At 64.1% G+C, this 57,369-nt stretch carries 48 protein-coding genes (2 of these 48 running past the window's edge); 30 read left to right on the top strand and 18 right to left on the bottom strand.

Annotation, left to right across the window (positions count from 1 at the left end):
- From ACNJYD_RS27370 to ACNJYD_RS27345, 6 genes are all read left to right on the top strand, one after another.
- A protein-coding gene (locus ACNJYD_RS27370) for an NAD(P)/FAD-dependent oxidoreductase (protein ID WP_439363862.1) crosses the window boundary here: on the top strand, positions 1–863 show its 3' portion. Its footprint begins 355 nt before the window's first position; 863 of the gene's 1,218 nt are visible here — the last part of the coding sequence; the start codon falls outside the window, past its left edge; its stop codon occupies positions 861–863.
- A gap of 1 nt (position 864) precedes the next feature.
- Complete coding sequence (locus ACNJYD_RS27365) at positions 865–3,567, top strand: molybdopterin-dependent oxidoreductase (protein ID WP_439363861.1); 2,703 nt, start codon at positions 865–867, stop codon at positions 3,565–3,567.
- 391 nt (positions 3,568–3,958) lie between these two features.
- Entirely contained in the window at positions 3,959–4,855 is an 897-nt protein-coding gene (locus ACNJYD_RS27360) for an SMP-30/gluconolactonase/LRE family protein (protein WP_212254917.1), read from the top strand.
- A 19-nt stretch (positions 4,856–4,874) separates the two neighbouring features.
- On the top strand, positions 4,875–5,714 hold the full coding sequence (locus tag ACNJYD_RS27355; RefSeq protein ID WP_212254791.1) for an aldo/keto reductase: 840 nt from the start codon (positions 4,875–4,877) through the stop codon (positions 5,712–5,714).
- A 187-nt stretch (positions 5,715–5,901) separates the two neighbouring features.
- Positions 5,902–6,843 (top strand): DMT family transporter, encoded by a 942-nt coding sequence (locus ACNJYD_RS27350; protein WP_212254918.1) that lies wholly within the window; start codon positions 5,902–5,904, stop codon positions 6,841–6,843.
- A 60-nt stretch (positions 6,844–6,903) separates the two neighbouring features.
- Entirely contained in the window at positions 6,904–7,983 is a 1,080-nt protein-coding gene (locus ACNJYD_RS27345; RefSeq protein WP_212254792.1) for a zinc-binding dehydrogenase, read from the top strand.
- A 100-nt stretch (positions 7,984–8,083) separates the two neighbouring features.
- On the opposite strand, the gene ACNJYD_RS27340 is transcribed toward ACNJYD_RS27345, so the two are convergent.
- Positions 8,084–8,545 carry an Lrp/AsnC family transcriptional regulator gene (locus ACNJYD_RS27340; RefSeq protein ID WP_027571162.1) on the bottom strand — a complete coding sequence of 154 codons (462 nt, stop codon included), beginning with the start codon at positions 8,543–8,545 and terminating at the stop codon, positions 8,084–8,086.
- Positions 8,546–8,676: 131 nt separating this feature from the next.
- Between ACNJYD_RS27340 and ACNJYD_RS27335 the strand changes: the two genes are divergently transcribed.
- Positions 8,677–11,040, top strand: a complete 2,364-nt coding sequence (locus tag ACNJYD_RS27335; RefSeq protein WP_212254793.1) for a transketolase — start codon at positions 8,677–8,679, stop codon at positions 11,038–11,040.
- Between the two features lie 289 nt (positions 11,041–11,329).
- Positions 11,330–12,760: an aldehyde dehydrogenase family protein gene (locus ACNJYD_RS27330; protein WP_439363860.1), complete on the top strand. Its 1,431-nt coding sequence runs from the start codon at positions 11,330–11,332 to the stop codon at positions 12,758–12,760.
- A gap of 262 nt (positions 12,761–13,022) precedes the next feature.
- Here the strand turns inward: ACNJYD_RS27330 and ACNJYD_RS27325 are convergent, their stop codons facing one another.
- A complete protein-coding gene (locus ACNJYD_RS27325; protein WP_439363859.1) occupies positions 13,023–14,000 on the bottom strand; it encodes an SMP-30/gluconolactonase/LRE family protein in 978 nt (325 codons plus the stop codon).
- Positions 14,001–14,090: 90 nt separating this feature from the next.
- Here ACNJYD_RS27325 and ACNJYD_RS27320 point away from each other — a divergent pair, with 90 nt between their 5' ends.
- Complete coding sequence (locus tag ACNJYD_RS27320) at positions 14,091–14,915, top strand: NAD-dependent epimerase/dehydratase family protein (protein WP_439363858.1); 825 nt, start codon at positions 14,091–14,093, stop codon at positions 14,913–14,915.
- Positions 14,916–14,983: 68 nt separating this feature from the next.
- On the opposite strand, the gene mddA is transcribed toward ACNJYD_RS27320, so the two are convergent.
- From mddA to ACNJYD_RS27300, 4 genes are all read right to left on the bottom strand, one after another.
- On the bottom strand, positions 14,984–15,745 hold the full coding sequence (gene mddA, locus ACNJYD_RS27315; protein WP_439367518.1) for a methanethiol S-methyltransferase: 762 nt from the start codon (positions 15,743–15,745) through the stop codon (positions 14,984–14,986).
- 84 nt (positions 15,746–15,829) lie between these two features.
- On the bottom strand, positions 15,830–16,087 hold the full coding sequence (locus tag ACNJYD_RS27310; RefSeq protein WP_439363857.1) for a hypothetical protein: 258 nt from the start codon (positions 16,085–16,087) through the stop codon (positions 15,830–15,832).
- A 75-nt stretch (positions 16,088–16,162) separates the two neighbouring features.
- Positions 16,163–16,336 carry a hypothetical protein gene (locus ACNJYD_RS27305; RefSeq protein ID WP_439363856.1) on the bottom strand — a complete coding sequence of 58 codons (174 nt, stop codon included), beginning with the start codon at positions 16,334–16,336 and terminating at the stop codon, positions 16,163–16,165.
- 52 nt (positions 16,337–16,388) lie between these two features.
- Positions 16,389–16,694, bottom strand: coding sequence for a nickel-binding protein (locus ACNJYD_RS27300; protein WP_172783975.1), 306 nt, complete (start codon positions 16,692–16,694; stop codon positions 16,389–16,391).
- Positions 16,695–16,851: 157 nt separating this feature from the next.
- Between ACNJYD_RS27300 and ACNJYD_RS27295 the strand changes: the two genes are divergently transcribed.
- Entirely contained in the window at positions 16,852–18,645 is a 1,794-nt protein-coding gene (locus tag ACNJYD_RS27295; RefSeq protein ID WP_439363855.1) for a winged helix-turn-helix domain-containing protein, read from the top strand.
- 49 nt (positions 18,646–18,694) lie between these two features.
- On the opposite strand, the gene ACNJYD_RS27290 is transcribed toward ACNJYD_RS27295, so the two are convergent.
- Positions 18,695–19,258, bottom strand: coding sequence for a hypothetical protein (locus ACNJYD_RS27290; RefSeq protein WP_439363854.1), 564 nt, complete (start codon positions 19,256–19,258; stop codon positions 18,695–18,697).
- Between the two features lie 34 nt (positions 19,259–19,292).
- Positions 19,293–20,468 carry a TAXI family TRAP transporter solute-binding subunit gene (locus tag ACNJYD_RS27285; RefSeq protein ID WP_172783978.1) on the bottom strand — a complete coding sequence of 392 codons (1,176 nt, stop codon included), beginning with the start codon at positions 20,466–20,468 and terminating at the stop codon, positions 19,293–19,295.
- A gap of 301 nt (positions 20,469–20,769) precedes the next feature.
- On the opposite strand from ACNJYD_RS27285, the gene ACNJYD_RS27280 reads away from it, so the two are divergent.
- A complete protein-coding gene (locus ACNJYD_RS27280) occupies positions 20,770–22,482 on the top strand; it encodes an IlvD/Edd family dehydratase (protein WP_439363853.1) in 1,713 nt (570 codons plus the stop codon).
- A 12-nt stretch (positions 22,483–22,494) separates the two neighbouring features.
- Here the strand turns inward: ACNJYD_RS27280 and ACNJYD_RS27275 are convergent, their stop codons facing one another.
- A complete protein-coding gene (locus ACNJYD_RS27275; protein ID WP_172783980.1) occupies positions 22,495–23,289 on the bottom strand; it encodes an enoyl-CoA hydratase/isomerase family protein in 795 nt (264 codons plus the stop codon).
- Positions 23,290–23,514: 225 nt separating this feature from the next.
- On the opposite strand from ACNJYD_RS27275, the gene ACNJYD_RS27270 reads away from it, so the two are divergent.
- Positions 23,515–24,732, top strand: coding sequence for an NAD(P)/FAD-dependent oxidoreductase (locus ACNJYD_RS27270; protein WP_172783981.1), 1,218 nt, complete (start codon positions 23,515–23,517; stop codon positions 24,730–24,732).
- Positions 24,733–24,894: 162 nt separating this feature from the next.
- Here the strand turns inward: ACNJYD_RS27270 and ACNJYD_RS27265 are convergent, their stop codons facing one another.
- Both ACNJYD_RS27265 and ACNJYD_RS27260 read right to left on the bottom strand, forming a co-directional pair.
- On the bottom strand, positions 24,895–25,803 hold the full coding sequence (locus ACNJYD_RS27265) for a ribokinase (RefSeq protein ID WP_439363852.1): 909 nt from the start codon (positions 25,801–25,803) through the stop codon (positions 24,895–24,897).
- A gap of 6 nt (positions 25,804–25,809) precedes the next feature.
- Positions 25,810–26,703: a sugar kinase gene (locus ACNJYD_RS27260; protein ID WP_157281072.1), complete on the bottom strand. Its 894-nt coding sequence runs from the start codon at positions 26,701–26,703 to the stop codon at positions 25,810–25,812.
- Between the two features lie 212 nt (positions 26,704–26,915).
- Here ACNJYD_RS27260 and ACNJYD_RS27255 point away from each other — a divergent pair, with 212 nt between their 5' ends.
- From ACNJYD_RS27255 to ACNJYD_RS27215, 9 genes are all read left to right on the top strand, one after another.
- Positions 26,916–27,764 (top strand): VOC family protein, encoded by an 849-nt coding sequence (locus tag ACNJYD_RS27255; protein ID WP_439363851.1) that lies wholly within the window; start codon positions 26,916–26,918, stop codon positions 27,762–27,764.
- Positions 27,765–27,974: 210 nt separating this feature from the next.
- Positions 27,975–28,682 carry a TetR family transcriptional regulator gene (locus ACNJYD_RS27250; protein ID WP_439363850.1) on the top strand — a complete coding sequence of 236 codons (708 nt, stop codon included), beginning with the start codon at positions 27,975–27,977 and terminating at the stop codon, positions 28,680–28,682.
- Positions 28,683–29,016: 334 nt separating this feature from the next.
- Positions 29,017–29,826 carry an ABC transporter permease gene (locus tag ACNJYD_RS27245; RefSeq protein WP_124160619.1) on the top strand — a complete coding sequence of 270 codons (810 nt, stop codon included), beginning with the start codon at positions 29,017–29,019 and terminating at the stop codon, positions 29,824–29,826.
- Between the two features lie 57 nt (positions 29,827–29,883).
- Positions 29,884–30,876 (top strand): ABC transporter substrate-binding protein, encoded by a 993-nt coding sequence (locus ACNJYD_RS27240; RefSeq protein ID WP_439363849.1) that lies wholly within the window; start codon positions 29,884–29,886, stop codon positions 30,874–30,876.
- A 128-nt stretch (positions 30,877–31,004) separates the two neighbouring features.
- Positions 31,005–31,847, top strand: coding sequence for an ABC transporter ATP-binding protein (locus tag ACNJYD_RS27235; RefSeq protein ID WP_439363848.1), 843 nt, complete (start codon positions 31,005–31,007; stop codon positions 31,845–31,847).
- A gap of 212 nt (positions 31,848–32,059) precedes the next feature.
- Positions 32,060–33,457: a hypothetical protein gene (locus ACNJYD_RS27230; RefSeq protein ID WP_439363847.1), complete on the top strand. Its 1,398-nt coding sequence runs from the start codon at positions 32,060–32,062 to the stop codon at positions 33,455–33,457.
- Positions 33,454–34,605 (top strand): Gfo/Idh/MocA family protein, encoded by a 1,152-nt coding sequence (locus ACNJYD_RS27225; protein WP_439363846.1) that lies wholly within the window; start codon positions 33,454–33,456, stop codon positions 34,603–34,605. Before ACNJYD_RS27230 ends, ACNJYD_RS27225 begins: the two co-directional genes overlap by 4 nt.
- A gap of 136 nt (positions 34,606–34,741) precedes the next feature.
- Positions 34,742–35,932, top strand: a complete 1,191-nt coding sequence (locus ACNJYD_RS27220) for a dihydrodipicolinate synthase family protein (protein ID WP_439363845.1) — start codon at positions 34,742–34,744, stop codon at positions 35,930–35,932.
- A complete protein-coding gene (locus ACNJYD_RS27215) occupies positions 35,932–36,795 on the top strand; it encodes a sugar phosphate isomerase/epimerase family protein (RefSeq protein ID WP_439363844.1) in 864 nt (287 codons plus the stop codon). The genes ACNJYD_RS27220 and ACNJYD_RS27215 overlap by 1 nt, the downstream gene beginning before the upstream one ends.
- Before the next feature lie 98 nt (positions 36,796–36,893).
- Here ACNJYD_RS27215 and ACNJYD_RS27210 read toward each other — a convergent pair whose 3' ends face one another.
- The gene (locus ACNJYD_RS27210) at positions 36,894–38,279 is read right to left on the bottom strand and encodes an FAD-binding oxidoreductase (protein WP_439363843.1); all 1,386 of its coding nucleotides are present in this window, start codon (positions 38,277–38,279) and stop codon (positions 36,894–36,896) included.
- Positions 38,280–39,020: 741 nt separating this feature from the next.
- On the opposite strand from ACNJYD_RS27210, the gene ACNJYD_RS27205 reads away from it, so the two are divergent.
- On the top strand, positions 39,021–39,257 hold the full coding sequence (locus ACNJYD_RS27205) for a hypothetical protein (protein WP_172783993.1): 237 nt from the start codon (positions 39,021–39,023) through the stop codon (positions 39,255–39,257).
- 181 nt (positions 39,258–39,438) lie between these two features.
- Here the strand turns inward: ACNJYD_RS27205 and ACNJYD_RS27200 are convergent, their stop codons facing one another.
- The 3 genes from ACNJYD_RS27200 to ACNJYD_RS27190 all read right to left on the bottom strand — a co-directional run bounded on the left by ACNJYD_RS27200 (position 39,439) and on the right by ACNJYD_RS27190 (position 44,256).
- Positions 39,439–42,810: an AAA family ATPase gene (locus tag ACNJYD_RS27200; RefSeq protein WP_439363842.1), complete on the bottom strand. Its 3,372-nt coding sequence runs from the start codon at positions 42,808–42,810 to the stop codon at positions 39,439–39,441.
- Between the two features lie 37 nt (positions 42,811–42,847).
- Positions 42,848–43,234, bottom strand: coding sequence for a YybH family protein (locus ACNJYD_RS27195; RefSeq protein WP_439363841.1), 387 nt, complete (start codon positions 43,232–43,234; stop codon positions 42,848–42,850).
- 101 nt (positions 43,235–43,335) lie between these two features.
- The gene (locus tag ACNJYD_RS27190; protein WP_257187586.1) at positions 43,336–44,256 is read right to left on the bottom strand and encodes a Spy/CpxP family protein refolding chaperone; all 921 of its coding nucleotides are present in this window, start codon (positions 44,254–44,256) and stop codon (positions 43,336–43,338) included.
- A 12-nt stretch (positions 44,257–44,268) separates the two neighbouring features.
- On the opposite strand from ACNJYD_RS27190, the gene ACNJYD_RS27185 reads away from it, so the two are divergent.
- Positions 44,269–45,033, top strand: coding sequence for a hypothetical protein (locus ACNJYD_RS27185; protein ID WP_439363840.1), 765 nt, complete (start codon positions 44,269–44,271; stop codon positions 45,031–45,033).
- On the top strand, positions 45,033–45,203 hold the full coding sequence (locus tag ACNJYD_RS27180; protein ID WP_439363839.1) for a hypothetical protein: 171 nt from the start codon (positions 45,033–45,035) through the stop codon (positions 45,201–45,203). The genes ACNJYD_RS27185 and ACNJYD_RS27180 overlap by 1 nt, the downstream gene beginning before the upstream one ends.
- 495 nt (positions 45,204–45,698) lie before the next feature.
- On the opposite strand, the gene ACNJYD_RS27175 is transcribed toward ACNJYD_RS27180, so the two are convergent.
- Entirely contained in the window at positions 45,699–45,917 is a 219-nt protein-coding gene (locus ACNJYD_RS27175) for a hypothetical protein (protein WP_172783998.1), read from the bottom strand.
- A gap of 414 nt (positions 45,918–46,331) precedes the next feature.
- On the opposite strand from ACNJYD_RS27175, the gene ACNJYD_RS27170 reads away from it, so the two are divergent.
- On the top strand, positions 46,332–48,581 hold the full coding sequence (locus ACNJYD_RS27170; RefSeq protein ID WP_260382776.1) for an ABC transporter substrate-binding protein: 2,250 nt from the start codon (positions 46,332–46,334) through the stop codon (positions 48,579–48,581).
- Positions 48,582–48,625: 44 nt separating this feature from the next.
- Here ACNJYD_RS27170 and rocD read toward each other — a convergent pair whose 3' ends face one another.
- Positions 48,626–49,840, bottom strand: coding sequence for an ornithine--oxo-acid transaminase (gene rocD / locus ACNJYD_RS27165; RefSeq protein WP_439363838.1), 1,215 nt, complete (start codon positions 49,838–49,840; stop codon positions 48,626–48,628).
- 227 nt (positions 49,841–50,067) lie between these two features.
- Positions 50,068–51,288: a cytochrome P450 gene (locus ACNJYD_RS27160; RefSeq protein ID WP_212254824.1), complete on the bottom strand. Its 1,221-nt coding sequence runs from the start codon at positions 51,286–51,288 to the stop codon at positions 50,068–50,070.
- A gap of 105 nt (positions 51,289–51,393) precedes the next feature.
- Here ACNJYD_RS27160 and ACNJYD_RS27155 point away from each other — a divergent pair, with 105 nt between their 5' ends.
- The 5 genes from ACNJYD_RS27155 to ACNJYD_RS27135 form a co-directional block, all read left to right on the top strand.
- Complete coding sequence (locus ACNJYD_RS27155; protein WP_212254825.1) at positions 51,394–51,936, top strand: phosphonopyruvate decarboxylase; 543 nt, start codon at positions 51,394–51,396, stop codon at positions 51,934–51,936.
- Positions 51,933–52,523 (top strand): thiamine pyrophosphate-dependent enzyme, encoded by a 591-nt coding sequence (locus ACNJYD_RS27150; RefSeq protein WP_172784003.1) that lies wholly within the window; start codon positions 51,933–51,935, stop codon positions 52,521–52,523. The genes ACNJYD_RS27155 and ACNJYD_RS27150 overlap by 4 nt, the downstream gene beginning before the upstream one ends.
- A 139-nt stretch (positions 52,524–52,662) precedes the next feature.
- Positions 52,663–53,364 carry a TetR/AcrR family transcriptional regulator gene (locus ACNJYD_RS27145; protein ID WP_172784004.1) on the top strand — a complete coding sequence of 234 codons (702 nt, stop codon included), beginning with the start codon at positions 52,663–52,665 and terminating at the stop codon, positions 53,362–53,364.
- A gap of 1 nt (position 53,365) precedes the next feature.
- Entirely contained in the window at positions 53,366–54,559 is a 1,194-nt protein-coding gene (locus tag ACNJYD_RS27140) for an efflux RND transporter periplasmic adaptor subunit (RefSeq protein WP_212254826.1), read from the top strand.
- A 68-nt stretch (positions 54,560–54,627) separates the two neighbouring features.
- Positions 54,628–57,369, top strand: the 5' portion of a protein-coding gene (locus ACNJYD_RS27135; RefSeq protein WP_172784006.1) for a MexW/MexI family multidrug efflux RND transporter permease subunit. The gene runs 354 nt beyond the window's last position; the window shows 2,742 of its 3,096 coding nt (coding positions 1–2,742); its start codon is at positions 54,628–54,630; its stop codon lies off the right edge, out of view.

Raw genomic sequence — 57,369 nt, 5'->3', positions numbered from 1 at the left:
GCGCCGATCTTGCCGGCGTGCACACGTTTCGCGACACCCGCGACGTCGACCTGCTGCTGACGCTGGCCGCGGCGAAGAAGCGCGTCGTCGTTGTCGGCGGCGGCTTGCTCGGGCTCGAAGCGGCGTACGGTCTTGCCAAGGCCGGCGCGCCCGTGACGCTGCTGCACCTGATGGACCGGCTGATGGAGCGTCAGCTCGACGGGCCCGCGGCCGACCTGCTCAAGACGCTGGTCGAGCGCAAGGGCATCCGCGTCATGCTCAATGCCGCGACGACCTGCATCCACGGCGACGGTCATGTCGAGGCCGTCGAGCTCGCCGACGGCAGCCGCATCGAGGCCGATGCGGTGATCTTCGCCGCCGGCATCAAGCCGAACGTCTCGCTGGCGAAAGAGGCGGGGATTGCGGTCAACCGCGGCGTGGCCGTCAACGACGTGATGCAGACCTCCTCGTCCGACATCTTTGCGCTCGGCGAATGCGCCGAGCATCGCGGCATCTGCTATGGCCTGGTCGAGCCGGCCTATGAGCAGGCGCGCGTGCTGGCGCGCCACCTGGCCGGCCGGCCCGCCGCCTATCAGGGCAGCGTGGTCTCGACCAATCTGAAGGTCTCCGGCGTCAGCGTGTTCTCCGCCGGCGACTTCATGGGCGGGGAGGGCAGCGAGAGCCTCGTTCTGTCGGACCGCAGGCGCGGCACCTACAAGAAGCTCGTGATCGCCGACGGCCGGCTGACCGGGGCGGTGCTGATCGGCGATACAATTGATGCGCTGTGGTACCTCGAGCTGATCCGCAACCGCGACAAGGTCGCGGCGATCCGCACCGACATGATGTTCGGCCGCGCACTGGCGCAGCCTTCGAAAGCGGCGTGATATGACGGCGATCGATCCGAACCTCCGCACCACCAAGACGACCTGTCCTTATTGCGGCGTCGGTTGCGGCGTGCTGGCAACGCCCGACGGGAGGGGTGGCGCGGCGATCGCGGGCGATCCTGATCATCCCGCCAATTTCGGCCGGCTGTGCTCGAAGGGCTCCGCGCTCGGCGAGACCGTCGGGCTGGAAGGGCGGCTGCTCTATCCCATGATCCGCTGCAAGGGCGTGCTGGAGCGCGTTGCCTGGAGCGATGCGCTCGATCATGTCGCCCATCGCATGCAGCATATCGTGGCGCGCGACGGCGCGGACGCGGTCGCGTTCTATCTCTCCGGCCAGCTGCTGACCGAAGACTATTACGTCGCCAACAAGCTGATGAAGGGGTTTGTCGGCACCGCCAACGTCGACACCAATTCGCGGCTCTGCATGTCGTCCTCGGTCGCAGGCCATCGCCGTGCCTTCGGCGCCGACACCGTGCCCGGCTGCTACGAGGATCTCGACCAGGCCGATCTGCTCGTCTTCGTCGGCTCGAACGCAGCCTGGTGCCACCCGGTGCTGTTCCAGCGCATGCTGAAGAACAGGCAGGAGCGCGGCGCCCGCATGATCGTGATCGATCCGCGCCGCACCGACACCGCCAGTGACGTCGATCTGTTCCTCGGCCTCAGGCCCGGCACCGACACCGCGCTGTTCTCCGGCCTGTTCGTGCATCTCGCCGACAATGGCGTGCTGGACCAGGATTATATCGCGCAGAACACGTCTGGCTTCGACGATGCGCTGTCGCGCGCGCGCAACATCGCCGGCAGCGTCACCGCGACCGCGCTCGCCACGGGGCTTTCAGAGCCGGACGTCGCCGCCTTCTTCAAGATGTTCCGCGACACCGAGAAGGTCGTCACGCTCTATTCGCAAGGCGTCAACCAGTCGGCGCAGGGCACCGACAAGGTCAACGCCATCCTGAACTGCCATCTTGCCACGGGCCGCATCGGCAAGCCGGGCGCCTCGCCGTTCTCGCTGACCGGCCAGCCCAACGCGATGGGCGGCCGCGAGGTCGGCGGCCTCGCCAACATGCTCGCCGCCCATATGGGCTTCACGCCGCCCGACATCGACCGCGTCAGGCGGTTCTGGAAGGCGCCGCGCATCGCGACCCATGAAGGCCTGAAGGCGGTGCAGCTGTTCGAGGCCATCAACCGCGGCGAGGTCAAGGCGCTCTGGGTGATGGGCACCAACCCCGCGGTATCGTTGCCCGATGCCGACATGGTGCGCGATGCCCTGAAGAAGCTCGAGCTGTTCGTCGTCTCCGAGAACGTGCTCTCCAACGACACGGTCGAGGCCGGCCCGCACGTGCTGCTGCCGGCGCTGGCCTGGGGCGAGAAGTCGGGCACGGTGACCAATTCCGAGCGGCGCATCTCGCGCCAGCGCGCGTTCCTGCCGGCGCCGGGCGAAGCGCGTCCCGATTGGTGGATCCTGAGCGAGACCGCAAAGCGCCTCGGCTTCGGCGACAGCTTCAATTACAAATCGGCCGCCGACATCTTCCGCGAGCACGCCGCGCTCTCGGCCTTCGAGAACAATGGCAGCCGCGATTTCGACATCGGCGCGCTGACCACGCTGTCGGACGAAGCCTTCGATGGTTTGAAGCCGGTGCAATGGCCGGTGCGCGAAGGCGGGATGCCCGGCGAGCGCTTCTTCGCGCAAGGCGGCTTCTTCACCAATGACGGCAAGGGCCGCTTCATTGCGCCGGAGGTGCCGGTGCTGCGCGGCGAGACCGGCCCGTCGCGTCCCTTAAGGCTCAACACCGGGCGCATCCGCGACCAGTGGCACACCATGACGCGCACCGGCCTGAGCCAGCGGCTGGGCGCGCATCTGCCCGAGCCGTTCGTCGAGATCCATCCCGACGACGCCGGCAAATATGGCATCGCCCATGACGGCTATGCCCGCATCACCACCGATTACGGCCAGTGCATCCTGAAGGTCGTCGTCAGTGAGCGGCAGCAGCGCGGCACCCTGTTCGTGCCGATCCACTGGAGCGCGATGAACGCCTCGCACGGCCGCGTCGGGGCGATGGTAGCACCGTTCACCGATCCGTTCTCGGGACAGCCGGAAGCCAAGGCGACGCCGGCCGCGATCGCGCCTTACGAATTCGTCTTCCGCGGTTTCGCATTGTCGCGCAAGCCGCTCGATCTGCCGCAAAACCTGTTGTGGACGCGCGTCACCGTCAGCGGCGGCTTCGGCTATCTTTTCGCCGACAATGCGGATCTTGCTCGCTGGCCGGCCTGGCTCGAGAGCGTCGCCGGCGAGGACGTTGCCGAATATCGCGATTTCGGCGGCGGGGTTTTTCGCGCGGCTTCGTTCGCTGGCGATCGCATCGAGACCTGCCTGTTCGTCGGCCCGGCGCACGATGCCGGCGACTGGGAGGTGGTGAAGAGCCTGTTCGTGGCCGATCAGGTCACTGACGAGCAGCGCCGCATGCTGCTGTCGGGCAAGTCCGGCGAAGGCGCGGCCTCGACCGGTCCCATCGTCTGCGCCTGCTTCGGCGTCGGCCGCGGCACCATCTGCGACAGCATCGCGAGCGGCGCGCGCACCGCCGCCGAAATCGGTGCCAAGCTCAAGGCCGGCACCAATTGCGGCTCCTGCATCCCCGAGCTGAAACGATTGATCGCGACGACGGAGGTGCCTGCACAGCAGGCGAAGGTCGCAAGCGCGGCGGGATAGGCTGGCTCTCTCCGTCGTCATTGCGAGCGCAGCGAAGCAATCCAGAGTCTTTCCGCGAAGATAGTCTGGATTGCTTCGCTGCGCTCGCAATGACGGCTTGGACACAGGTGTGTGCTAACGCTGCGATCTCGTGCCCCGGACGCAGCGCAGCGTCTCCCCGGCGATGCGAAGCATCGTCCGGTGCGACGGTGCGCTGCAGAGCCGGGGTCCATCCAACAGCGGAGTGTTTGGCTTTTCTGGGTCCCGGCTCTGCGCAGCAGCGTTTCACGCTGCAGCTCGTCCGGGACACGAGAGCGACGTGGACGCAGCCATGCCGCCCGCGCCAATCGACGCGCCCTCGATTGTGCCCTATGCTGCCGCGGCTTCTTCCCCAGCACCCATAACAACAATGATGTACCTGGAAACGCCGCCGCGCCTGATCGAGACCAGGCTGTTCTCGGCAATGCCCGACAAATTTCGCCGCAAGGGCGTGCGAACCGATTGGGCCGATGCCAACCGGCCGAATATCCCGACCGACAGTTTCATCGAGGGGCCATCCTTCGACAGGGACGGCCATCTCTACATCGTCGACATTCCGTTCGGCCGCATCTTCCGGATTGCGCCCGACGGTGACTGGTCGCTCGTGATCGAATATGAGGGATGGCCGAACGGGCTGAAGATCGCATCCGACGGACGCATCCTGGTCGCCGACTATAAGCATGGCATCATGGAGCTCGATGTCGAAGCCGGCCGCGTCAAGCCGGTGCTGACCGGGCGCAATTCGGAATCGTTTCGCGGCTGCAACGACCTGCATCTCGCCTCCAACGGCGATATCTATTTCACCGACCAGGGCCAGACCGGCCTGCACGATCCGAGTGGCCGGGTTTATCGGCTGGCATCGAACGGCCGCCTCGATTGCCTGCTCGACACCGGCATCAGTCCGAACGGCCTCGTGCTCGACCCAACCGAAACCGTGCTGTTCGTCGCAATGACGCGCGACAACGCGGTGTGGCGGCTGCCGTTCATGAGGGACGGTAGCGTGTCCAAGGTCGGCCGCTTCTGCTCGCTGTTCGGCACCAGCGGCCCTGACGGTTTGACCATGGATGCGAAGGGCCGCCTGTTCGTGGGCCACGCCTCGCTCGGCCACGTCTTCGTGTTCGCGCCGAACGGCGAATTGATCGCGCGGATCAAGTCCTGCGCGGGACCAAACTGCACCAATGTCGCGATCGGTGGCGAAAACAAAGATCGGCTCTATATCACGGAGTCCGCGACCGCCAGTGTGCTGGTGGCCGATACCGGCGGGCTCTAGAGCATCTGAAGGAACAAACATGAAATCAAAGCCCTTCGGCAGGACAGGCGCCAACGTTTCCGTCATCGGGCAGGGCACCTGGTATCTCGACCACGGCGACCGCAAGCGCGCGATCGCGGCGCTGCAGCGCGGGCTCGATCTCGGCATGACCCACATCGACACCGCCGAGATGTACGGCGATGCCGAGCTCGTCATTGCGGATGCGATCGCAGGCCGGCGCGATGAGGTGTTCCTCGTCTCGAAAGTGCTGCCGAGCAATGCCTCGCGCCGCGGCACCATCACCGCCTGCGAGCGCTCGCTGAAGCGGCTGAAGACCGATCGGCTCGACTGTTATCTCTTGCACTGGCGCGGCTCCTATCCTTTGGAGGACACCGTCGCTGCGTTCGAAGAGCTGGTGCAATCAGGCAAGATCAAATCCTGGGGCGTCTCCAATTTCGATGCCGACGATCTCGACGAGATTCTCGACGTCTCCGGCGAGGGCCGGATCGCCTGTAACCAGGTGCTCTATCATCTGAAAGAACGTGCGATCGAGCATGCGGTGATCCCGTGGTGCGAACGGCACAATGTCGCCGTCGTCGCCTACTCGCCGTTCGGCCACGACGATTTCCCGTTGAGCAGCAGCAAGGGCGGCGCCGTGCTGGCGCGCATCGCGGAGGCGCATCGTGCGACGCCGCGTCAGGTCGCGCTGAGCTTCCTGACCCGTGCGACTACGGTGTTCGCGATTCCGAAGGCCTCGTCCGCGGAACATGCCGGCGAAAATGCGGCGGCAGGCGATCTCGTGCTGACGAAAGACGAGGTTGCCGCGCTCGATGCAGCGTTTCCGCGCGGACCGAAGCCGCGCGGCTTGCCCATGCTGTAGTGCACAACGGGCAATATTAACGGAGCATTGACGCGCGCGGCGGCCTGCGCATATCGGCATCCTGTTTTCGGAAGTTGTGAACGCGGGGCATTTGTCGTTTTTTACGGCTGTTCTCGATTCGCATTTTGCCCGGGTTCCAGCCGTGACACCGCCGCCCGCCGCAGCCGCAAGGCTCGACGTTATTCCCATGCCTGTGCCGGAGAAGAAGCAGCAGGCTCGCCGCGCGCCTGCGCGCGTCGATCATCCCTTCAAGGGCATCGCGCTGATCCTGCTCTCGACGGTGTTTCTCGGCTGCTCCGACGTCACTGCGAAATATCTCTCGACCAGCCTGCCCTCGATCGAGATCACCTGGATCCGGTTCCTCACCTTCACGCTCCTGTTCACGCCGGTAATGCTGCCCGCCTCGCCGTTCTATGCGATGCGCACCAAGCGTCCCGGCCTGCACGTGATGCGCGGGGCGGCACTGCTTGGCTCCTCGCTGTTCTTCATCACGGGCCTCGGCTTCCTGCCGATCGCGGAGGCCTCCGCCACCGGCTTCGTCGCGCCGCTGTTCGTCACGGCGCTCTCGATCGTGTTCCTCGGCGAGAAGGTCGGCATGCGCCGCTGGCTCGCCACCGCGCTCGGCCTCATCGGCGTGCTGATCATCCTGCGCCCGGGCACCAGCGCGTTTCACCCCGCCGCTGTCTTTCCGTTGGTCTCGGCGGCGTGCTGGGCCGGCACGCTGATCTTGACGCGCATGATGAGCGGACGGGAAGCCGTCATCACCACCATGGCGTATTCCTCGCTCACCGGCCTTGCCATCCTCACCGCAATCGTGCCGTTCGTCTGGGTGACGCCGTCCTGGACCGCGATCGCGCTCGGCATCTTCATCGGCGTCGCTTCGACCGCGGGCCAGTGGATCGTCGTGCTGGCCTATCGCTATGGCGACGCCTCGGTGCTGGCGCCGTTCTCCTACTCGCAATTGCTGTGGGTCAGCATTCTCGGCTTCTTCATCTTTGGCGAGGTCCCGAGCATCTGGACCATCGTCGGTGCGGCCTTCATCGTCGCCAGCGGCCTCTACATCGCCCATCGCGAGCGCGTCCGCCGCGCTCAGCTCTTGGTGCTGGAAGAGCGCTCTCCGAACGCCTGACGCAAGTTCGCGGGTTCCGCGTCGTGCTATCAATGGCTTCAACGATCAGGGAGGAGCCGGATGCGCGCCGCGATTTTCAGGAACGGTGAGATTGTCGTAGGCCGGATGGCCGAGCCCAAGCCGGGTCCCGGCCAGGTTCTGGTCAAGACGCTCGCCTGCGGCATCTGCGGCTCCGACCTGCATGCGCGCCAGCACGCCCACCGCATGGTGGAGATGGCGACGAAGACCGGGCGAAAGCCCATGGACCTCGGCCGCGACGTCGTGTTCGGCCACGAGTTCTGCTGCGAGATCGTCGATTATGGCCCGGACACATCGCGCAAACTCAAGCCGGGCACGCACGTTTGTTCGCTGCCCGCGCTGGTGACGCCGCAGGGCATCGAAGGCATCGGCTATTCCAACGACAATGTCGGCGGCTATGCCGAGGCGATGCTGCTGAGCGAAGCGCTGCTGCTCGAAGTCCCCAATGGTCTCGCGCCGGAGCATGCCGCGCTCACCGAGCCGCTGGCGGTCGGCGTTCACTCCGTCGCCAAAGCCAATATCCGTGGCGGCGAGGTGCCGCTGGTGATCGGCTGCGGTCCGGTCGGGCTCGCGGTGATCGCCGCCCTGAAGCTCAAGCGGCTGCATCCGATCGTCGCGGCCGACTATTCGCCGGCGCGGCGCGCGCTCGCCGCCAAGCTCGGCGCCGACATCGTCGTCGACCCCCGGGTGTCGCAGCCTTACGCGACCTGGGCCGAGCACGCGCAGATGTCGGAGGCCGAGAAGGCGGCGCGGCCGCCGTTCCAGGCCATGCTGCCCGCGCTGAAGCCCGCGGTCATCTTCGAATGCGTCGGCGTGCCCGGCCTGTTGCAGCAGGTGTTCGAGGGTGCTCCGCGCGATGCGCGCATCGTCGTGGTCGGTGTCTGCATGGAGAGCGACAGAAGCGAGCCCATGCTCGGCATCATGAAGGAGCTCAACGTCCAATACGTGCTCGGCTACACGCCGGAGGAGTTTGCAGGCTCGCTGCGCCTGATCGCGGAAGGGCAGGTGGATGCGGCTGCGATGGTCACCGCCGAAGTCGGCCTCGACGGCGTCGCAAAGGCCTTCGCCGATCTCGCCAATCCCGAAGCCCACACCAAAATCATCGTGCAGCCGTGGCGATGACGCTCGTCATTGCGAGGAGCGAAGCGACGAAGCAATCCAGACCTTCTGCCGCAGATGAAGTCTGGATTGCTTCGCTACGCTCGCAATGACGACGGCAGGATCACACCGGCAGCGCGATCGAGTACTTCACCTGGCTGAGCGCGAAGCTCGACTCGATCGAGGCGATGCCATCGAGGCGGGTCAGCTTGGTCTTCAGGAACGTTTCGTAGGAGGCGAGGTCGGCGGCGACGACGCGGAGCAGATAATCGCGGTTGCCGGTCATCAGATAGCATTCCAGCACCTCGTCCCATTTCGAGATGGCGCGCGCGAAGCGGTTGAGGTCCTCCTCCTTCTGCCGTGCCAGCTTGATCGAGATGAACACGCTGACATGCAGTCCCAGCGCCTTCTGGTCGACGGTTGCGACATAGCGCGAGATGACGCCGCGCTCCTCCAGGAGCTTGACCCGGCGGTGGCAGGGCGACACCGAGAGTCCGACCTTGTCGGCGAGCTCCTGCATGGTCAGGCGGCTGTCGTTCTGAAGGTGGCTGAGGATCTTGCGGTCGATGGCGTCGAGCTCGGGCATTGGGATGGAACCTGCTTCTGGTCGGCTATGTTGGTAAAATATCCCAATATCGGCGGGTATGGCGCGAAAAATTGAGAACTTTGACGCGGCCCGCAGGCGTATGATCGGTGCATATTTCCCGGAGCATCGCCATGCCCGTTGACCCCGCCCGTCTCGACACCCTGACCGCTCTCAGCCGCAAGGCGCTGTGGCTGTCGTCCTGGACCATCCACCACGCCAACCACATCCGCCCCAACGCGGACGGCCTCAAGGTCGGCGGCCACCAGGCCTCGTCCGCCTCGCTCGCCACCATCATGTCGGCGCTGTACTTCCACGTGCTGCGCCCCGAGGACCGCGTCGCGGTGAAGCCGCATGCGAGCCCGGTGTTCCACGCCATCCAGTACCTGTTCGGCCGGCAGAGCCGCGAGAAGCTGGAGAACTTTCGCGGCTTCAAGGGCGCGCAGTCCTATCCCTCGCGCACCAAGGATGTCGACGACGTCGATTTCTCCACCGGCTCGGTCGGCCTCGGCGTCGCACAGACGCTGTTCTCTTCGCTGGTGCAGGATTACGTCAAGGCGCATGGCTGGATGAAGGATCGCCGCGAGGGGCGGATGATCGCGCTCGTCGGCGATGCCGAGATGGACGAGGGCAACATCTTCGAGGCGCTCGCGGAGGGCTGGAAGCACGGCCTGCGCAACACCTGGTGGGTGGTCGACTACAACAGGCAGTCGCTCGATGCCGTCGTGCGCGAAGGTCTCTGGGAAAAGTTCGAGACCATGTTCCGCAATTTCGGCTGGGACGTCGTCATCGTGAAATACGGCCGGCTGATGCGCGAGGCCTTCGCCGAGCCCGGCGGCGAGGCCTTGAAGCGTTGGATCGACAATTGCCCGAACGCGCTCTATGCGGCGCTGTGCTTCCAGGGCGGCGCGGCCTTCCGCAAACATCTGCATGACGAGATCGGCGACCAGGGCCCGATCACGAAACTGATCGACAAGCGCAGCGACGAGGAGCTGCTGGCGCTGATGTCGAACCTCGGCGGCCACGACATGGCGAGCATGCTGGAGGCGTTCGATGCCATCGATCACGACCGCCCCGTCTGCTTCATCGCCTACACCATCAAGGGCGTCGGCCTGCCCTTCCAGGGTCACAAGGACAACCACGCCGGCCTGATGACGGTCGCGCAGATGGAGAAATACCGCGACAGCCAGAACATCCGTCCCGGCCATGAATGGGACAAGTTCGAAGGCCTGTCGCAGGATGCCGCCGAGTTCGAGGCCTTCCTCGCGCGGGTGCCGTTCAACCAGGATGGTCGCCGGCTCACGGCGCCCGTCGTCGAGGTGCCGCAACAGCTCGCGTTCAAGCCGTCGCCGCAGATGTCGACCCAGCAGGGCTTTGGCCTCGTGCTGAACGAGATCGCGCGCAGCGACAGCGAACTCGCAAAACGCATCGTCACGACCTCGCCCGACGTCACCGTCTCGACCAATCTCGGCCCCTGGGTCAACCGCCGCGGCTTGTTCGCGCGCGCCGAGAAGGCGGATTTATTCCGCAGCGAGAAAATTCCCTCGACCTACAATTGGGACGCTTCGCCCAAGGGTCAGCACCTCGAGCTCGGCATTGCCGAGATGAACCTGTTCATCATGCTCTCGGCGCTCGGCCTGTCGCACCAGATCAACGGCGAGCGGCTCTTGCCGGTCGGCACGCTCTACGATCCCTTCATCGAGCGCGGGCTCGATGCGCTGAACTATGCCTGCTACCAGGACGCGCGCTTCATGGTGGCGGCGACGCCGTCCGGCCTCACGCTCGCGCCCGAGGGCGGGGCGCATCAGTCGATCGCAACGCCCTTGATCGGCATGGCGCAGGATGGGCTCGCCTCGTTCGAGCCGGCCTTCGTCGACGAGCTCGCCGTGATCATGGCTTACGGTTTCGAGCACATGCAGCGCGATCCGGGCGAGGGCGGCTCGGTCTATTTGCGGCTCTCGACGCGCGCCATCGAGCAGGCGCAGCGGATCATGACGAGCGAGCTGCGACAGGGCATCACCGATGGCGCCTATTGGCTGCGCAAGCCGGGGCCGAACGCCGAGGTCGTGATCGCCTATACCGGCGCGGTCGCGCCCGAAGCGATCGAGGCGACCGGCTTCATCGGCGAGAGCCGCCGCGACGTCGGCCTGCTCGCGATTACCTCGGCCGACCGCCTCCATGCGGGGTGGACCGCCGCGCGTAAATTGCGGCGCGACCGCCGCGGCGTGCAGCATCTCAGCCACATCGAGAAGCTGCTGGCGCCGCTGCCGCGCGACTGCGGCATCGTGACCGTGATCGATGGCCATCCCGCCGCGCTCGGCTGGCTCGGCAGCGTCCGCGGCCACCGTGTCGAGGCGCTCGGCGTCGAGCAGTTCGGCCAGACCGGGAGCATCGCGGACCTTTATCGGCACTACGGCATCGACGCCAACGCCATCATCGATGCGGCCGAAAGCCTCACCACCGGCGCGCCGGTGCTGCATCGGAAGATGGCGGTGTAGCGGAGGTAACTGCCTCGTCATTCCGGGGCGACGCGCAGCGTCGAGCCCGGAATCCATAACCACGATCGGGAGTATGGATTCTCAGGTGCGCAATTGCGCACCGTAGCCCGCGCCAAAAGGCGCGTCCCGGAATGACATCCGAGGGAGCCTTGCCACGTTCCCGCCATCGGCTCATATAACCTCCATCCGCCGCAACGCTGGTCCCGCATATGGCGGGTTCAATTGCCGGCGCTTTCGTGCAAGGATGCCTGCCGAAACGCCCCCTCCAAGCCCCAAGAAGAGGTTAACGATGGTCAATCGCATGCAATTCTACATCGACGGCGCCTGGGTCGATCCCGCCGTCAAGAAGTCCACCGCCGTGATCAATCCGGCGACGGAAGAGGCGATGTACGAGGTTGCGCTGGGCTCCAAGGCCGACGTGGACAAGGCGGTTGCCGCCGCCAAGCGCGCCTTCGCGACGTTCTCCCAGACCGGCCGCGAGGAGCGCGTCGCGCTGCTCAGCAAAGTGATCGAGGTCTATAAGGGCCGCCTCAAGGAGATCGGCGCTGCCGTCTCCGACGAGATGGGCGCGCCGCTGCCGATGGCGGAGAAGCTGCAGGCCGGCGCCGGCCTCGGCCATCTCATGACCACGCTCGACGTGCTCAAGAACTATCATTTCGAGGAGCCGGTCGGCACCGCCATGGTGCTGCGCGAGCCGATCGGCGTGGTCGGCATGATCACACCCTGGAACTGGCCGCTGAACCAGATCGCCTGCAAGGTCGCGCCCGCGCTCGCCGCCGGCTGCACCATGATCCTGAAGCCCAGCGAGTTCACGCCGACCTCGGCGCTGATCTTCGCGGAGATCCTCCATGACGCCGGCGTGCCCAAGGGCGTGTTCAACCTCGTCAACGGCCTCGGCCCCGAGGTCGGCGCCGCCATGAGCGAGCACCCTGATATCGACATGATCTCCTTCACCGGCTCGACCCGCGCCGGCATCGACGTTGCGAAGCGCGCGGCCCCCACCGTGAAGCGCGTCAGCCAGGAGCTCGGCGGCAAGTCGCCGAACGTCATCCTCGAAGGCGCCGACCTCACCAAAGCGGTGACCGGCGGCGTGATGCACATGTTCAACAATTCCGGCCAGTCCTGCAACGCGCCCTCGCGCATGATCGTGCCGCTGTCCAAGATGAAGGAAGTCGCCGCGATCGCGAAGGCCGTCGCCGACAAGACCAAGGCGGGCGATCCGCGCGGCGAAGGCACCACCATCGGCCCGGTGGTCAATCGCGGCCAGTGGGACAAGATCCAGGGCCTGATCAAGAAGGGTATCGACGAGGGCGCAACGCTGGTCGCTGGCGGCCCGGGCCTGCCCGAAGGCGTCAACAAGGGCTTCTATGTCCGTCCGACCATCTTCGCCGACGTCACCCCTGACATGACGATCGCGCGCGAGGAGATCTTCGGGCCGGTGCTGACCATCATCGGGGCCAAGGACGAAGCCGACGCGGTCAAGATCGCCAACGATACGCCGTATGGCCTCGCCGGCTACGTTACGGGCCCGACGGTCGAGGACGCCAAGCGCGTCGGCCGCCAGATCCGTGCCGGCAACGTCAACCTGCAGGGCGTGCCCAACGACCGCACCGCGCCGTTCGGCGGCTACAAGCAGTCCGGCAACGGCCGCGAATGGGGCAAGTTCGGCCTCGAGGACTTCCTCGAAGTGAAGGCTGTCGCCGGCTTCAACGCGGCGTAAGCTTTAGAGCGAGCAAGCCAAACGCCGGAGCGGGAAACCGCCCGGCGTTTTTTCGTTTCGTCATTGCGAGCGAAGCGAAGCAATCCAGAATCCTTCCGCGGAGACAGTCTGGATTGCTTCGCTTCGCTCGCAATGACGCAGGAGAGATCTCGTAGGGTGGGCAAAGGCGCGTAAGCGACGTGCCCACGATCGCGCGACGAGCAAGAAATGGTGGGCACGCTTTCGCTTTGCCCACCCTACGAGGCCATTCCTTGCGGCGACATTATCCCCCCACCGCCCCCTGCGTGTTCACATACAGCGCATAGATCGACTGGCTCGCGGCCATGAACAGACGGTTGCGCTTGACGCCGCCGAAGCAGACGTTGGCGCAGCGCTCGGGCAGGACGATGCGGCCGATCATGACGCCGTCGGGTGCGAACACCACCACGCCGTCGAGCTCGGGATCGCCCATGCCCCAGCCGCACCAGAGATTGCCGTCGATGTCGCAGCGCATGCCGTCCGGCGTGCCCGGCCCGGCATCGATATGGACGCGCTTGTTCGAGATCGTGGTGCCCTCGGGCGAAACGTCATAGGCGAGGATTTTTCGGTTCGGAACGCCGCGCGATTCCACGACATAGAGGATCTTCTCGTCCGGCGAGAAGCACAGCCCGTTCGGCCCGAGCACACCCTCGGCGACGATAGCCGCCTTGCCGGTCTCGGGATCGAGTCGATAGACGTTGGGCTCGATCTCGGGCTCGGCCTTGTAGCCCTCGTAATTGCCGAGCAGGCCGAAGGTCGGATCGGTGAACCAGATCGAGCCGTCCGATTTAACAACGACATCGTTCGGCGAGTTCAACCGCTTGCCGTTGAATTGATCCATCAGCACGGTGACGCTGCCGTCATATTCGGTGCGCACCACGCGCCGGCCGCCGTGCTCGCAGGTGACGAGCCGGCCCTGCCGGTCGCGCGTGTTGCCGTTGGCAAAATTCGAGGGCTTGCGGAACACGCTGACCGCGCCGGTCTCTTCCTCCCATTTGAGGATGCGCTGGTTCGGGATGTCGCTGCACAGGAGATAGCGCCCGTCACCGAACCAGACCGGCCCCTCGGCCCAACGCAGGCCGGTCGCCAGCCGCTCCACCGCCGACAGCTTCAGCCAGTATTTTTCGAAGCGGGGATCGAGTGCACGGATCGCCGGATCGGGATAATAGCTCGCCGGCCGCCAACCTGGCCGCTCCTCGGTGTGGGACGATGCCTCATTCATGCCGGTTCTCTCGTTTCGTTCCCTCTGGACAATCCTGCTATCATTAGAGACACGTGACCGCAAATTCGGTCACTAACGGTGAGGGACAACATGCCGCGTATTTTGATGACGGGAGCTTCGGGCGGAATCGGCACGAGCCTGCGGAAACTGCTGCCGCCGATTTATCCGGATCTCCTGCTCTCCGACATCAAGCCACCGGCCGATCTCGGCGCGAACGAGCAGTTCAAGGCCGCGGACCTCGCCGACCTCGCGCAATGCGAGGCGATCTGCGAGGGCGTCGACGGCATCCTGCATTTCGGCGGCTATTCGGTCGAAGGCACCTGGGATCAGATCCTCCAGGCCAACATCATCGGCGGCTACAATCTGTTCGAGGCGGCGTACCGCAAGGGCGTCAAGCGCGTGGTGTTCGCCTCGTCGAACCACGCCGTCGGCTTCTATCCGCGCCACCACAAGATCGGCACCGACGTCACCCCGCGTCCCGACGGCCGCTACGGCGTCAGCAAGGTGTTCGGCGAGGCCGTCGGTGCGCTCTATGCCGACAAGCACGGATTGAAGGTCACGTGCCTGCGCATCGGCAATTTCGGCGACATGCCGCTCGACCAGCGCCGGCTCTCGATCTGGCTCAAGCCCGACGACCTCGTGCAGCTCTGCCGCATCGGGCTCGAGCATCCCGACATCCATTTCGAGATCTTCTACGGCGCCTCCTTCAACGAGCGCGCCTGGTGGGACAACCACCGCGCCTACGAATTCGGCTATCACCCCACGGGCCGCGCCGAAGATTTCCGCGAGCACGCCATGGCCGAGCAGGCCAAGCTGAAGCCGGATCCGGTCGGCGATTATTTCCAGGGCGGCACGTTCTGCAGCATGGAGTTCGACGCCGATCCGAGCCGGGTCATCGATTGGAATAAGCGCTAGGGAGCGTGCGACATGGCGAGAGCGGCCGAAGCTCTGCCTGGCCGCTCAAACCGTACGTTCGCGCCGGATCAGAACAGGCCCGGGATCAACATCGCCACCTTCTCCCTGTAGTGCCGGTACTGATCTCCGAACAGAGTGACCAGGTCGCGCTCCTCCAACCAGATGCCGACGAAGATGTAGGCCGTCGTCACCATCGCGAACAGCAGGTGCCCGAGCGTCATGGTCGGCGTCGACCAGAACGCGATGATGAAGCCGAGATAGATCGGATGCCGGATCAGGCGGTAGAGTCCCGGCGTCCTGAACTTCATCGGCTCGGCGAGCCTACCTGCAAAGTGGCTGACGACTTGCGTCAGTCCGAACAACTCGAAATGGCTGATCAGGAACGTGCTGTACAGCACGATGAGCCAGCCGGCGAAGCTGCCGGCGACCGCGGCGTAGGCTGCCATAGGTGTCTCCATCTCCCAAACGATGGCGGTGATGGGACGCCATTGCCAGAACAGCAGGATCAGGCTCAGGCTTGCCAGCAGCACATAGGTGCTGCGCTCGAGTGCGGGCGAGGCGAAGGCGGCGAACAGCTTCTTGAAGCCCTGGCGAGCCATGCCGCTGTGCTGGACGGCAAAAAGTGACATCAGCGCCAGGTCGATCATCAGCGCCTGTCCGATCGAGCCCGCCGCGCCGCCGTCGATCGTCTTGGGCACAACGAACTGCGTCATGAAGCCGACGGCGTAGAGAAAGGTCCCGAAGAAGATCAGATACGCGAGCACGCCATAGCCGAGCACGAAGCTTCGTGCCCCGAACGAGCTTGCCGTCTGAGTAGGTCCGCTTTGCATGGTGATGGACATGATAGATCTTCCAGTTCAGGGGTGAGGGATTGAAGCGGCTGTTTCAACGGGCGGTGTTCACCGCCGCCTTCGTCACGTTGCAAAGGCTGTTGGAACCGTTGCGGCCTTGCATTTGCCTGGGCTTTTCTGGACCGTTGCGCCGCCGCTCACGCCATCGGCGCGATGGTCGCCGAGCGTCGTTGCAGCCGAAGCCAGAACGAGCGACATCATGACGGCACCGACCGTCCCGATCGCCAGCGCGGCGGTTCTGGACTTGAAATTTCCGAGCCTGAAAGTCTCGGAATCGGAGGTCTTGGCTTCGGAAACGTCGGATGGGAAGAAGAAGTTCATGACTATTTCCTCGAGTTGAAATTGTCGCGGGGAATGCAAATCTTCCGACGTTGACTCGGGTCTCGAGCCGTGTCGTCACCGTTGGTCATGGTCGCCGCTACCCTTCGCGAACTGCATTGCGGCCTTCTCGCGGTTCGCCAGCATGCTGGCGACAGACCGATTGATGAGCCGGCGAAGCCGCAGCAGGATGCCGGCGAGATATCGCTGCGAGGGGCTCAGTGCGGGCGGCGCCTGAGACTGAATGGACATTTCTCATCCTTTCAGGGAAGCACGAGTTGAGGACGCCGCCCGCGCTGATCTGCTATTCGGCGGCGGCCGTCTGCGGGGTGGGATCGCCGCGAACGACGACGGTCGTGGCGACCTTGTAGAATTCCTCGCCCGGCATGCCGACGCGCCGTGCATGCTCGCGGATCGACTCCCCGTCGCGGGCTTCATAGATGCAGAAGGTGCCGATGCGGCCGTCGGCCTCATGGACCACATAGCTGCGGATCCAGCGAACGCGATCGGACATCTGCTCGTTGCCGATCCGCGCGGACTTCGCGCCTGCGGCTTCCAGTTCGCTCAGGTTTGCCCAGGCGCTTGGACGGCGGATGACATAGAGTTCCATAAGGTATCTCCTCGGGGTTGATGCTGCTGCCAGTCGGTCGTCGTGACCGAAGGCCATGAGGAGCTATAGGCGTCGCCGGCGCTGATCGTCCTGACCAGGGCCTGATCATTGCCTGATCCTTGTCTGAACCTTTTCCGTCTCTCCCGGACATAACGATATGACCCTCAGGTTTGGACCCTTCGAACTCGACGAAGCGGGCCGCGCGCTTATTCATGCGCAGCGGGAAGTCGCGTTGCAGCCGCGCGTGTTCGATCTGCTGGTCTACCTGACGCGTAACCGGGACCGGGTCGTCACCAAGGAAGAGCTGCTCGATACCCTCTGGCCTGACGTAACCGTCACCGACAACTCCTTGCAGCGGGCGGTGAGCATGCTGCGTGGCGTGCTGCGCAAGGGTGGCATGGATGGCGCCATCCGGAACATGCCGGGCAGGGGATATCGTTTCTGCATCGACGGCGGATCGGAGCCGCGGGTTGCCGTTCCCGAGACGACGGACGGGCAAGCCCCGGACGTGTGGGTGCAAGCGCAGCGCGCCGCTGCTGCGCAAGCCTGGGACGAAGCCGCAGCGCTGTTCGAGGCGGCCGATACGATCCGACCGCTCGATGGCGCTGATTTGCACCAATGGGCGCTGGCCTTGCAGTGCACCGGCAAGGCCGATGCGGCGCTGCCTATCCTGGCTCGCGCGGTCTCCGCCCACACCAAGGCCGGCAACGTGTCGCTGGCCGTCATCGATGCAGTCACACTCTCCTGCTTGCACTTCGAGCGCGGCCAGGCGGCGATTGCCAAGGGGTGGCTGGCGCGGGCGGAGGATTGGGCCTCCGAGATCGAGGATCCCGCCACGACTGCGCTGACTCTCTGGATGAAATCGAAGGTCGCCGCGTTCGACGGCGAGCCTGAACAGGCGCTTTCGCTTGCCGATGCCGCGTACAGCACGGTCCGGCACAGGGACGCTGTTGGCATCGAGGCGCTGAGTCTGGCTTATCGCGGGTTCTACCGGCTGTGTCTCGGCGATACGCGCGCAGGACTGGCGGATCAGGACCTCGCCGCTACGATGGCGCTCTCCAGCGGCGATATCGATCCGATCGTCGGAGGCATCCTCTACTGCAACATCCTGTGGGCGGCGCGGATGTTCGGAGATTGGGCGAGGGCCGACCAGTGGACGCTCGGCTATCAGAAATATTGCACCGAGAGCGGGATGGAATTGACCGGCTCCTGTCAGCTTCATCGGTCAGAAGTCCTTGGCGTCAGGGGCTCGCTTGGCGAGGCCTTGTCGCGCATTCAGGATTCGCTGGCACGGCTGACCAGCGACGCGCCATGGGCGATCGGCGATGCGAATCGCGTGCTGGCAGACGTCCAGGCTGCGATCGGCAATGACGACGCCGCGCTCGAAGCTTACGAAAAGGCCTATGCTCTCGGCTGGTGCCCGGAGCCCGGCCACGCCATGCTTTTGCTGGAACGTGGCGAGGCTGAAGCCGCCTACACCAGTCTCGAACGCAGCTTGATCGGAAAGACCTGGTGGACCCTGCAGCGCCGAGGAATATTGTTCGCGCATCTGGCGCTCGCCGCCGCGCATACAGGCCGCCATCAGCAGGCCCTGGAGCTGATCGAAGAGCTTTCCGGAAGCCCGGACCGATGGCCGATGCCCTCGATCCGGGCATTGACGAACGAAGCGCAGTCGGTTCTCGCCGATGCGCGTGACGAGTACGACTCTGCGCTGCGGCATCTGCACCTGGCCCGGCAGCTATGGTCGAGCATCGACGGGCGAGTGCAGGCGGTCAGGCTGAGACTCCGGATCGCGAAGCTGCAATTGGCGCATGATGACGTTCGAGGCGCTTCAGCGGAAATTCACGCAGCCCAGCTGGCGGCCGGCGAACTGGGCTCGCGGAAGTTCGAGGCTGCATGTGCCGCTTTGCGACGCGAGGTCGATACGCGAACGCGAGGACGTGCTGCCTAAGGACGGTCCGTGCTCCGTACCTCGCCTGTCATCGCAGAGGTGTTGCACGTCAATTTGCAACGCGCGCTTCCTGTTTCCTGGTCACATGCCAGAGCACCACGTGATAGTGCGGCACGTCGACTCCGGGGTGACCCGCGTTGAAGTAGAGACTGACGTGGTCAACTGGTGCTGCGGATCCCGCTCCCTCCCATGATTTGTGATCGTCGATGTCCTTGTTCGGGACCATGTACACGGTCGCCACCAGACGATCCCTGCGATCGAAGCACAGGAACGGCCCCAGCGGCAACGTGTCGGGCTTCACGAAAATGATGCCGAGGCCCGGAAAGAACTTTGGGAAATTCACGAGGTCGCTGACCCGCTTGTATCCGTTTTTCTCGGCGACCTTCCGCTGATTGGGCGGCGAACGAACGATGTCGCGCTTCCTGTGCGCCTTGGTGCTTCGGTGAGGGGCTGTCCTGATGCGCTCGGTCGTGCCGGCCGGCGGCGCGTTGGGCGGGGCGAGTGTCTGCGGCGTCGGTGGAAAGAAGGGCGCGAATTGGGCTGCAGAGTGCCGCACGTCGGCGATCAAGGCGAGCAACGCAGCCAAGGCTGCGCTCACAAGCGCGTTGCGCATCGACACCTCCCGACATTTGACTGCCAAATCTTGCTCACTTATCCGGATTGCGTTCTCGCCAGCGCAGGAACTCCCGGAATAAATCTTCCCGGTCGGGCGGATTGGCGGTCGGCTTTCCTTCGAGGAATCTGCCGAACGCCTTGCGAAGAGCGGCCTCGCCGCCGGATTGCTGCTGGAGCCAGCGCTCTGCCGGCCGAAATCGTCGCCATCCGGGGAGCTGCGCGGCCAGGTTCACCTCGCGCCATTTGGGGTGATGTGCGCCAGCTAGGAATTCAGGAAAGCGCGTGAACAATGTCTGGACGAAGAATTCCAGCAACCGAAACCGCTCGCTGCCACTCGGCCAGTTGTAGGCGAAGAGAGCGGATTTGATCGCGATCGTGTCGACGCTTGCTTCGGCGGCGATCACATTTGGGTAGTCCTTATGGCGGAGCGTCGATGGCAGATAATCTTGTTGCAGCAGCTCCTTGAGGTAGGGGATTGGCAGGAGGTGAATATTGTCGAGTTGCGACACCTGCGCCAGGAAGCTGACCGGTTTTCCTGAGACCAGCAGAGCGGCGGAGAGATCTCCCTTCCTCAGACCATCCAGCGCGGCCTCCGGTCCCAAGTTCGACTCGCTGATCTTGATGCCCAGACGGTTCAACACTTCGCGGCCGAGGATGGCGCCGGCACTGCCGTCCTCTCCGAGATTGACCCTCTTTCCCGAAAGTTCCGCCAGGCTTCCGATCTCCGGCCGCGCAAGGAGGTGGAACTCTTCGATATGGAGCGGTGCAATGTAGGTCAGTCTGTCTGAAATGTCCCCGAAGGTCCTTGTCTCCCGGAGCCGGTCGACCAGAACGACGGGCGCGATCGCCACGTCGGCACCTGCGAGGGTGAGCACATCGAGAACGTTACGGATACCGCCGTTTCCCACTATCGGCAGGACCCGTAATGCGACTTGGCCCCGAGGGCCGGTCTCTTGGCCGCCGGCGAGCGTGGTCGCAATGTCCTGAGCGAGCGCGAATTCAGTGCATTGCGGCGTACCGGTCACGAAGCCCACCGTATACGGGTCCGCAGATCGCCCGGTCTCCTTCCTGGGGGTGCCTTCCTTTCTTGGAGACACTTTTGTGGCTTCGCTCGGAGAAGCCGACAGTCGCTGTTGCGCGAAACAAACCTGGACCTGCCCGCCAAAGTAGGCCGCTGCAATCAATGCGATGAACAAACCGGCCCGCATCGCTCCGCAGACCCTCATTGTTCAACCTGCTCGGTCAGCTCTCGCGTGGGACGTGACATGCCCCGAGAGGCTGCCACCGCGCGAAGCAAGGCCGAAGCAAATGCTTGGCGTTCCAACGCGGCCAGGACAGTGCCGTTCCGTGATGCCTGAAGCTGAAGTTTGTCGAGGCGCCCGGCCTCGCCTGCAATCCATTGGTGTGCCAAGCGGTGATCTAAGCCGGAAAGTGCGACGCTATCGCCCGGGCTTATTGACAATCGAGGAGCGCGCTGTACCACGATGGTAAGCCAAAAGGAGCGGCATGATGACGAGTGGCTTGCGCAAGGGTCTGACGAGCTATGGCGATGCCGGCTTCTCGCTGTTCCTGCGCAAGGCATTCATCAAGGCCATGGGCTATTCCGACGACGCGCTGGAGCGCCCGATCGTCGGCATCACCAATACCTATAGCGACTACAATCCCTGCCACGGCAACGTCCCGCAGATCATCGAAGCCGCCAAGCGCGGCGTGATGCTGTCGGGCGCAATGCCGTTCGTGTTCCCGACCATCTCGATCGCGGAGAGCTTTGCCCATCCGACCTCGATGTACCTGCGCAATCTGATGGCGATGGACACCGAGGAGATGATCCGCGCTCAGCCGATGGATGCGGTGATCGTGATCGGCGGCTGCGACAAGACGCTGCCGGCGCAGGTGATGGCGGCGATCAGCGCAGATTTGCCGACCGTGGTCATTCCTGTTGGCCCGATGGTGGTCGGTCATCACAAGGGCGAGGTGCTGGGGGCCTGCACCGACTGCCGCCGGCTCTGGGCCAAATATCGCGCCGGCGACATGGACGATGCCGAGATCGAGGCGGTGAATGGCCGCCTCGCGCCGTCGGTCGGCACCTGCATGGTGATGGGGACGGCCTCGACCATGGCCTGCATGATCGAGGCCATGGGCCTGTCGCTGCCGATGAGCGCGACGATTCCCGCGCCGCATGCCGAGCGCTTCCGTCTGGCCGAGGCCAGCGGCAAGGTCGCCGCAGAAATGGCCAAGGCCAAGGGACCGAAGCCGAGCGAAGTGTTGACGCCGGCCTCGTTCAAGAACGCGCAGGTCGTGCTGCAGGCGATCGGCGGCTCGACCAATGGCCTGATCCATCTGACCGCGATGGCGCATCGCTCGCCGCACCGGCTCGATCTCGCGGCGTTCGACCAGATCGGCCGTGAGGTGCCGGTGCTGGTCGACCTCAAGCCATCCGGCGAGCACTATATGGAGCACTTCCACCACGCCGGCGGTGTGCCCAAGCTGCTGGCGCAACTTGGCGATCTCATTGACCTCGATGCCAGGACGATCAGCGGCCAGACGCTGCGCGAGATCGCGGCGAATGCGGAGGACGTGCCCGGCCAGGATGCCATCCGCCCGCGCAATAATCCGATCAAGAAGGAGGGCGGCCTCGCCATCCTGCACGGCAATCTCGCCCCGCGCGGTGCGGTCATCAAGCAATCGGCCGCGAGCCCGAAGCTGCTGCAGCACACCGGGCGCGCCGTCGTGTTCGAATCCGTCGAGGACATGACCTTGCGGGTCGACGATCCCGATCTCGACGTCACTGCCGACGACGTGCTGGTGCTGCGCAATGCCGGCCCGAAGGGCGCACCCGGCATGCCGGAAGCCGGCTATCTGCCGATCCCGAAGAAGCTCGCGCGCGGCGGCACCAAGGACATGGTGCGCATCTCCGATGCGCGCATGAGCGGGACCGCGTTCGGCACCATCGTGCTGCACATCACCCCGGAATCCGCCGTCGGCGGGCCGCTGGCGCTGGTTGCGAACGGCGACATGATCTGCCTCGACGTGGCCAAGCGCAGCATCGAGCTGCTGGTCGATCCGGCCGAGCTCGAGCGGCGCCGTGCTGCGTTGAAGCCGGCCGCAGCGCCGGAGCAAGCACGGCGCGGCTACGCCTGGCTGTTCAACGAGACCATTCTGCAGGCCGACGAGGGCTGCGATTTCGATTTCATGCAGAGGACGGGCCCCGCGAAGGGCTGAGCCGCCGCCGCGCTACTTGCCCTTGCTCGTGAACTTCTTCACGGCGGTGCGGAAGTCTTCCGTGTTCATCGCCATGATGATCTTGTGCTCCTCGGCATCGAGCTGCTGCTTCACCGGCGTGGTCGCAGCCTGATAGACCAGCTGCTTGGTGCCGGCGATCGAGGCCGGCGGGTTCTGGGCGAGACGCTCGGCAAGCTGTCGCGTTGCCGCCTTCAGCTCGGTTGCGGGAACGGTCTTGGCGACCAGGCCCCATTCATAGGCCTGCTGCGCGGTAAAATTGTCTTCGGCGAGAAAGATCTGCAGCGCGCGGCGCGATCCGACCGTGCCGACGATGCCGACCGTCGAGCCGCCGTCGGGCGACACGCCGATCTTGGCATAGGCCGGCGTGAATTTGGCATCGTCCGCGGCGATGCAGAGATCGGTGACGAAGGCGAGGCCCATGCCGGCGCCGGCGGCCGAGCCGTGCACGCTCGACAGCGAGATCTTCGGCATCCGCCTGACGACCTCGATGAAGGCGTGATAGTGCTTCAGGAGCTCGCCGACGACGGGCGTCACTGTGCCGGCTTCGGCGGCGGCGCCGATCGTCTGCAGATCGCCGCCGGCGCAGAACGCGCGGCCTTCGCCTTCGAGCACGACGACGCGGATGTCGTCGGCGCCCTCGAGATAGGCCGCGAGCTGCTCGAGCTTCTGCGCTATCGCAAGGTTGATCGCGTTGAACGCGGCAGGGCGGTTCAGCGTGATGGTCGCGATCGGGCCGTCGATCCGCAGCAGGGCGGGATCGTCGGGCTTTGAGACGGGAGCGGTCATCTGGAATTCTCCGGCAGGAGGTCGAGGCCCGAACTAAATCGCAGAAGGGAAGGGGTGACAATCCCCGGCTGCCGCTCTTGCGCCGGGCGGAACGATAGGCTCAAATGGGCCGCTTTCGCCAAGGGACGGACACGAGCGCCGGCTCCTCGCAAGGCCAGCAACCAAAATCAGCGAGAGAGGAGGCGGCATGGGTCACGCTCGTGTCTTCCGGAAATGGGCTGTCCGATGACTGGCCCGGTGATCATCGTCGGTGCCGGCCATGGCGGCTACCAGGTCGCGGCATCGCTGCGCCAGGCCGGCTTTTCCGAGCGCATCTGCCTGATCAACGACGAAGCGCATCTGCCCTATCAGCGGCCGCCGCTGTCCAAGGCCTACATCAAGGGCTCCGCGGGTCCGGAGAGCCTGATGTTCCGGCCTGAGAAGTTTTACCAGGACCAGACCATCGAGCTGATCGCCGGCCGCGCCACCTCGATCGACCGTGCCGCGCGCAAGGTGCATCTTGCCTCGGGCGGGATGCTGGATTACGGCCACCTCGTGCTGGCGACCGGCGCGCGCAATCGGCTGCTCGATCTGCCCAACGCCAACCTGCCCGACGTGAAATACTTACGCATCCTCGACGACAGCGAGGCGCTGCGCGCGATCATGCCGTCGAAGACGCGCGCCGTGATCATCGGCGCCGGCTTCATCGGCCTTGAGTTTGCCGCGACCGCCCGCATCAAGGGCCTCGAGGTCGACGTGCTCGAGCTCGCCCCGCGCGTGATGGCGCGGGCGGTGACGGCGGAGGTCTCGGAATATTTTCAGGACCGCCACCGCGAGGCCGGCATCCGCATCCATCTCGGCGTGCAGGCGACCTCCATCGAAGCGGAGGGCGGCAAGGTCACCGGCGTCTCCTTGAGCGACGGGCGGCATCTGCCGGCCGACCTCATCGTGGTCGGCGTCGGCGTGCTGCCGAACATCGAGCTCGCGGCCGAGGCGGGGCTGCCGGTCGCGGCCGGCATCGTCGTCGACGAATATCTCTCGACGGCTGATCCCAACATCTCCGCGATCGGCGATTGCGCGCTGTTCGCAAGCCCGCGCTTCGGCGGCTCGCTGCGGCTGGAATCGGTGCAGAACGCCACCGATCACGCCCGCTGCCTCGCAGCAAAGCTGACCGGCGACAAGAAACCGTACGACAGCCATCCCTGGTTCTGGAGCGACCAGGGCGATGACAAGCTCCAGATCGCGGGGCTGACCACCGGCTACGACCGCGTCGTGCTGCGCGGCGATCCCGCCAAGAAGGCCTTTTCGGCCTTCTGCTATCACGGCGACAAGCTGCTCGGCATCGAATCGATCAACCGCGCCGGCGATCACATGTTTGGCCGGAGATTGCAGGCCATGAACCGCTCCATCACGCCGGAGCAGGCCGCTGACGAAAGCTTCGACCTGAAGAGCGCGCTGGCGTGATCTTTCTTCTCCCTCTCCCCGTTCTTACGGGGAGAGGGTCGGGGTGAGGGGCTCTATCCGCAGATGAGATGATCGCGAGACCTTACCCCCTCACCCGGATTGCATCTGCGATGCATTCCGACCTCTCCCCGCAAGCGGGGCGAGGTGAAGAAAGCGCAGCGCCTATAAAACCGCCGCCACTTCCCCGGCCGTCGGCATCGACGGCCCGGCGCCCATCCGCTGCACGCTGATCGAGGCGGCAGCGTTGGCGAACGTCAGCGCCTCGCGCAAGGCTGCGCCGTCAGCCAGTTGCGCGGCGAGCGCGCCGACAAAGCAGTCGCCGGCGCCTGTGGTATCAAGCGCCTTCACCACACGGCCGGCCACCGCAATCTCGTCGCGCCCGGCGAGCGCCAGCACGCCGCGCTTGCCGAGCGTGACGCAGATGGTCTGGTCCTGCCGCGCCTGAAGCTGTCGCGCGACTTCGGTGATGCGGTCGGCCGCGTCGATCTCGGAGAGCTCGCTGCCGGCGAGGAAGCCGAGCTCGGTCTCGTTCAGCACGAGGATGTCGACCAGCGCCAGCAGCTCGCCCGGCATCTTCTGCGCCGGCGCCGGGTTCAGCACGGTGACTGCCCCCGCCGCGCGGGCGCGGTGGAAGAATGCGGCGATGGTCGGCAGCGGGATCTCGAACTGGCTGACCGCGACGTCGCCCTTAAGCAGCGGCACGACGCTGACGTCATCAGCGCCGACCAGCCCGTTCGCCCCGGGAACGACGACGATGGTGTTGTCGGCCTCGGCCACCGTGATGATGGCCGTCCCGGTGTGCGTCTCCGCCGTCTCGACGACGTAGCCGAGATCGATGCCCTGCTCGCCGAGAAAGGCCTTCAGCTCGGCGCCGAACGAATCCCTGCCCAGCCGTCCGATCAGCGTGGTCCGCGCCCCGAGCCGCGACGCCGCCACCGCCTGGTTCGCGCCCTTGCCGCCCGGAAAATACAGGACCTGGCGGCCGGCGACGGTCTCACCGATTCGTGGATGGCGATCGGCGGTCGCCACCACATCCATGTTGATGCTGCCGGCGACGAAGACGCGCCCCATTTTGTTCTAGACCCTGACCTCGAACTCGTGCCGAACCTTCGCGATGTCCACCAGAGTCGGCAAGCCGGCCTCGTTGCCGAGGCGCTGGATCTTGAAGGTCGAGGCGGCGCGGGCAAAATCGAAATGCTCGCGCCAGCTTTTGCCGGGATGGGCGAGGTAGGAATAGACATAGGCGCCGTGGAAGACGTCGCCGGCGCCGTTGGTGTCGATCACGCGCTCGCGCGGGATCGGCATCGCCGGCATTACCTGCACCGTCCCGGTTTCGTCGTACCAGAACAGGCCCTTCTCGCCCATGGTGACGCCGCCGATCTTGCAGCCGCGGCTCTTGAGATAGTCGAGCATCTTCTCCGGCGTCAAATCCATCTGCTCGCACAGGCGCTCGGCGACAATGGCGACGTCGATGAATTCCAGCAGCTCATGGGTGTTGGTGCGCAGGCCGCCGCCGTCGAGCGAGGTCAGGATGCCGGCCTCGCGGCACACCTTGGCATAGTGGATCGCCGCGTCCGGCTGGTGGCCGTCGACATGCAGCGCGCGACAGCCGCCGAGATTGAGCATCGGAAAGGGATGGATGTGCTCGTCGTCGCGGCAGCGGACGATGGCGCGCTTGCCGTCCTTGGGCATGATGAAGGAGAGCGAGGACTGGTTGACCTTGCGCCCATGCAGCGAGATGCCGTACTTCGCGCACATGTCCTGGAACATGCGCCCGAGCCAGTCATTGGCTGCGGTCGCGATCAGGTCCGGCACGATGCCGAGCTTGGCACAGCAGAACGCCGCGGTCACCGCGTTGCCGCCGAAGGAGACCGCGTAGTCACGCGCCACGTGCTTCTCGTCGCCGGTCGGCATGTGGTCGGTGATGAAGACGACGTCGATATAGGTCTGTCCGATGAAGAGAGCCTGCATTGCTTGTCCGTGATGCGCTTGTGGTCCCGGCGGGCGGGATGACTGTAGCACCGGTTCCGCTCCGGAGGGACGCTGAAATTATTCGCAAAACTGCCGCCCGAAGCGCTTGAGGTCAGCATGGTCCGGGAATACGACCATCACTGGCCAATGCCAAGCCCGGACAAACGCCGTCTTTCGCTGCCGGGGTTCCAGGTCCATCAAAAGGGTGCAGAATGATCACCGGCCTCGATCACATCGTCGTTCTGGCGGCCGATATCGGTGCGGCCAGGGCGGCCTATCAGACGCTGCTCGCCCGCGCGCCGGCCTGGCAGAACTCGGGCGAGGGCGCCGACCGGGTGCTGTTCACCCTGGACAACATGACCATCGAGCTGATGGCCCCTCACGGCTTCAGCGTCACCGCCGACCGCATGCGCGCACTGCTCGGCGACCAGGAGGGCGTGCTCGCCAGCCTGTGCTTTCGTGTCGCAGACATCGGCAAGATGCACCGCCGGCTGGAGCGGGTGGCCCTGAGGCCGGACCCGGTCGCCGAGGTCGAAAGCAGCGACGCCGTTACGGACGCCGTGCTGCGCTGGAAGCGCACGCGGGCCGCGACTGAGCTGACGCGCGGCGTCCGTATGTTCTTCCTGGAGCTGGCCGACGAGCGGCCGAAGTCGGTCGCGACCGACATCGCGCCGATCGAGGGGCTCGACCACGTCGTCGTCACCACGGAGGATTCCGAGCGCGCCGCCGCGCTCTACGGCGCCCGGCTTGGCCTTGATCTCGCGCTCGACCGCTCGCACCAGGACTGGGGCCAGCTGATGTTCTTCCGCTGCGGCGACCTCATCGTCGAGGTGGTGCGCCGCCCGGTCGCGGGTGGCGATGCCACGCATGACCGGCTCTGGGGCCTGAGCTGGCGCGTCGCCGACATCGACGCCACCCGCGCCCGCCTGATCGCTGCCGGCCTCGACGTCTCCGAGGTGCGCACCGGCCGCAAGCCGGGCACGCGCATCATGACGGTGCGCAACGGCACGTGCGGGATTCAGACCGTGCTTCTGGAGCGCTCGCCGAAGCCGGTGGATTGAGGGACTCCGGTAGGGTGGGCAAAGCGAAGCGTGCCCACGTCTTGGCTGCTCGATGAGAAGACGTGGGCACGGCGCAAGTGCGCCTTTGCCCACCCTACGAAACTGGTTTTCTTGGCTTCCGCCGTCGCTCTTCACTCGCAATGACGAAACTATGCGGCTGCCCACCCGCATGGTACATGGCATACCGAGAGCACCCAGCGAGCACCCGGTTTGGCGAAGGCAAAGCGACCTCTGAAATGGCAGCGCGACCCCGAGGGGATGCGGCTGCGCATTCTCGAAGCCGCCAAGCAGGAGTTTTCCGCCCATGGCCTTGCCGGCGCGCGCGTCGACCGCATCGCGGCCAAGGCCGGCGCCAACAAGCGCATGCTCTACTACCACGTCGGCAACAAGGACGAGCTCTATCTCGCCGTGCTCGAAGGCGCCTACGACAAGATCCGCAGCGAGGAGCGGGGGCTCGATCTCGAACATCTCGATCCGCCCGAGGCCATCCGCCGCCTGATCGAGTTCACCTGGAACTACTTCCTCCGCAATCCCGAATTCCTGTCGCTGCTGCAGACCGAGAATCTGGCGCGCGCCAAGCACCTGAAGAAATCGACCAAGGTCAAGTCGATGCACTCGCCCTTCGTCGAGATGATCCGCACCGTGGTGCGCCGCGGCGTCGACAGCGGCGATTTCCAGGTCGCGGTTGACCCGGTGCAGCTCTACATCTCCATTGCGGCGCTCAGCTTCTTCTATCTCTCGAACTCGGCAACGCTCGGCGTGATCTTCGGCCGTGATCTCCTGGACAAGAAGGCCAAGGACGAGCGGCTGGCGCACATGTCCGGCCTCGTGCTGGCGGCATTGACGGGCAAGTCCGCCGAGCTGTTCGAGATCGCGAAGGCCCCGAAGTCGCGGACTGCGGTGGTGCAGGCGGTGTAGCCTGTAGCCCAGATGAGCGACTTGCTCCGTCATTGCGAGCTCAGCGAAGCAATCCAGAATCTTTCCGCGGAGACAGTCTGGATTGCTTCGCTGCGCTCGCAATGACGACGTGGAGGCGGGCGCACCTCGCTCCGCTCTCGTGCCCCGGACGCAGCGCAGCACGTGCCGCTTCCTGGGTCCCGGCTCAGCGCAGCAACGCTTCGCGTTGCAGCGCGTCCGGGACACGAGAGGAGGCCGGAACCCCGGCGCAAAACGTCACAGGGAAAGCTCTGGACAGTATTTATCCAACGGGTTAATTTCTCGCCATAACGAAGAAGACTGCCGGGAGTGAAAATTGGCCGAGCCGAAGCCGCAAAACGCTGTTTCCAAGCTGCTGAATGCGGCCTGGGTTCGGCCGTTCTTGTTCCTGGTCTTCATCGTCGTCGCCTGGGATCTTGCGATCCGGATCTTCAAGATTCCCGCCTACCAGATCCCGTCGCCGCTCGACGTCGTCGCCGTGCTGCGCACCGAATGGCCGGAGCTGCTGCGCCAGTCCTGGCCGACCACCTATGCAACCGTCTGCGGCTTCCTGCTGTCGGCGCTGTTCGGCATTCCCGTCGCGATGCTGATCGCGGGGTCGAAGACGGTGGAGAGCTACGTCTATCCGCTGCTGGTGTTCTCGCAATCCGTGCCGAAGATCGCGATTGCGCCGCTGTTCGTGGTCTGGTTCGGCTTCGGCATCATTCCCAAGGTCATTTCCGCCTTCCTGCTCGGCTTCTTTCCAGTGGTGGTCTCCGCGGTGCAGGGCTTCAAGTCGGTCGACCCCGACATGGTCGATCTCGCCCGTGCCATGCAGGGTAGCCGCCTGCAGGTGTTCCGCGCGGTCAACCTGCCGCATGCGCTGCCCGCGATCTTCTCCGGTCTCAAAGTCTCGGTGACGCTCGCCGTCGTCGGCGCGGTCGTCGGCGAATTCGTCGGCTCCAATTCCGGCATCGGCTACGTGATGCAGCGCTCGATCGGCACGTTCGACCTGCCGACGATGTTTGCGGCGCTGGTGATCCTCGCGCTGCTCGGCGTGATCCTGTTCTGGATCGTCGACCGGATCGAGAAACTGGTCATTCCCTGGCATGTCAGCCAGCGCGAAGACGTGATCTTTGCATCCTGACCAAAGCAACGAGCGGCCACCAACGGCCGACGCAACAAACGGCAAGGGAGAGAAACGATGAGGAAGTGGATTGGGGCTGCGTCCGTGGCACTGCTGGCGTTCGCAGCCATGCCGGCGCAGGCAGCCGACAAGGTCGTGCTGATGCTGAACTGGTACGTCTATGGCGAGCACGCGCCGTTCTATTACGGCAAGGCCAAGGGTATCTACGCGGCCGAAGGCATCGAGCTCGAGATCCAGGAAGGCCGCGGCTCGGCTGCGACCACACAGGCCGTTGCCGCCAAGACCGCCGATTTCGGCTATGTCGACGTCCCCACCATGATGCGCGCCGCGATCAAGGGCGCGCCGGTGGTCGCGACCGGCGTGCTGCTGCAGACCTCGCCGATGTCCGCCATGGGCTTCGCCGACAAGAACATCAGGAAGCCCGAGGACATCAAGGGCAAGACGGTGGCGATCACGCCGGCGGATTCCATGACGCAGATCTGGCCGTTGTTCCTGAAGAAGACGGGCCTGAAGGAGGGCGACTTCCAGACGGTGGCCGGCGACGGCCAGACCAAGCTCAACGCCGTCATCAACGGCCAGGCCGATCTGTTGCTCGGCTACGTCATGGACCAGTCGATGAAGATCAAGGACGCGACGGGCAAGGACGTCTACCCGATCAAGTTCGCCGACTACGGCATCAACATGGTCTCCTCGGGCATCATCGCCAACGGCGACTATGTGAAGGCCAATGCCGATCTCGTCCGCCGCTTCATGTCGGCAACGACGAAAGCGGTCGAGGCCGCCGAGAAGGAGCCGAAGGCCGCGGCGCAGTCGATCCTCGATGCCAACCCGAAGGGCGGCAAGATCGACACGCTGACGCAGGGTTTTGAGCTGACCATTCCGCTGTACCGGACCGCGGAGACCAAGGGCAAGCGGCCGTTCCAGGTCACCGACCAGAACATGGCCGAGACCGTCAATCTGCTGGTCGAATATGGCGGGCTCGATGCCAAGGCCAAGGAGAACCCGAAGGCCTTCTATACCAACGATTACCTGCCGAAGAGCGGCTCGTGACTGCCTTCGTCATTGCGAGCGAAGCGAAGCAATCCAGACTGTCTCTGCGGAAAGACTCTGGATTGCTTCGTCGCTTCGCTCCTCGCAATGACGAGGCTGATCAGCGGCGTTCGATGGGATATGATTGAATGATACCGAAAAAGGCCGATCAAGCGGACCAGCCGGCCGCTCACCTCCGATTGGTGTCAGACCGGGCCGGGGACGGGTCGGGCATCAAGCTGTCGGGCGTGTCGAAGACCTATCGGACGCGCGACGGCGACGTGCCGTCGCTGCGGCCGCTCGACTTCCACATCAATGACGGCGAGTTCTTCGTCGTGGTCGGCCCATCCGGCTGCGGCAAGTCCACGCTGCTCAAGCTGATCTCGGGTCTGCTGGCGCCGACCACGGGCGAGATCCTGGTCGAGGGCGAGAAGGTGACGACGCCGCACGGCAATGTCGGCATCGTGTTCCAGAACGCGCTGCTTTTGCCCTGGCGCAACATCCTGGGCAACGTGATGCTGCCGATCGACATGAAGCGCCTGCCGCGGCAGGAATATCTCGATCGTGCCAAGCAGCTGTTGAAGCTGGTCGGCCTCGAAGGCTTCGAGAAGAAGCTGCCCTGGCAGCTTTCCGGCGGCATGCAGCAGCGCGCCTCGATCTGCCGCGCGCTGGTGCATGATCCCAGGATCATGCTGATGGACGAGCCGTTCGGCGCGCTCGATGCGCTGACGCGCGAGCGCATGAATGTCGAATTGATGCGGATCCAGCGCGAGACGAAGAAGACGGTTCTGCTGATCACGCATTCGATCCCGGAAGCCGTGTTCCTCGCCGACCGCGTGCTGGTCATGACCGAGCGCCCCGGTGCGATCGCGGCAATCTACGACGTGCCGCTGCCGCGTCCGCGCTCGCTGGACGCGATGGCTGACCCTGTCTTCACGGAGCTCGTGCAACGCATCCGCAAGCACTTCTTCTCGCAGGGTGCATTGGATTAGGTTATGGGATCTGCCGTTAGCCACCACGACGCCGGTGCGCTCCCTCCCCCGCCTGCGGGGGAGGGCTGGGGAGAGGGTGTCTCCGCTGGCAAGACTCCCCAAGAGGATAGAACCCTCACCCGGCACTTCGTGCCGACCTCTCCCGCAAGCGGGAGAGGTGCACCGCGCCAGTGGCCGGACCTCGCTCACCAACTTCGTCAAGCTGCAACACCATGTCCCCGCGCCTGAAGCTGCGAGACATCGCCTTCTTCGAACGTCCCGTGCAATTCGCGCGACCGTTCCGCTTCGGCGCGATCACGATCAACGCGACGCCGCAGCTGTTCGTGCGGGCCGAGATCGAGGTCGAGGGCAGGGGAAGCGCGGTCGGCGCCAGTGCCGAGCTGCTGGTGCCAAAGTGGTTCGACAAGCGGCCGGAGCTGTCGCCGGCGCAGACGGTCGACGGCCTGCGACGCTCGCTTCAGATCGCACGCGGGCTCTATCTGGCGCAGACCGGATTCCAGACGGCATTTCATCTGCATGCATCTTGTATCGGCGACCAAGTCGCTGCTTGTGCAAAAGAGAACATTCCACCGCTCGCCGCCGCTTATGGTCCGGCGGAAATCGACAAGGCGATCATCGATGCACTGCTCCGCGCGGTCGGCGCCAGCTTTTTCGATGGAATGACCGACAACATCGCGGGCATCGATGGGCGGATGTCGCTCGATCTGACCGGTGCCGAGATCACAGGGTTTCTGAAGACGCGAACGCCCCTGCCACGGGTTGCCATCCGGCATACGGTCGGCCTTGACGACAAGATCGAGGGCGAGGGCGGTGTCGCGGATGCACGCGAGAACGGCGGCGCTCACTATTTCAAGCTCAAGCTGTCGGGCGATCCCGAGGCAGACGCGGCCCGGCTGGCGCGCATCGGCAAGGAACTCGGCAAGCTGGATCGCGACTACAAGGTCTCGCTCGACGCCAACGAGCAATACGCCGACCTGGTCGCGCTGCGCGCATTGGTAGGTCGCCTCGATCGCGATCAAGCGCTGCAGCCGATCGCCGGCAGGCTGCTCTACATCGAGCAGCCGATGCCGCGCGACGGGACCCGGGAGACCGCTCTCGGCCCGCTCGCCGCGCGTGACTTCATCATTGACGAGGCTGATGACGCCTATGATGCGTTCCCGGCGATGAGGCCGCTCGGCTATCGCGGCATCTCGTCGAAGTCCTGCAAGGGTCTCTACAAGTCGATCATCAATGCGACGCGCGCCGCGAAATGGACGTCCGGCGCCGAAACGTTCTTCATCACCGGCGAGGACCTGACCTGCCAGGCCGGTCTTGCCGTGCAGCAGGACCTCGCGCTCGGCGCCTTCATCGGCGTCACCCATGCCGAGCGCAACGGCCATCATTATGTCGACGGCTTCGGCGAGACGCCGGCCGCCGAAGCTGCGGCCTTCGCGGCCGCGCATCCCGATCTCTACGCCGATGCCGGGCAGGGCATCCGCCTCTCGATTCACAACGGCGATCTCCTGACGGGATCGCTTCACACAGCAGGCTTTGCCACGTCGGTCCATCCGGACTGGTCGGCGCTCCGCCCGCTCGAACAGCCAGGATCATTTCAGGAGCAATTGGCATGACCACCCAACGCCTCGGCCTCATCATGAACGGCGTCACCGGCCGCATGGGGCTCAATCAGCATCTGATCCGCTCGATCGTCGCGATCCGCGACCAGGGCGGCGTCCGCCTGAAGAATGGCGACCGCGTCATGCCGGATCCGATCCTGGTCGGCCGCAACGCCGAGAAAGTCGAGGCGCTGGCCAGGCGCTACAACATCACGCGCTGGACTACCGATCTCGACGCCGCGCTCGCCGACAAGAACGACACCATGTTCTTCGATGCCGCGACCACGCAAGCGCGCCCCAGCCTGCTGACCCAGGCCATCAACGCCGGCAAGCATGTCTATTGCGAGAAGCCGATCGCGACCAATTTCGAGGAAGCGGTCGAGGTCGTGAAGCTCGCGAATGCCAAGGGCGTCAAGCACGGCACCGTGCAGGACAAGCTGTTCTTGCCGGGGTTGAAGAAGATCGCCTTCCTGCGCGATTCCGGGTTCTTCGGCCGCATCCTCTCCGTGCGCGGCGAGTTCGGCTATTGGGTGTTCGAGGGTGGCTGGCAGGAGGCGCAGCGGCCGTCCTGGAACTATCGCGACGAGGACGGCGGCGGCATCATCCTCGACATGGTCTGCCACTGGCGCTACGTGCTCGACAACCTGTTCGGCAACGTCCAGAGCGTGAGCTGCATCGGCAACACCGATATCCCCGAGCGCTTTGACGAGCAGGGCAAGAAGTACAAGGCGACGGCCGATGATTCCGCTTACGCCACGTTCCAGCTCGACGGCGGCATCATCGCCCATATCAACATGTCCTGGGTGACGCGCGTTTATCGCGACGATCTCGTCACCTTCCAGGTCGACGGCACGCTCGGCTCGGCGGTCGCGGGCCTCTCCGACTGCATGATCCAGGCGCGGCAGGCAACGCCCCGGCCAGTGTGGAATCCCGACGAGAAGCGGCTGCACGATTTCTACGGCGACTGGCAGAAGCTGCCGGACAACGTCACCTACGACAATGGCTTCAAGGAGCAGTGGGAAATGTACATCCGCCACGTCTACGAGGACGCGCCCTACAAGTTCACGCTGCTCGAAGGTGCCAAGGGCGTGCAGCTCGCCGAATGCGCGCTGAAGAGCTGGAAGGAGCGGCGCTGGATCGACGTCGCCCCGATCAAGGTCTGAGGTTGATTGGATAAGCCGCGATGTCTACCAAGCCGTCATTGCGAGGAGCGAAGCGACGAAGCAATCCAGGCTGCCGCCGCGGAGGCATTCTGGATTGCTTCGCTTCGCTCGCAATGACGGGGAGAGGTTCGAAATCATGAACAAGCCAGTCCAACCAATGTCGTCATTGTCGCTCAAGCTGCCGAAGACCGATCGCTCGATCGAGACCTATCGTCTTGCGGCCTCGCGCCCGTTTCCCGCAAAGCTCGAAGGGCCGCTGAACCGCATCGCCTTCTCGGCCGTGCACACCGTGGCCGATCCCTTCGCGGACAACGATCCCTGGCTGTCGGTTGCCGTCGACTGGGACAAGACCATCGCCTTTCGCGAGCACGTCTGGGACCTCGGTCTCGGCGTTGCCGAAGCCATGGACACCGCGCAGCGCGGCATGGGGTTGGACTGGCCGACCTCGCTGGAGCTGATCACGCGCTCGGTCGCCGCCGCCAAGCGCCGCAACGCGCTGGTGTTCTCCGGTGCAGGTACGGACCATCTCGCAGTGGAGGACGCCAGGAGCCTCGACGACGTCATCCGTGCCTATGAGGAACAGATCTCGGCGGTCGAGAAGGTCGGCGGCCGCATCATCCTGATGGCCTCGCGCGCGCTGGCCAAGCTGGGCCGCAACGCCGACGATTACGCGAAAGTCTACGATCGGGTGCTCTCGCAGGTCCGTGAGCCCGTCATCATCCACTGGCTCGGCAACATGTTCGATCCGGCCCTGACCGGATATTGGGGCACCGGGGATCTCGACAAGGCCATGGACATTGCCGTCGCCATCATCAACGGCAACGCCGCCAAGGTCGACGGCGTGAAAGTCTCGCTGCTCGACAAGCAGCGCGAGATCGACATGCGCCGGCGTCTCGACAAGCGCATCAAGATGTACACCGGCGACGATTTCAACTACGCGGAGCTGATCGCCGGCGACAGCCAAGGCTTTTCCCACGCGCTGCTCGGCATCTTCGATGCCATTGCGCCGGCGGCGTCCTATGCGCTGTCGCGGCTGGCGGCAGGAGACGAGGCCGGCTTCCACGACGTGCTGGGGCCGACGGTGCCGCTGTCGCGTCACATCTTCAAGGCCCCGACGCGGTTCTACAAGACCGGCGTCGTGTTCATGGCCTATCTCAACGGACACCAGGATCACTTCACCATGGTCGGTGGACAGGAGAGTACGCGCTCGACGCTTCATCTCGCCGAGCTGTTCCGTCTCGCCGACAAGGCCGGCCTGCTCGCCAACCCCGAACTCGCGACGCAACGGATGAAGACCGTGCTCGCCACCCACGGTATCGAACCCTGATGCGCGATTTTTCGTCCGACCACCGCTGGCTGTCGCTGAACACGGCGACCGTCCGCAAGCAGGGTGACCTCATCGAAATCATCGATGCCTGTGCAAGACAAGGTATCCGTGCCATCGATCCCTGGCGCGACCAGGTCGCCGCCGTCGGTCTCGACCGCGCCGCACGCGCGGTGCGCGAGGCCGGCCTCGATCTCTCGGGCTATTGCCGCGGCGGCATGTTCACCTCGGATGCCTCGCGCCGGGGCGAGGTGCGCGACGACAACCGCCGCTGTGTCGACGAGGCCAAGGCGCTGGGCGCGCCCTGCATCGTCCTCGTCGTCGGCGGCCTGCCGCAATATTCGCGGCCGGGCAGCGAGGCTTCGAAGGATCTCGTGGCGGCGCGCGGGCAGGTCGAGGACGCGCTGGCCGACATGCTCGACTACGCGAGGCAAGCCAAACTGCCGCTGGCGATCGAGCCGTTGCATCCGGCCTATGCCGCTGACCGTGCCTGCGTGAACACGACAAAGCAGGCGCTCGACATCTGCGACCGGCTCGATCCCAAGCGTACCGGCATGCTCGGCGTCGCGCTCGACGTCTATCACATCTGGTGGGATCCCGAGCTGATGGACCAGATCGCCCGCGCCGGCCGGGATCGTCTGCTCGCCTTCCACGTCTGCGACTGGCTGGTGCCGACAAAGGACATCCTCAACGACCGCGGCATGATGGGCGACGGCGTCATCGACATCAAATCGGTACGTGCGGCCGTCGAAGCGCAGGGCTTCGCCGGCTATTCCGAGATCGAGATTTTCTCCAACGACTGGTGGGGCAAGCCGATGGACGAGGTGCTGCGCACCTGCATCGCGCGGCACAGGACGGTGGTATAGTTAACACAAGCGCCACAGCGTTCCCTCGTTCCTCGAAGCGAGAGAACGCTCCGACAAGCACTTTGGAGGCGCCCGAACCGTGCAGCCGGTGTGATCGTCTACGAGTGCAGCGGTCGGATGTTCTGGTTCATGTGGAAGAAGTTCATCGGATCGTACTTGGCCTTCAAGGCGGCGAGGCGGTCGTAGTTGTCGCCGTAAGTGGCCTTAAGTCTGCTGTCGTCTCCATCCTCCATCATGAAATTCACATAGCCGCCGTCAGCCGAGTAGGGGTGCACGGCCTCCCAATAGTCCTTGGTCCAGCGCGTGATTTCGCCTGCTTTTTGCGGATTGGGATCGATACCGGCGATGACCATCGACCAGGTCGCGTCGCGCGTGTTCCAGGCGGTCTCGCTCTTGCCGACGCGATGGACGGCGCCATCGATCGGATAGAGATGCATGAGCGATAGCGCGCTCGGTGCTTTTCGGGCCTGCTCGATATGCGCGTCGATTGCTTCGTCGGTCAGTTCCTTCACGAAATCGCCGCGCCAGTACCACTGCAGACCTTTCGGGAAGAACGGATCGAACATGGACTGGAGGGCCGGATAGGGCATTTCGCCCATCCAATTGAAGAGCGGCGGGGGCAGCTCACTGAGCAACCCCGCTATGACCGCCTTGCCGTCTTCTGTCGGACCATTGTAGCAGGCAATGATGGCGCAGGCGCGCTTGCCCTGATGATCCGGCGGGAACGGGTCCATCGGCGGAACGGTCTTCAAGCCGACAAAGGCCCCGAGCTCCTCGGGAGCGCTGCGGAGGAAATCCCTGTACTTCTGCATCACGGTCCGGGCATTTTCGAGATCCCAGAAGATCGGACCGGCATATACCATCGTCACAGGATGAGCCTGGAACAGGAAGCTCGTGACGATGCCGAAATTGCCGCCGCCCCCGCGCAGTCCCCAGTAAAGGTCGGCGTTCTCCGACTTGTTGGCGGTGACGATGCGTCCATCCGCGAGCACGACATCCGCCTCGAGGAGATTGTCGATGGTGAGGCCATGCTTGCGGGTCAGGTATCCCGTGCCGCCGCCGAGCGTAAGGCCGGCGATCCCAGTGGTCGATACAATGCCGGCCGGCACGGCAAGCCCGTAGATGTGCGTGGCGTGGTCGACATCGCCTTGCGAGCAGCCGGGACCGACGCGGACGGTACGAGCGCCGGGATCGACCCGCACGCCTTTCATCATCGACATGTCGATCATCAGTCCGTCTTCGACACTGCTGAGGCCCGGCCCATTGTGGCCGCCTCCGCGGATCGCGACCTGGAGATCATTGTCCCTTGCAAAATTGACCGCTGCGACGACGTCAGCGACGTCGGCGCATCGCGCGATCATCATTGGACTCTTGTCGATCATACCGTTGTAGAGGCTCCGCACGGCGTCATAGTCGGCATCCATTCGCCTGATAACCGGGCCGCGCATATTGCCGATGAAGGTTTCGGTGGCCATGCTCTGCATGATGTCCTCCTATTCCACCCATGATCGGTCATTGGGTCGGAGGTTGCTCGCAGGGCTCCTCGAGCGTTCTCCGCCCGTTATGAAAAGGTAGATCAAGCGCAGCGCGATAGCCATCGCAAATCGACTACGCGTATGGGCAAGCCGATGAACGAGGTGCTGCGCACCTGCATCGATCGGTACGGGAAGGTGGTGTGCCTCCGCTTTCGGCGGTCGAACGGACATTGGTTGGACTTGCTGTCCGAACGACCCAGTTGCGAATGCGAAGCCGCGAGCTGCTGGGAGTACCACCAATGATGTAGTGACTGCCATCAGCTTTCAGGCAGAATATCATCCCGATGCCGCTGCCCCGCCACAGTCTGTGCAAGATCGGAGGTGGTAATCAGCGGCCTCAACGGTCAGCAGGCGCGGCGGATGCACCCATGCCTGTTGATCTTGCATGGCCCCGACGTGCAACCGTCGGGGCCATTGTTGTGATCGCGTGACGAGGCTGGCGAGCTTTGCCGAACGGCGCACTTTATTGCGGGGAAAGACCGCCAAGGACGATCTTGCAATTTAATGCGCCGGGCCAAACTGGTTTCAGATCAAATTTTGCCGGGGCGCGCTTTGTTCGGTGAAAAGTCAGACGATTGCGCTGTCATCGATTCACCGCCAAACACCGGGCTATCACTCGTCAATTCGATCTGCGAAGCTGTGACAACACAAATGCGCTTGTAAGCAAGCAAGCGCGAGGGGAGGTTCGCAGTGGATCAAGTGCGACGCATGCGTGCGATGGGCTCATTGTGCCGCCAACAGGCAGCCTACAACAGCATGAACAAGTGGAAGCTGCTCGCAGAAGCAGAGTACTGGGATCATCTGGCCGATCTTGCGGTGTCGTCTCACTTCCAGCAATGCAACGCCATTGCCTCGAATGAGGCCGAGCAGTCTCAATCGATCACAAACGCGAGTGATGCTGGGTCGACGACGATTTCCGTCGCGTGAGGTCAGAAAGGCCGTGCACCCATGAAAGGAAGGTCGGCTCTGAGTGCTGATCGTCCAGAGCATGACTGCTTGTGACCCCACAGCGGAGTTGACTCGTGTTCAGTTCCAATAACGCAAGTAGAGGGTTGCCGTGTCACCCGTGTGCTTGCTGTGGCAACGTCTGAAGTTTGGAAAAGCGCGATCATGGTCGGGTAAGCTCCTCCATGAGCGCCTTGGCGGAACGAAGGTCCGGCGTTTCGAAGCCTTCCGTAAACCAGCCGTAAACCGGGCCAAGAAGGCACCGCGCGTCGGCCGTCCTGCCCTGGTCGCGCCAAAGCCGAGCCAAACTCATTGCAGCACGTAATTCAAAGGACTTTGCGCTCTGTCTTTGCGCGACCTTGAGTGCAGTTTGCAAATACCCCTCGACCTCGTCAGCTGGAGCACCACGAAAGCGGTGCAGTTCACCGTCGATGCATGCAAGTTCTGCCTCCCACATATGCTCGCCGCTGCGCGCGGCAAGGGCCTTTGCTTCGGCAAGGGTAGCGACGCCGTTGTCGTAGTCACTCAAGTGGAGGTAGGTGGCCGCGAGCATCCACAAGTACCGAACCTGGTACCAACTGGCTCCGAGCCTGTTCCGCTCGTTCAGACTGAGGCGCATGAGCGCCAGGCCGGCCTCCACGTTGCCCTCTTGCGCCATTGCCCAGCCCCGCAGGATGAGGCCGCTCACGCGCCAATAGTTCAAGCTGTTCTGATCGGCGAGATGGATGATGGCGTCGGCGTGCGCATGTACGGCCGCCACGTTTCCCATTAGCTCCGCAAGAGCCGCCTCGCCATAGACCTGCACATGCGCGGTAAGGTTCGTCTGATTCAACTCCATGGCGTATTGAGATGCGGCACGGCTAGTCCGCTGAGCCTGTTCGGGGTAACCAAGAACCCAAAGCACAATCGCCAAGTAGGGTAGCGCCGAGGCCTTCGGGTCATGTACGTAGTGCACGGGCGGCGGCCGATGCTCCTCTGGCTGATAACGACTCAAGATCGTTTCGAGCTCCGAGCGTGCGGTCAGAAAATCACCGGAATGCATTGCGGTGAGCGCGGCCAGACGATGCGCAGCCAATTCCAGTGCTGTGTGCCCGGTGCGCTCGGCGGCGCGCTGCGCTTCGGCAACGAGGCTCTGCATGGCAGCAAGGTCGCCGCGCACGAAGTGGAAGATGAATTTGCCGCTAAGGGTGGAAAACAAGGCACCCGTGTCGTCGAGCTCATAGCAGAGCGCATGAGCCCTGCTGAAGGCTGTGCCAAGCTGCGGAGCCGTGTATCCGTGAATGGCAATCAGTGGACCTCCGATTGCTGTTTGCAGAGCGAGTTCCCGGCGATCACGCTCCGGCCCTTGTGGATTGGACTTGAGTGCCTCCAGTCCCCTTGTGAGATGGGTGATCGCTTCGAGATTGGCGGAACGCGCAGCCGCAATACGGCCGGCCCGCAGCCAGTAGTCCACCGCCTTTCCTGCCAGTCCACCCTCGGTGAGATGCAGAGCGATCGTCTCCGGCTCCGCCTCCGCACGGGCAGGATAATGTTGTTCGAGAGCTGCAGCTATGCGGGCATGGATCTGCTGCCGCTTGCTCTTTAGGAGGCTCTCGTGCGCGATGTCCTGCACCAGCGCATGTTTGAAGCTGTAGCCAACATTCGGAGGTGCGCCACGACGGAATATCAGTTCCGCCGCCAATAGATCATTGAGAGCATGCTGGAGCGCGTGCTCGTCGAGCACCGTCACAAGGCGCAGAAGATCGTGTCCGAATTCGCGTCCGATGCAAGCTGCAATCTGGGCAACTTCCTTTACCGGCGCCAATCGATCAAGGCGGGCCATCAAGGAGTCCTGCAGCGTCGTCGGGATCGCCAGCGGCGGCAATGGGCCGATCAACTCATAGCGGCTGCCCTGATCTTTGAGCAGCCCGGATTCGACGACGGCCTTGGTGAGCTCCTCGACGAACAACGGCACGCCGTCGGTCTTGGCCAAAATCTGCTCGAGCACCTCCTGAGGGAGCATTTTGCCGCCCGTGATCCGGTCAACGACTGCCGCCCCTTGCCTACGTCCCAGTCGGCTTAGAAAGAGCGCTGTCACGTGTCCATGACCCGTCCAGCGCGGAATGAACTCGGGCCGGAAGGTAACGATCATCAAGATCGGAAGTCGCTGCGCCTCGTCGACAAGCCGATCGAGAAGTTCGAGCATAGAAGGGTCTGCCCAATGGACGTCCTCGTAAACGGCAAGCACTGGCTGTCTTGCCGCTAAGCCTTGTATCTGTTCCAGAAGGGCCTGGAAGGTTCGCTCCTTCTTCTGGTGCGGACTAAGTGCAAGGGGTGGGTATCTCTCTCCGGTCGGGATTGCCAAGAGATCCGCGAGAACCGGCGCGCTCTCATGCACATCGTCCGCACCAAGAGCAAGCATGGCCTCGAGTTTATCGAGCTGTTCGTCGGAAGCGTCCTCCCGCCGTATTGCCGCTGCCCGTTCAAGGAGGCCAACGACGGGATACAAGGCGGTGTTGGTATGAAATGGTGAACAGAAATGGCTCAGCGGCGTGTGCGGCACACGTGCGACCTGGTCGCGTAAGGCTCGCACGAGCCGCGACTTGCCAATGCCGGCCTCGCCGCCGAGCAGGACGATCTGTCCTTCCCGCTCTTTCGCCCGCTCCCAGCGATCCAGGAGCAATGCGAGTTCTTCATTCCGTCCGACCAGTGCGGTCGTTGCCATACCATGCTGGGCCTCGAACCTGCTCTCTGCTGCGCCTTCACCAATGACAAGCCACGCCTGCACCAGTTCTGGGAAACCCTTGAGAGGCACCGTGCCGAGGTCGTGGTACGTGAAAGCTTCGCCGAGTAGGCGGCGGGTCGACTCGGCAATCACCACATCACTCGGCTTGGCCAGACCTTGCAGTCGGGCGGCTAGGTTTGGTGTTTCGCCGATGACTGCGCGCTCGCGAGCCTCTCCCTCGCCAATCAGTTCGCCGACCACGACCAGACCGGTTGCGATGCCGACGCGGGCGGCGAGCGCTGCACCACCCGGTTCGGTAAGGGATGCGACCGCCTTGGTCACTCGAAGCCCAGCGCGAACGGCGCGCTCCGCCTCATCTTCGTGCGCCCGCGGCCAGCCGAAATAAGCGAGAACGCCATCGCCCAGGAATTTGGCTATGTGGCCTTCGAATCGGTCGATCTCGCCCACCACGGTGTTATGGTAGGCCTGCAAGAGGTCACGCAGCTCCTCGGGATCGCGCCCTGAAGCAAGTGCCGTCGAGCCGACCAGGTCGACGAACATGACTGTGAGCTGCCGACGCTCCGCGTCCGAAGGGATCGATGGCTTCGCGTAGTCGGCAGGTCCATTGGCCTCGACAGCCACCCGAGCAATCGGCGGAGCGAGTGCATGGATTGCCCTTAGCAAAGCCTTGCGCGGGCCGAGTGGCAAGCCAAGCTCCCGCAGGTCGGCTTCGGTCAGTTCTGGCAAAATCTCGGACGTGATTTCAGCGTCGCGAAACGTCTTTATGTAGCGCTCCAGCCCGAGACCGCGAAGCCATTGCGCGATATCCACGATAAGCCTCCTCGTGCCGCATCAGGCAACGGTCAGCTCAATTGAACGTATGCAACTTCAGCTTCAGCGAACCATCTGCCTGACGCTCAAACACGTGGGTTGCTATCCCGCCTGCAGGTTGGCTGGCGCCATCCGCTGTCTTACCGTTGGCACTCCAATGGGCCGTGCCGTAGACGATATTCTCATCTCCACCGGCGTCGATGACGACTAACCTGTGATCGGTGAATCCGCTTGAAAACAGCCCAGCAAAGAAGCTCTCGATCGCTGTCGGACCGGATATCACTTGATGCGTCGGCGGCAACAATTTGGCGTCTGACACGTAAGTCGCCGCGATAGCCCTGGCATCTGCTTTGTTGAATGCCGAATCCCACGCGGCGTACGCCGCAGCAATGTCGTGTTTTATGGAGGAAGTTAATGCTGTCATGATCCCTCCCTCAATCGCGGGGTTGCCTTCGCAGGAGACCGATTACGTCACCTGACGTCGTTCGACCGCTGCGCAAAATGCAACGAGAGAACGCGACGTCCTCACGGGCCTGCGACCTGTTGCAGCCTGTTGAAGCGCGCCTTCTGCTCGCTGCTCAGCGTGGCATAGAATTCGTCCAGGGCCGGCTCGACCAGCTTCGCGGCCGTCAACATGGCCTCAAGCCGGTGCTGCATCGTCTCGAGCCGTCCAATAGGCGTCAGCGGCGCATCGTTCGGACAGGCCGCCTGGAGGCCCTCAACGCCCTTCGCCGTCGCTTCGCTGAGCCGATCGAGCGCCTCCTTCTGCTTACCAGCGGGGTGGAGCACGGCTTCGATCCTCTGGATCGGCAGCTGCGTCAGGCTGGACTTCGGATCGCCGCAGCCCTCGCTACTCGCCTCCTGCTGCTGCGGAGAGCGCTCGCCGACATTGGGACCGAGCGCGTTGAAGCGGGCCTGCTGCTCGTCACTGAGCGAGTTGTAGAAATTCTCCAGTGCCGGTCGAACGATCTTGACGGCTTCAAGCGTCGCGCTGATGCGGTTCATCATCGCGCGCAAGCGGCCAGGAGGAGTTAGTGCATAAGTCTCCGTGCACGAGTCCTTGAACACACCGGCAGCATTGGCCGCCGCCGTCTTGAGCTCGTCCAACAATGCGCGTTGCTCCGGCGTCGGCCGCACCGCCTGTGCGATATCGGCAAGCGGCCAGGCGGTCACGCCCTTGTCCGGTGTGGCGCACAATTGCTGAAGCATCTGCGGGCTCACGCTGGCGCGCTGGCGCGCGCGGTAGCTGCCGCCGGCTTGCGGAGTGTCATACGGGTAGGTGCTGGCATAAGCGGAGTAAGGGCCGTCACCGCCCCAGAACACGGTGTCGACGAAGTCGTCATAGGCGTACGCCCAATATCCGGGCTCGTAGGCATAGGACCAGAACGTGTAGTTGAAGATGTCGGAATAGGCGTAAGGCCAGAACACGGGCCCAAGCCAAGCCACGAACACCGCGGGATGACGGTGACGCCAGGCCTGTCGGGGAGCCCAGCCGCTTTGGCGGGCGGCGAGCGCCGCCTGGGTCTGCGGAGTGGCCTGGTCGCGGAAGCGCTCGGCAAACCGGCCGCGCTGGGTGGCCTGCGCAGCCGCAAGTGTCGCAGCGCGCTCCGCCGGGGCCTGCAATCCAAGCCGCTGCTGGCGCGCCAGGTCAATTTGCTGCGCGCGCTGCTCTCGGCCAAGCAAACGGTTCTGCGCCTGGAGCGTCCGTTGCTGCTCGCGCAACGCTCGCACGCCTTCGGGCTTTTGCGACTGCAATTGCTGCACCCGCTGCTGCAGGCGTTCGATGCGGGCCTGGCGCTCCGTCGTCTGGCGCGTCAGCAGGTCGCGCTGGCGCTGCTCGACCTGCTGCGAGCGCTGTTGGACACGTTCCTCGCGCTCAAGAAGACGGCTCTGCGACTGCAGCAACCGTTGCTGCTGCTGTCGCGCCCTTGGGTCTTCCGTCTTCTGCGATTGCAATTGCTGCACGCGCTGCTGCAAGCGGTCGATGCGGTCTTGGCGTTCCGCGGATTGGCGCGAAAGCATCTGGCGCGGCGGTCCCGGTCGCTCGCTCACGGCCGCGGGTGCACTTGGGCGCGAAGGGGTGGCGATATGCGGCGTCGGCCGCGGCGCCATGGCCGGACGTTGTGGCGCTGCCGGCGGGGGGTGGAATTCGCGCCGCGGCGCCGCCACCTGCGGGGCGGCTCGCGGGGCACTGAATTGTGGGCTCGGGCGCGGTGGCGGTGATGCGATGTGCGGCGCCGGACGTGGCGCCATTGCCGGCCGCTGCGGCGCGGAAGGGGGATGGAATGCCGGCGCGGCGGGACGCGCCATGGCTGGCGGTGCCGCCGGACGCGCCATGGCTGGCGGTGCCGCCGGACGAGCCATTGCTGGCGGTGCTGCTGGACGAGCCATAGCCGGTGGTGCTGCCGGACGGGCCATGGCCGGTGGTGCTGATGGCGGCGCTGCGGCTGGCCCTGGTGGTCCACCCCGTCCGTGTCCGAGGGGTCCCTGGGCCGACGCGCTCGTCGTCAGCATCGAGGCACCAACCAAAACAGCCGTCAGGCAAACGCCACGCGGAAGCATGATCTTCGCTCCCAGCTCGTAATCGCCCACGACTTTCAACGCACGGCCGGCGGAATCGTTCGTTGCTGGCCACTGCCGGCATTGCGATCTTCCGACGCAGGCAGCCTCAAGAGAGATCCTGCGTCAGGATGGTGGCGAGCCGCTCCAGCGCCCAGTCGATCTCGAGCGGCCGTCCAGGTTTGACCAGCTTGGCGGCCGTCAGTATGGCCGCTCTGAATTTGCGTCCGCGTTCGGCGGCAGAACGGGCATTGGTCGGACTCGCGGCTCGCTGGCCGCGGTTGACCCAACCGATACATTGGCCCGGGGCTTCTGTCCCACGTTTTGCGTTAGGACCACGGCGGCTCTTCGCTCGCCCCGGCTGCCTCGTGGTGGATCGTGAAACCCGCCGAACGCAAGCCGGTCAGCAACACAGTTCTTACAGAGGCAGGATCGAATCCAATATCCTTGGCGTTTGGCGGATGTGCCTCGCTGCCCTTCAATCGGAGCGCCAAGTGCAATTGCTCGCAAAGGTGCTGAACCACGAGATTGACCTGATCGTCAGTCATGATCTGCATTTCCTGCTACCGTTTTGCCTCCCAATTAGTAGCACACATGAAAATAGGCCGGTACGCGATAGTCGAATGATCGGCGCGAACGGGCGCCCGATGATCCGGCGCTGGCCTGTGAGTCGGCCCTGGTTGCAGCGCAGTCAACGCTGGCTGCGCTCCAGGCTTCACCGCCCGACGTCCAGCAACATATTTCCATCGATACTGCTCTGCACTATGGCGATGCCGCATACCGCAATATTGGCTCTGGCAATCGCCTCGACTTCACCGCCGTCGGGCGCGACATCAACATCCTCAGCCGGCTGGGAGGCGATGGGGCGGCTTGAAAAACGCTCTCAGCGGCGGCAATCTTGACATGACTGAGGCCTCGATCTTGAGAATCTCGGCTTATGCCGATCGATGCAAGGATCGACGATGAAGCAGCGGCTTATAATGTGGCTTGCCGTTGTTGCGAGCGTCGCCTTGGTGCTCGCCGTCGCCTGGGCCGCCATCCTCTGGACCCGTCCGGAGCCTATTCGTATCGCATTCGCCAATTCGCTCTCTGGCCCGTCCGCTCCGGCCGGGACGGAAAGCCTGGTCGCGACGCAGCTTGCAATCGACGAGGTGAACGGCAAGGGTGGCGTCAACGGGCGGCCGATTGAACTCGTTCTGTTCGACGACGCAAGCGATCCAGCCGTGGCGCGCGCGAATGCGCAGGCGATCGCCAACAGCCCATGCGTCGCTGTGCTCGGGCACTATCTCAGCTCCGCATCGCTCGCGGCGGCGCCGGTATATAAGGACGCGCGGATCCCGGCACTCACGGGAGGCGCGGCTGCCGACGAGCTGACATCCGGTCATGAATACTACTTTCGTGCGCTGTCACCGGTCTCCGCGCAGGCGCGCTCGATCGCGGAACATCTGCGCGCCGTGATGAAGGAGCCAAAAGTCCGCCTTGTTCACACGCTCGATTCCTATGGCAAGAGCTTTGCGCGCGGATTTGCGGCTACCTATCCGTCGGAGCAGTTGCGTGCATTCGGACTGGACGTCGCCCCGAGTCGGATTGGATCGATGGACGAGGCGCTGGACGCCGCCGCGCAGGAACCTGGCCCTGGCATCATCGTCGTTGGCGCGGCAGCCGATTATATCGCAGCCATCGTCAAGGGGCTGCGCCGCCGCGGCATCAAGGGCACGATCATCACAACCCAGGGGGCGGGTCGCGAAAGCTATTTGAAGAATTTCGTCGACGAGCCCGAGGAAAAAGCGCGTCCGGGTTTCTTTAGTGAGAATCTGTATGCCGCATCGTCGCTGATTTTCGATAGCGCCGGCGAGGCGGCGCAGGTTTTTGCTGCCGACTACAAAGCGAAAGCGGGAACCTCCCCAAGCTGGGTTGGCGGCGGCTCGTATGACGCCGCGCGTCTGATGATCGATGCGCTGAGACGAGCTGCCGTACATCGCCGGTTTATGAGTCAGGGGATTCAGAAACAATCCGACAGCAAGGCTGCAGATCGCGACCGCGTGCGCGTCGCACTGGCCGCAATCGACAGTCCGAAATCGGCGGTCGTCGGGCTGACCGGGCGACTCTATTTCAATCCGAACCGCGACATTCCGCGCCCGATCCGAATGGGCTTCTTCCGCTACGGTCGGTTCGTCACGGCGCCGCTGCAACTCGTGCGGATCGATCAGCCTAGTGGAATCGATCTCGCTGCAGAACAGGAGGCGGGCCATGTCATCGCGTTCGAGGATCGGCGCTACTGGATTCAGCGCGTTGTTTATACCGGCATCGACATCATTCGCGTCGGCCGGATTGACGTGAAGCAAAATTCGTTCAACGTCGACTTCTATCTCTGGATGCGGTTCGCTGGCGACGATGCGGCGGAGACGCACGTCGAATTCCCGGCCTTGCTGGATCGTGGGGCGTTCGATCCGGCTCGGCCGATGCAGGCTGGAAAGGAAGATGGCCTGAGCTATCGGCTCTATCGCGTCAGCGGCGATTTCAAGGCCCGTTTCGATCTCCATGATTATCCGTTCGACACGCAGCAGTTGCGTCTGCATTTCCAGAATACGGAACAGCGGCGGGAACTCATCACCTATGTCATCGATCGGTTCGGCTTGCGCCTCGCCGACGACGGAAGCTCGCGGGCCGAGGACGGGGCCTATTCCGGACTTCAGCTCTGGCGATTTCTCGGACTGAACTATTTCGTCGAATCCCTGTCCAGTGGCTCGACGCTCGGAAAGGCGTCCTTGTTTGGCGCCGAAGCAAGTACGGAATTTGCGGGCTTCGATGCGGTCATCATGCTGCGCCGCAGCTCCGCCATCTACATGCTGAAGAACCTGCTGCCGCTGTTTCTGCTCGTGCTCGTCGTATTCACGACGCTGTTCTTTCCCGAAACCATGTTTCGTGAACGCGTGACGATCCCAGTAACCTCGATCCTGGCGAGCGCGGTGCTGCTCGTAGCGGTGAACAGTCAGATCGGCGATGTCGGATACACGGTGGTGGTCGAAGAGATGTTCTACATCTTCTTTGTACTATGCCTCATGACGGTATTTGCGGGCTACAGGCATGAAAAACTTCGGGACGCCGGCCGAAAGCGCGTCGCAGTTGTTTTGGATCGCGCAGCGCAGGTCGTTTATGCCGGGACGGTGCTCGCTGTCATCGTCGTGCTCTACCGGCGTTATGCCGTGTGAGGCAAGCGTGGATACCTCGCCGACCCGCCACACCTTCTTGAAATTCAGGAGAAATCCTGCGTCAGGGTGGTCGCGAGCCGCTCAAGCGCCCAATCGACCTGGTCGCTGGTGATCACCAGTGGCGGAGCAATGCGGATCGTTTGCTCATGGGTATCCTTGGCGAGGATGCCCTTGCCCTGGAGCGTCTCGCAGTAGCGGCGAGCGCGGCCGGCCTCGGGATGCAGCTCGACCGCCAGCATCAAGCCGCGCCCGCGCACCTCGCGGATCGTATTGGCGCGGATGGCTTTCAGGCCTTCCAGAAAGCGCGCGCCCTGCAGGGCCGCGTTCTCGATCATGCCTTCCTCGACCAGCACGCGCAGCGCCGCGCGCGCCACGGCGCAGGCAAGCGGATTGCCGCCGAAGGTCGAGCCATGCTGCCCGGGTCGCAAGGTCCCGAGCACGTCATTGTTCGAGAGCACGGCCGAGACCGGATAGAAGCCGCCGGACAGGGCCTTGCCGAGCAGCGTCACGTCCGCCTCTATGCCCTCGTGCTGTTCGGCGAGCAGCTTGCCAGTGCGGCCGAGCCCGGTCTGGATCTCGTCGAGCACCAGCATCACGTTGTTGGCGGTGCAGAGCGCCCGGACCTCTGTGAAATAGCCGGCTGGAGGAATGACGACACCGGCTTCGCCCTGGATCGGCTCGACCAGGAAGGCGACCGTATTCGGGTTGATTGCTTCCTCAAGCGCCGTGGCGTCGCCGAACGGGATGACCTTGAAGCCCGGCGCGAACGGCCCGAAGTGTCCGCGCGTCTCGGGATCGGTTGAAAACCCGACGATGCCCAGCGTGCGTCCGTGGAAATTGTTGGCGCAGACAATGATCTCGGCCTGGCCGTCCGGCACGCCCTTCACCTCGTAGCCCCATTTGCGAACCGACTTGATCGCGCTTTCGACCGCCTCCGCGCCGCTGTTCATCGGCAGCACCTTGTGGGAACCGGTGAGCGCCGCGATCTCCTCATAGAACAAGGCGAGCTGGTCGTTGTGGAAGGCGCGCGAGGTGAGCGTCAGCCTGTGCGCCTGTTCGACCATCGCCGCCAGGATCTTGGGGTGGCAGTGGCCCTGGCTGACCGCCGAATAGGCCGAGAGGCAGTCGAGATAGCGGTTGCCTTCGGTGTCCCAGACCCAGACACCTTCGCCGCGCGACAGGACGACCCCGATCGGCTCGTAATTACGAGCCCCAAAGCGTGCTTCCGTTGCGATGAAATCAATGACCGACGAGCTCATCTGGTCACTCCATTGCTGCGGGCGGCATCAACCGACTACGTCAGCGGTCGCGCCCAAATGAATGTGGGTATCTGTTTGCCGGCTCGGAAGCCTTGGTGCGCCGATGGCGCGGCGTGGCCTGATAGTCCCGAAATGTCAGGTGGTTCTGCCGGGCCACAGGGCGCCGTTCGGCGACCTAGGCTCTACGGTGCATGGGGTTGTTTTCGCAGTTTTTGTTGTCGAGCCCGTCAGCGAAGCGCGCAAGGCACGCTCAGGAAGCCGCGGAACCGCACCCGTCCGCCGCGCACTGGCGCCCCGCTCACGGCGTAGTTCGGGAAGCGCGCCAGGAAGCGCGAGATCGCAATCGCCCCTTCCAGCCGCGCCAGCGCCATGCCGGCGCATTGATGCGCGCCGGTGGCGAAGGCGAGGTGCCGGTTCGGCGTGCGCGCGATGTCGAAACGCTCAGGGTCCGGAAACTGCGCGGGGTCGCGGTTCGCCGCGCCGATGCACAGCGTCACCGACGTGCCGGCCTCGAGCATGACGCCGCCGAGCTCGACCCTCTCGGTGGTCATGCGGTTGCCGAGCTGGTTGGAGCTCTCGTAGCGCAGTATCTCCTCGACCGCGGTCTTGATCATGTCCGGGTTCTCGATCAGGCGCTGCTTCTGGTCGGGATGCCGGTCGAGCGCCACGAGGCCGTTGCCGATCAGGTTGGTGGTGGTCTCGTGGCCGGCATTGAGCAGGAAGATGCAATTGTGCAGCAGCTCCTTCTCGGTCAGCCGCTCGCCGTTCTCCTCGCCCTGGATGAGGCGCGTCAGTACGTCGCGCTCGGGATTGCCGGGCTTGGCGCGCCGGCGCGCGACCAGCGTCTGCAGGTAAGCGAGGAAGTCCGCCACCGCCTTGTTGCCGCGCGTCGCAGCCTCCGTCGACACCACCGGTTCGAGCGCGCCCAGGATCGCCAGCGACCAGTCGCGCAGTGGTCCGCGCTCCTCGTGAGGCACGTCGAGCAGATTGCCGATCACCTCGATCGGAATCGAAGCGGCAAAGTCCTCGATCAGTTCGCAAGCGCCCTTGGCGGCAATCGCATCGAGCAGGCCGTCGACGAGCTTGATGAGGTCCCCCTCCATGCTCGCGATCGCGCGCGGCGACAGTGCGCCCATGATCAGGCGGCGCACGCGGGTGTGGGCGGGCGGGTCGTTGAAGACGAGGCTGGTGGTGTGGTGCTCGTAGAGCGGCGTGTCGCCGTATTTCGGTGCGAACTCGCGCTTCTTGTCCGAGCTGAACGATTTCGTGTTCTTGTAGGTGGTGACGAGATCGTCGTAGCGGGTCAGGAACACGGTGCCGCTGCGCAGGCGCTTGATCGGCTCGTTCTCCCGCAGTGCACGATAGGTCGGGTAGGGGTTGTCGTAGAACTCCGGCGTCAGCTTCTCGAGGTCGAAGCTTGCCGCCAGCGCCTTCGCATCTGCGTTCATCCCGTTATACTCGCCGGTTAAAGCCGATATGCCGTTTTTGTTGTTCTGGTCGACGCGTCCATGCGTCTACAGTCTTTGCACCTTGCTAGCCGACCGGACAGGAAAATGCACGCACGCGCTGACGCTGCCGACACGGTGCCGAACTGGCCCGACGATATTTTCGCGACCTTGCAGCGCTTCGACGTCCGGCAGGTGCCTTACGTGCCTGACGCCGGTCATTCCAGGCTGATCCAGCGCGTGCTGGGCTCGTCCACCATGCGCGGCATTGCGCTGACGACGGAGGAGGAGGGCGTGGCGCTGCTCGCCGGCGCCTGGGCGGGTGGACAGCGCGGCGTCTTGCTGATGCAGTCGAGCGGCGTCGGCAATTGCATCAACATGCTGTCGCTGATCCCGATCCTGCGCTTTCCGTTCCTGACGCTTGTGACCATGCGCGGCGAGTGGGGCGAGTTCAATCCATGGCAGGTGCCGATGGGCTCGACCACGCAAGGCGTGTTCGAGCTCTCCGGCGTCAAGGTGCTGCGCGCCTCGCACGCAGCCGAGGTGCCGGCCGTGTTAGAGGCCGCCGCAGCCCAGGCCTACAACGCGCTGACCCCCACCGCTGTCCTTCTGTCGCAGCGCCTGATCGGCGCCAAGGTTTTCACCAAATGAGCAAGGCAAATCTCCTCGACCGTCGCCAGGTCGTCTCCACGCTGCTGGCGAACCGCAAGGACGTCGTCGCGATCGGCGGTCTCGGGGCCTCAACCAACGACATGTGCGCCGCCGGCGACCATGCCCGCAACTTCTACCTCTGGGGCGGCATGGGCGGCGCCGCGATGATCGGGCTGGGTCTGGCGCTGGCGCAGCCGAAGCTGCCCGTGCTGGTCATCACCGGCGACGGCGAGATGCTGATGGGCATGGGCAGCCTCGCCACAATCGGCCTGCAGAAGCCGGCCAACCTCTCGATCGCAGTGCTCGACAACGAGGCCTATGGCGAGACCGGCGGCCAGACCAGCCACACCTCCGCGGCCGCCGACCTCGTCGGCATCGCCAGGGCTTGCGGCATTAACGACAGCCGGGCTGTCACGACCATGGCCGAAGTCGAAGCCTTCGCCAAAGCCGTCCACGACGTCTCTGCCGGGCCGCGATTTGCCAACGTGAAGATCGACAGCGCCAATCTGGAGCGGATTCTGCCGATCCGGGACGGGACCTACATCGTCAACCGGATCCGCGCTGACCTCGGCTTCCGGCCGATCTAGGCGGTCTGCCCATCCCTTGCCGAACTCCTGCACGCGGGCCGTGCAGGCTTGATCAATTTCCATCGATTCTACGTCGCACACAGGTTGCGATGCAACATAGTGCTTGACTCCTGCGTGGGTGAGTGCTTACTCACCCAGCATGAGCTCATTGCGTATGACCAGCGACCTGAGGCGTCAATTGATCCTCGGCGCCGCAAAGCGCTGCTTTGCCCGACACGGCTACACCGGCACCACGACGAAGAGCGTGGCGGCCGCGGCTGCCATTTCCGAGGCGCTGCTGTTCAAGCATTTCCCGTCCAAGGCGGCGCTCTATGCCGAGATCCTCAGCGACGAATGCGAGGCGGATCCCGCTCTGATGGAGCTGCTCGAACGGGAGCCCTCAACCGCCACGCTGGTCGAAGTGATCCGCGGGATGGTCGAACACTTCCTCCAGATCGCCGACGGTCCCGATCAGGAAGAGGCCCAGCGCCTGCGGCTGATGGCCACGAGCCATTTGGATGATGGCGAATTCGCCCGCTTGCTCTATGCCAAGATCGAGACGCTGATCGGCGCTGTCTTCGTCGCCTCGCTCGAGCGTGCGGTTGCGAGCGGTGACGCGCGGCCCTGCGCTGGCGATCCGCTCAACCTGTTCTGGTTTGCGCATCATGCTGTGATGACCGCGGCGCTGACCAGGCTGCCGGCCACGCCCTGTCTTGCTTACGGCAGGGCGACCGACCTGGAGCGGCAGCTCTGTGAGTTTCTCCTGAGGGGTATCGGACTTAACGACGCCGCAATTGCTTCGCATCTGGGCCGCAATCAGGCCGCGGATGCGAACCAGGCGGCGATTGCAGAAAGTGCATGACATGAACATCGTGGCCGAAAACAAGATTTCGGGGCAACCGATCGACAACAAGGCTCCCAAGCGTCCGGTCCGACCGGTACGCTGGTTCATCATCGTCGGCACGCTTCTGGCCGTGCTCGTCGGTGGGCTCGTCTGGTTCAATTCCTTCCGCGGCCAGATGATCAAGCAGTTCTTCGCCAACAACAAGCCGCCGCCGACCCCGGTCAGCGCGGCCGAGGCGAAGTCCGAGGTGGTGCCGAACCTGCTCACCGCGGTCGGCAGCCTCGTCGCCGTGCACCAGGTCGACGTCAGCGCCGACGTCAACGGCCGCGTCACCGAGATCAAGTTCGAGCCGGGTACGCGTGTCGAGGCCGGCACGCCGCTGGTGCAGCTGTTCGACGCGCCGGAGCAGGGCGATCTCGCCAATTACAAGGCGCAGGCGACCGTCGCGCAGCTGTCGCTTGATCGCGCCAAGCAGCTGGCCTCGCGCCAGTTCGGTCCGCAGGCGACCGTCGATACCGCGCAGGCTGCTTACGACCAGGCGCAGGCGGGCATCGCCAAGACCGAAGCGTTGATCTCGCAGAAGCTGGTGCGCGCGCCGTTCGCCGGCGATCTCGGTATGCGTAAGGTCGAGGTCGGTCAGTATCTCACCGCCGGCACCGCGATCGTGTCGCTGACCGATCTGTCGGAGCTGTGGGCCAACTTCACGGTGACGGAAAAGGATTCCGGCAGCCTCAAGGTCGGCCAGACCGTCCGCCTGAAGGTCGACGCCTATCCCGGCCGCACCTTCCAGGGCAAGATCACCACGATCGAGCCGCAGATCGCCACAGATACCCGCAACATCCGGGTGCAGGCGACGATCGCCAATCCGGAGAAGATCCTGAAGCCCGGCATGTTCGTGACCACGACGGTGGTTTTGCCGGAAAAGCCGGCCGTGATCACGGTGCCTGAAACGGCGGTCGATTACACGCTGTACGGCGACTCGGTGTTCGTGATCACCGAAAAGAAGGAAGAGGACGGCAAGACCGGCCTGTCGGCGGTGCGCACCTTCGTGCAGACCGGCAACCGGGTCGAGGGTCGGACCGAAATCGTCAAGGGCCTGAAGGCAGGCGACAAGGTCGTCGCCGTCGGCCAGCTCAAGCTGCAATCGGGCGCGCCGGTGTCGATCTCGACTGATCCGGCCCCCCCGATCCCGGCGCAGCCGCCGCGCTACTGACAACATCCTCGCGTGATCCGGCCCGGCCGGATCACGCATCTTGAAAAAAGAAATCGAGATCGCCCGCGATGGCCTTTACCGATATTTTCATCAAACGACCGGTTCTGTCGGTTGTCGTCAGCCTGCTGATCCTGCTGATCGGCCTGCGCGCGGCGATGGTGCTGCCGATCCGGCAATATCCGAAGCTGTCGAACACGGTCATCAACATCACGACCGTCTATCCCGGCGCGTCCGCAGATCTGATCCAGGGCTTCATCACGACGCCGATCGAGCAGGCGGTCGCCTCCGCCGAGGGCGTCGACTACATCACCTCGTCCTCGGTGCTCGGCACCTCTACGATCCAGGTCTACATCAAGCTGAATTTCGATCCGAACCAGGCGCTCACCGAGGTGCTGGCGAAGACCAATTCGGTGAAGTACCTGATCCCGAAGGAATCCAACGACCCGATCGTCACCAAGACCACGGGCCAGACCACGGCCGTGATGTATCTCGGCTTCTCGTCCGAGGAACTGTCGGGTTCGGCGATATCGGACTACCTCACGCGCGTGGTGCAGCCGGTGCTTTCCACCGTCGACGGCGTCGCGTCGGCTGACATTCTCGGCGGCCAGACCTTCGCCATGCGGCTCTGGCTCGATCCTGTGAAGATGGCCGGCCGCAATGTGTCGGCTTCCGACGTTGCGACGGCGATCGCCGCCAACAACTTCCAATCCGCGGCGGGCCAGACCAAGGGCTATCTGATCGTCTCGAATATCTCGACGAACACGGACCTGACCAACGTCGATCAATTCAAGAGAATGATCGTCAAGGCGAAGGACGGCGGCTTCGTGCGGATGGAGGACATCGCCACCGTCGAGCTTGCCGCCCAGAGCACGAACGCCAGCGTCGCCTTCAACGGAGAGCACGCGATCTTCATCGGCGTTCAGGCGACGCCGCAAGGCAATCCGCTGACGCTGGTCAAGGGTGTCCGCGCGCTGTTCCCCGAGCTCGAACGCAACCTGCCGCCGTCGATGAAGATGAAGGTCGCCTACGACTCGACAAAGTTCATTCAGTCCTCGATCGAGGAGGTGGAGAAGACGCTGGGCGAAGCCGTGATCATCGTGATCGTGGTGATCTTCCTGTTCCTGGCCTCGCTGCGTTCGGTCATCATTCCCGTCGTCACCATCCCTCTGTCGATGATCGGCGTCTGCACCTTGATGCTGGCGCTGGGGTTCAGCTTCAATCTCCTGACCCTGCTCGCAATGGTGCTGGCGATCGGCCTCGTCGTCGACGACGCCATCGTGGTAGTGGAGAACATCCACCGCCACCTGGAGGAGGGCAAGACGCCGGTCCAGGCCTCGCTGCAAGGTGCGCGCGAGATCGTCGGGCCCGTCATCTCGATGACTATCACGCTCGCGGCCGTGTATGCGCCGATCGGTTTCCTTGGCGGCCTCACCGGTTCACTGTTCCGGGAATTCGCCTTCACGCTGGCGGGCTCGGTGATCGTGTCGGGCGTGATCGCGCTGACGTTGTCGCCCATGATGTGCTCGGTGCTGCTGAAGAACACCGAAGAGGGCCGCTTCGCCAAGCTCGTCAACAACGTGTTCGGCGCGATGACGCGCTGGTATGGGCGGAAGCTCGACCGCTCGCTGGACTACAAGGCCATCACTGGCCTGTTCGCGATCACGATCCTCGGGCTCGTCGGCTTCCTCTACATGCACACCTCGAAGGAGCTGGCTCCGGAGGAGGATCAGGGCATCGTCTTCGCGGTGACCAAGGCGCCGAAATACGCCAACATCGATTATCTCGATTTCTACGGCGACAAGCTCGACAAGGAATTCGAAAAATTTCCGGAGACCGATCTGCGCTTCGTCCTGAACGGCATCAACGGCCCGCAAGGCGGCATCGCCGGCATGTTGCTCAAACCCTGGGACGAGCGAAAACGCTCGTCAATCAAGTTGAAGCCGCTGGTGCAGGCCGAACTCTCCAAGATCGAGGGCGTGCAGGCATTCGCATTCAACCTGCCGCCGCTGCCGGGCGGACCTGGCGGCCTGCCGGTGCAGATGGTGATCAACTCCACCGCTGGATTCCAGGCGGTCTATGAGCAGATGGAAAAACTGAAGGACGCCGCGCGCAAGAGCGGCATGTTCATCGTCTCCGACAGCGACCTGGCCTATAACCAGCCGAACGTTGAGGTCACGATCGACCGCACCAAGGCGCAGGACCTCGGCGTCAACATGCAGAACCTCGGCTCTACGCTCGCGGTCCTGCTGGGCGGCAACTACATCAACCGCTTCAATCTCGAGGGTCGCTCATATCAGGTCATTCCGCAGGTGCCGCGCGTCAATCGGCTCTCGCCGGAAGCCCTCGGCGGCTATTACGTGACCACGAACACCGGCCAGCAGCTTCCGCTGTCGACCGTGGTCTCGATCAGGACCAAGACCGACCCGAATTCACTGACGCACTACAATCAGCTCAATTCGGCGACGTTCTCGGCCGTGCCGATGCCCGGCGTGACCATCGGCGCTGCGGTCGACTTCCTCGAAGGCGAGGCCAAGAAGCTGCCGCAGGGCTTCAGCCACGACTATCTTGCCGATAGCAGGCAATATGTTCAGGAGGGCAATCAGCTCGCGATCACTTTCTGCTTCGCGCTGATCATCATCTTCCTGGTGCTGGCAGCGCAGTTCGAGAGCTTGCGCGACCCGCTGGTCATCATGATCTCGGTGCCGATGGCGATCGTCGGTGCTCTGATCCCGCTGTTCTTCGGCGCGGCGACCATGAACATCTACACCCAGGTCGGTCTGCTCACCCTGGTCGGACTGATCACCAAGCAC

Source organism: Bradyrhizobium sp. SPXBL-02 (genome assembly GCF_051853065.1).
GTDB lineage: Bacteria > Pseudomonadota > Alphaproteobacteria > Rhizobiales > Xanthobacteraceae > Bradyrhizobium.
Note: the sequence above shows the minus strand (reverse complement) of the source record. Positions and strands in the feature narration are given on the sequence as shown.

Excerpts from the sequence above, each read along its gene's own strand:
- ACNJYD_RS27365 (WP_439363861.1), top strand. The coding sequence starts at position 865 with ATGACGGCGATCGATCCGAACCTCCGCACCACCAAGACGACCTGTCCT.
- ACNJYD_RS27360 (WP_212254917.1), top strand. The coding sequence starts at position 3,959 with ATGTACCTGGAAACGCCGCCGCGCCTGATCGAGACCAGGCTGTTCTCG.
- ACNJYD_RS27355 (WP_212254791.1), top strand. The coding sequence starts at position 4,875 with ATGAAATCAAAGCCCTTCGGCAGGACAGGCGCCAACGTTTCCGTCATC.
- ACNJYD_RS27350 (WP_212254918.1), top strand. The coding sequence starts at position 5,902 with ATGCCTGTGCCGGAGAAGAAGCAGCAGGCTCGCCGCGCGCCTGCGCGC.
- ACNJYD_RS27345 (WP_212254792.1), top strand. The coding sequence starts at position 6,904 with ATGCGCGCCGCGATTTTCAGGAACGGTGAGATTGTCGTAGGCCGGATG.
- ACNJYD_RS27340 (WP_027571162.1), bottom strand. The coding sequence starts at position 8,545 with ATGCCCGAGCTCGACGCCATCGACCGCAAGATCCTCAGCCACCTTCAG.
- ACNJYD_RS27335 (WP_212254793.1), top strand. The coding sequence starts at position 8,677 with ATGCCCGTTGACCCCGCCCGTCTCGACACCCTGACCGCTCTCAGCCGC.
- ACNJYD_RS27330 (WP_439363860.1), top strand. The coding sequence starts at position 11,330 with ATGGTCAATCGCATGCAATTCTACATCGACGGCGCCTGGGTCGATCCC.
- ACNJYD_RS27325 (WP_439363859.1), bottom strand. The coding sequence starts at position 14,000 with ATGAATGAGGCATCGTCCCACACCGAGGAGCGGCCAGGTTGGCGGCCG.
- ACNJYD_RS27320 (WP_439363858.1), top strand. The coding sequence starts at position 14,091 with ATGCCGCGTATTTTGATGACGGGAGCTTCGGGCGGAATCGGCACGAGC.
- mddA (WP_439367518.1), bottom strand. The coding sequence starts at position 15,745 with ATGCAAAGCGGACCTACTCAGACGGCAAGCTCGTTCGGGGCACGAAGC.
- ACNJYD_RS27310 (WP_439363857.1), bottom strand. The coding sequence starts at position 16,087 with ATGAACTTCTTCTTCCCATCCGACGTTTCCGAAGCCAAGACCTCCGAT.
- ACNJYD_RS27305 (WP_439363856.1), bottom strand. The coding sequence starts at position 16,336 with ATGTCCATTCAGTCTCAGGCGCCGCCCGCACTGAGCCCCTCGCAGCGA.
- ACNJYD_RS27300 (WP_172783975.1), bottom strand. The coding sequence starts at position 16,694 with ATGGAACTCTATGTCATCCGCCGTCCAAGCGCCTGGGCAAACCTGAGC.
- ACNJYD_RS27295 (WP_439363855.1), top strand. The coding sequence starts at position 16,852 with ATGACCCTCAGGTTTGGACCCTTCGAACTCGACGAAGCGGGCCGCGCG.
- ACNJYD_RS27290 (WP_439363854.1), bottom strand. The coding sequence starts at position 19,258 with ATGCGCAACGCGCTTGTGAGCGCAGCCTTGGCTGCGTTGCTCGCCTTG.
- ACNJYD_RS27285 (WP_172783978.1), bottom strand. The coding sequence starts at position 20,468 with ATGCGGGCCGGTTTGTTCATCGCATTGATTGCAGCGGCCTACTTTGGC.
- ACNJYD_RS27280 (WP_439363853.1), top strand. The coding sequence starts at position 20,770 with ATGACGAGTGGCTTGCGCAAGGGTCTGACGAGCTATGGCGATGCCGGC.
- ACNJYD_RS27275 (WP_172783980.1), bottom strand. The coding sequence starts at position 23,289 with ATGACCGCTCCCGTCTCAAAGCCCGACGATCCCGCCCTGCTGCGGATC.
- ACNJYD_RS27270 (WP_172783981.1), top strand. The coding sequence starts at position 23,515 with ATGACTGGCCCGGTGATCATCGTCGGTGCCGGCCATGGCGGCTACCAG.
- ACNJYD_RS27265 (WP_439363852.1), bottom strand. The coding sequence starts at position 25,803 with ATGGGGCGCGTCTTCGTCGCCGGCAGCATCAACATGGATGTGGTGGCG.
- ACNJYD_RS27260 (WP_157281072.1), bottom strand. The coding sequence starts at position 26,703 with ATGCAGGCTCTCTTCATCGGACAGACCTATATCGACGTCGTCTTCATC.
- ACNJYD_RS27255 (WP_439363851.1), top strand. The coding sequence starts at position 26,916 with ATGATCACCGGCCTCGATCACATCGTCGTTCTGGCGGCCGATATCGGT.
- ACNJYD_RS27240 (WP_439363849.1), top strand. The coding sequence starts at position 29,884 with ATGAGGAAGTGGATTGGGGCTGCGTCCGTGGCACTGCTGGCGTTCGCA.
- ACNJYD_RS27235 (WP_439363848.1), top strand. The coding sequence starts at position 31,005 with ATGATACCGAAAAAGGCCGATCAAGCGGACCAGCCGGCCGCTCACCTC.
- ACNJYD_RS27230 (WP_439363847.1), top strand. The coding sequence starts at position 32,060 with ATGTCCCCGCGCCTGAAGCTGCGAGACATCGCCTTCTTCGAACGTCCC.
- ACNJYD_RS27225 (WP_439363846.1), top strand. The coding sequence starts at position 33,454 with ATGACCACCCAACGCCTCGGCCTCATCATGAACGGCGTCACCGGCCGC.
- ACNJYD_RS27220 (WP_439363845.1), top strand. The coding sequence starts at position 34,742 with ATGAACAAGCCAGTCCAACCAATGTCGTCATTGTCGCTCAAGCTGCCG.
- ACNJYD_RS27215 (WP_439363844.1), top strand. The coding sequence starts at position 35,932 with ATGCGCGATTTTTCGTCCGACCACCGCTGGCTGTCGCTGAACACGGCG.
- ACNJYD_RS27210 (WP_439363843.1), bottom strand. The coding sequence starts at position 38,279 with ATGCAGAGCATGGCCACCGAAACCTTCATCGGCAATATGCGCGGCCCG.
- ACNJYD_RS27195 (WP_439363841.1), bottom strand. The coding sequence starts at position 43,234 with ATGACAGCATTAACTTCCTCCATAAAACACGACATTGCTGCGGCGTAC.
- ACNJYD_RS27185 (WP_439363840.1), top strand. The coding sequence starts at position 44,269 with ATGACGGTGACGCCAGGCCTGTCGGGGAGCCCAGCCGCTTTGGCGGGC.
- ACNJYD_RS27180 (WP_439363839.1), top strand. The coding sequence starts at position 45,033 with ATGCGATGTGCGGCGCCGGACGTGGCGCCATTGCCGGCCGCTGCGGCG.
- ACNJYD_RS27175 (WP_172783998.1), bottom strand. The coding sequence starts at position 45,917 with ATGACTGACGATCAGGTCAATCTCGTGGTTCAGCACCTTTGCGAGCAA.
- ACNJYD_RS27170 (WP_260382776.1), top strand. The coding sequence starts at position 46,332 with ATGAAGCAGCGGCTTATAATGTGGCTTGCCGTTGTTGCGAGCGTCGCC.
- rocD (WP_439363838.1), bottom strand. The coding sequence starts at position 49,840 with ATGAGCTCGTCGGTCATTGATTTCATCGCAACGGAAGCACGCTTTGGG.
- ACNJYD_RS27160 (WP_212254824.1), bottom strand. The coding sequence starts at position 51,288 with ATGAACGCAGATGCGAAGGCGCTGGCGGCAAGCTTCGACCTCGAGAAG.
- ACNJYD_RS27155 (WP_212254825.1), top strand. The coding sequence starts at position 51,394 with ATGCACGCACGCGCTGACGCTGCCGACACGGTGCCGAACTGGCCCGAC.
- ACNJYD_RS27150 (WP_172784003.1), top strand. The coding sequence starts at position 51,933 with ATGAGCAAGGCAAATCTCCTCGACCGTCGCCAGGTCGTCTCCACGCTG.
- ACNJYD_RS27145 (WP_172784004.1), top strand. The coding sequence starts at position 52,663 with ATGAGCTCATTGCGTATGACCAGCGACCTGAGGCGTCAATTGATCCTC.
- ACNJYD_RS27140 (WP_212254826.1), top strand. The coding sequence starts at position 53,366 with ATGAACATCGTGGCCGAAAACAAGATTTCGGGGCAACCGATCGACAAC.